At 60.5% G+C, this 57,671-nt stretch carries 52 protein-coding genes and 1 pseudogene (2 of these 53 running past the window's edge); 30 read left to right on the top strand and 23 right to left on the bottom strand.

The annotated features are described in order from the left end of the window. From FJ953_RS00785 to FJ953_RS30730, 6 genes are all read left to right on the top strand, one after another. Positions 1–93, top strand: partial view of an amino acid ABC transporter ATP-binding protein gene (locus FJ953_RS00785; protein WP_140622761.1) — the 3' portion only. The gene continues 648 nt to the left of window position 1, outside the view; 93 of the gene's 741 nt are visible here — the last part of the coding sequence; the start codon falls outside the window, past its left edge; its stop codon occupies positions 91–93. Between the two features lie 24 nt (positions 94–117). After that, positions 118–945 carry a transporter substrate-binding domain-containing protein gene (locus FJ953_RS00780; protein ID WP_140517391.1) on the top strand — a complete coding sequence of 276 codons (828 nt, stop codon included), beginning with the start codon at positions 118–120 and terminating at the stop codon, positions 943–945. 66 nt (positions 946–1,011) lie between these two features. Further along, positions 1,012–1,728 carry an amino acid ABC transporter permease gene (locus FJ953_RS00775; protein ID WP_140499340.1) on the top strand — a complete coding sequence of 239 codons (717 nt, stop codon included), beginning with the start codon at positions 1,012–1,014 and terminating at the stop codon, positions 1,726–1,728. A gap of 20 nt (positions 1,729–1,748) precedes the next feature. Continuing rightward, positions 1,749–2,441: an amino acid ABC transporter permease gene (locus tag FJ953_RS00770; protein ID WP_140622759.1), complete on the top strand. Its 693-nt coding sequence runs from the start codon at positions 1,749–1,751 to the stop codon at positions 2,439–2,441. Positions 2,442–2,726: 285 nt separating this feature from the next. Then, the gene (locus FJ953_RS00765) at positions 2,727–4,031 is read left to right on the top strand and encodes a D-alanyl-D-alanine carboxypeptidase family protein (protein WP_140622757.1); all 1,305 of its coding nucleotides are present in this window, start codon (positions 2,727–2,729) and stop codon (positions 4,029–4,031) included. A gap of 327 nt (positions 4,032–4,358) precedes the next feature. Beyond that, on the top strand, positions 4,359–4,733 hold the full coding sequence (locus FJ953_RS30730) for an SH3 domain-containing protein (RefSeq protein WP_281405101.1): 375 nt from the start codon (positions 4,359–4,361) through the stop codon (positions 4,731–4,733). Positions 4,734–4,996: 263 nt separating this feature from the next. Here FJ953_RS30730 and fdhF read toward each other — a convergent pair whose 3' ends face one another. The 4 genes from fdhF to glp all read right to left on the bottom strand — a co-directional run bounded on the left by fdhF (position 4,997) and on the right by glp (position 11,196). Beyond that, positions 4,997–7,789 carry a formate dehydrogenase subunit alpha gene (gene fdhF / locus FJ953_RS00755; RefSeq protein WP_140622755.1) on the bottom strand — a complete coding sequence of 931 codons (2,793 nt, stop codon included), beginning with the start codon at positions 7,787–7,789 and terminating at the stop codon, positions 4,997–4,999. Then, positions 7,789–9,462, bottom strand: coding sequence for an NAD(P)H-dependent oxidoreductase subunit E (locus FJ953_RS00750; protein ID WP_140622753.1), 1,674 nt, complete (start codon positions 9,460–9,462; stop codon positions 7,789–7,791). Before FJ953_RS00750 ends, fdhF begins: the two co-directional genes overlap by 1 nt. Positions 9,463–9,611: 149 nt before the next feature. Further along, positions 9,612–9,854 (bottom strand): sulfurtransferase TusA family protein, encoded by a 243-nt coding sequence (locus FJ953_RS00745; RefSeq protein WP_140623465.1) that lies wholly within the window; start codon positions 9,852–9,854, stop codon positions 9,612–9,614. Positions 9,855–9,939: 85 nt separating this feature from the next. Continuing rightward, positions 9,940–11,196: a gephyrin-like molybdotransferase Glp gene (gene glp / locus FJ953_RS00740; protein ID WP_140622751.1), complete on the bottom strand. Its 1,257-nt coding sequence runs from the start codon at positions 11,194–11,196 to the stop codon at positions 9,940–9,942. 150 nt (positions 11,197–11,346) lie between these two features. On the opposite strand from glp, the gene FJ953_RS00735 reads away from it, so the two are divergent. Together FJ953_RS00735 and mobA are read left to right on the top strand one after the other, a co-directional pair. Beyond that, positions 11,347–12,231 (top strand): formate dehydrogenase accessory sulfurtransferase FdhD, encoded by an 885-nt coding sequence (locus FJ953_RS00735; protein WP_140556454.1) that lies wholly within the window; start codon positions 11,347–11,349, stop codon positions 12,229–12,231. Next, a complete protein-coding gene (gene mobA, locus FJ953_RS00730; RefSeq protein ID WP_181168609.1) occupies positions 12,221–12,862 on the top strand; it encodes a molybdenum cofactor guanylyltransferase MobA in 642 nt (213 codons plus the stop codon). Before FJ953_RS00735 ends, mobA begins: the two co-directional genes overlap by 11 nt. Here mobA and FJ953_RS00725 read toward each other — a convergent pair. From FJ953_RS00725 to FJ953_RS00705, 5 genes are all read right to left on the bottom strand, one after another. Next, positions 12,846–14,795: a molybdopterin biosynthesis protein gene (locus FJ953_RS00725; RefSeq protein ID WP_140556227.1), complete on the bottom strand. Its 1,950-nt coding sequence runs from the start codon at positions 14,793–14,795 to the stop codon at positions 12,846–12,848. The two genes, mobA and FJ953_RS00725, sit on opposite strands and share 17 nt — an antisense overlap. Before the next feature lie 14 nt (positions 14,796–14,809). After that, positions 14,810–15,973, bottom strand: a complete 1,164-nt coding sequence (locus tag FJ953_RS00720) for a molybdopterin-binding protein (RefSeq protein WP_348641798.1) — start codon at positions 15,971–15,973, stop codon at positions 14,810–14,812. 6 nt (positions 15,974–15,979) lie between these two features. After that, positions 15,980–16,765, bottom strand: coding sequence for an extracellular solute-binding protein (locus FJ953_RS00715; protein ID WP_224519050.1), 786 nt, complete (start codon positions 16,763–16,765; stop codon positions 15,980–15,982). Positions 16,766–16,827: 62 nt separating this feature from the next. Continuing rightward, complete coding sequence (locus tag FJ953_RS00710) at positions 16,828–17,550, bottom strand: ATP-binding cassette domain-containing protein (RefSeq protein ID WP_140517407.1); 723 nt, start codon at positions 17,548–17,550, stop codon at positions 16,828–16,830. A gap of 2 nt (positions 17,551–17,552) precedes the next feature. Continuing rightward, the gene (locus FJ953_RS00705; protein ID WP_140556225.1) at positions 17,553–18,245 is read right to left on the bottom strand and encodes an ABC transporter permease; all 693 of its coding nucleotides are present in this window, start codon (positions 18,243–18,245) and stop codon (positions 17,553–17,555) included. A gap of 95 nt (positions 18,246–18,340) precedes the next feature. Between FJ953_RS00705 and FJ953_RS00700 the strand changes: the two genes are divergently transcribed. Next, a complete protein-coding gene (locus FJ953_RS00700) occupies positions 18,341–19,216 on the top strand; it encodes a helix-turn-helix transcriptional regulator (RefSeq protein ID WP_140556223.1) in 876 nt (291 codons plus the stop codon). A gap of 27 nt (positions 19,217–19,243) precedes the next feature. Here FJ953_RS00700 and FJ953_RS00695 read toward each other — a convergent pair whose 3' ends face one another. Both FJ953_RS00695 and FJ953_RS00690 read right to left on the bottom strand, forming a co-directional pair. Next, entirely contained in the window at positions 19,244–19,450 is a 207-nt protein-coding gene (locus tag FJ953_RS00695; RefSeq protein WP_140499366.1) for a DUF6494 family protein, read from the bottom strand. Between the two features lie 309 nt (positions 19,451–19,759). Beyond that, complete coding sequence (locus FJ953_RS00690) at positions 19,760–20,554, bottom strand: ATP-binding cassette domain-containing protein (RefSeq protein ID WP_281405100.1); 795 nt, start codon at positions 20,552–20,554, stop codon at positions 19,760–19,762. Between the two features lie 324 nt (positions 20,555–20,878). Here FJ953_RS00690 and FJ953_RS00685 point away from each other — a divergent pair, with 324 nt between their 5' ends. Beyond that, the gene (locus tag FJ953_RS00685; RefSeq protein WP_140623464.1) at positions 20,879–22,501 is read left to right on the top strand and encodes an alpha/beta-hydrolase family protein; all 1,623 of its coding nucleotides are present in this window, start codon (positions 20,879–20,881) and stop codon (positions 22,499–22,501) included. Between the two features lie 8 nt (positions 22,502–22,509). Here FJ953_RS00685 and FJ953_RS00680 read toward each other — a convergent pair. From FJ953_RS00680 to FJ953_RS30725, 3 genes and pseudogenes are all read right to left on the bottom strand, one after another. Further along, positions 22,510–22,635, bottom strand: a pseudogene (locus FJ953_RS00680) (ionic transporter y4hA); the annotation flags it as partial. Positions 22,636–22,894: 259 nt separating this feature from the next. After that, positions 22,895–24,370, bottom strand: a complete 1,476-nt coding sequence (locus tag FJ953_RS00675) for a Do family serine endopeptidase (RefSeq protein ID WP_140622750.1) — start codon at positions 24,368–24,370, stop codon at positions 22,895–22,897. 656 nt (positions 24,371–25,026) lie between these two features. Continuing rightward, positions 25,027–25,281, bottom strand: coding sequence for a hypothetical protein (locus FJ953_RS30725; protein ID WP_224655846.1), 255 nt, complete (start codon positions 25,279–25,281; stop codon positions 25,027–25,029). Between FJ953_RS30725 and FJ953_RS31155 the strand changes: the two genes are divergently transcribed. The 5 genes from FJ953_RS31155 to FJ953_RS00645 all read left to right on the top strand — a co-directional run bounded on the left by FJ953_RS31155 (position 25,175) and on the right by FJ953_RS00645 (position 28,930). Next, positions 25,175–25,597, top strand: coding sequence for a BA14K family protein (locus FJ953_RS31155; protein ID WP_348640289.1), 423 nt, complete (start codon positions 25,175–25,177; stop codon positions 25,595–25,597). The two genes, FJ953_RS30725 and FJ953_RS31155, sit on opposite strands and share 107 nt — an antisense overlap. A gap of 57 nt (positions 25,598–25,654) precedes the next feature. Next, on the top strand, positions 25,655–26,215 hold the full coding sequence (locus FJ953_RS30720) for a hypothetical protein (protein WP_224655847.1): 561 nt from the start codon (positions 25,655–25,657) through the stop codon (positions 26,213–26,215). An 802-nt stretch (positions 26,216–27,017) separates the two neighbouring features. After that, positions 27,018–27,563 carry a DUF308 domain-containing protein gene (locus FJ953_RS00655; RefSeq protein ID WP_181167676.1) on the top strand — a complete coding sequence of 182 codons (546 nt, stop codon included), beginning with the start codon at positions 27,018–27,020 and terminating at the stop codon, positions 27,561–27,563. Positions 27,564–27,978: 415 nt separating this feature from the next. Continuing rightward, complete coding sequence (locus tag FJ953_RS00650; protein ID WP_140499392.1) at positions 27,979–28,500, top strand: DUF1269 domain-containing protein; 522 nt, start codon at positions 27,979–27,981, stop codon at positions 28,498–28,500. A gap of 85 nt (positions 28,501–28,585) precedes the next feature. After that, complete coding sequence (locus FJ953_RS00645; RefSeq protein ID WP_140499394.1) at positions 28,586–28,930, top strand: hypothetical protein; 345 nt, start codon at positions 28,586–28,588, stop codon at positions 28,928–28,930. A 31-nt stretch (positions 28,931–28,961) separates the two neighbouring features. On the opposite strand, the gene FJ953_RS00640 is transcribed toward FJ953_RS00645, so the two are convergent. The 4 genes from FJ953_RS00640 to FJ953_RS00625 all read right to left on the bottom strand — a co-directional run bounded on the left by FJ953_RS00640 (position 28,962) and on the right by FJ953_RS00625 (position 33,348). After that, positions 28,962–29,990 carry an AI-2E family transporter gene (locus FJ953_RS00640; protein WP_140499465.1) on the bottom strand — a complete coding sequence of 343 codons (1,029 nt, stop codon included), beginning with the start codon at positions 29,988–29,990 and terminating at the stop codon, positions 28,962–28,964. 147 nt (positions 29,991–30,137) lie between these two features. Next, positions 30,138–30,395: a YMGG-like glycine zipper-containing protein gene (locus FJ953_RS31150; protein ID WP_348640292.1), complete on the bottom strand. Its 258-nt coding sequence runs from the start codon at positions 30,393–30,395 to the stop codon at positions 30,138–30,140. Between the two features lie 256 nt (positions 30,396–30,651). Then, complete coding sequence (locus FJ953_RS00630; protein ID WP_140622748.1) at positions 30,652–31,896, bottom strand: arginine deiminase; 1,245 nt, start codon at positions 31,894–31,896, stop codon at positions 30,652–30,654. 18 nt (positions 31,897–31,914) lie between these two features. Continuing rightward, a complete protein-coding gene (locus FJ953_RS00625) occupies positions 31,915–33,348 on the bottom strand; it encodes a basic amino acid/polyamine antiporter (RefSeq protein ID WP_140517433.1) in 1,434 nt (477 codons plus the stop codon). Between the two features lie 265 nt (positions 33,349–33,613). Here FJ953_RS00625 and FJ953_RS00620 point away from each other — a divergent pair, with 265 nt between their 5' ends. Next, the gene (locus FJ953_RS00620) at positions 33,614–35,044 is read left to right on the top strand and encodes a basic amino acid/polyamine antiporter (protein WP_140622746.1); all 1,431 of its coding nucleotides are present in this window, start codon (positions 33,614–33,616) and stop codon (positions 35,042–35,044) included. Here the strand turns inward: FJ953_RS00620 and FJ953_RS00615 are convergent. Next, positions 35,041–36,096, bottom strand: coding sequence for a helix-turn-helix domain-containing protein (locus FJ953_RS00615; protein ID WP_140622744.1), 1,056 nt, complete (start codon positions 36,094–36,096; stop codon positions 35,041–35,043). The genes FJ953_RS00620 and FJ953_RS00615 overlap by 4 nt on opposite strands. Positions 36,097–36,567: 471 nt before the next feature. Here FJ953_RS00615 and FJ953_RS00610 point away from each other — a divergent pair, with 471 nt between their 5' ends. The 13 genes from FJ953_RS00610 to FJ953_RS00550 all read left to right on the top strand — a co-directional run bounded on the left by FJ953_RS00610 (position 36,568) and on the right by FJ953_RS00550 (position 52,823). Then, complete coding sequence (locus FJ953_RS00610) at positions 36,568–37,761, top strand: succinylglutamate desuccinylase/aspartoacylase family protein (protein ID WP_140623463.1); 1,194 nt, start codon at positions 36,568–36,570, stop codon at positions 37,759–37,761. A 79-nt stretch (positions 37,762–37,840) separates the two neighbouring features. Next, positions 37,841–39,283, top strand: a complete 1,443-nt coding sequence (locus tag FJ953_RS00605; protein ID WP_140499405.1) for an amidohydrolase family protein — start codon at positions 37,841–37,843, stop codon at positions 39,281–39,283. A 266-nt stretch (positions 39,284–39,549) separates the two neighbouring features. Next, a complete protein-coding gene (locus FJ953_RS00600) occupies positions 39,550–40,131 on the top strand; it encodes an HdeD family acid-resistance protein (RefSeq protein WP_140622742.1) in 582 nt (193 codons plus the stop codon). Positions 40,132–40,182: 51 nt separating this feature from the next. Continuing rightward, positions 40,183–41,280 (top strand): efflux RND transporter periplasmic adaptor subunit, encoded by a 1,098-nt coding sequence (locus tag FJ953_RS00595; protein WP_246674672.1) that lies wholly within the window; start codon positions 40,183–40,185, stop codon positions 41,278–41,280. Next, positions 41,277–44,438 (top strand): efflux RND transporter permease subunit, encoded by a 3,162-nt coding sequence (locus FJ953_RS00590; protein WP_140622738.1) that lies wholly within the window; start codon positions 41,277–41,279, stop codon positions 44,436–44,438. The genes FJ953_RS00595 and FJ953_RS00590 overlap by 4 nt, the downstream gene beginning before the upstream one ends. A gap of 238 nt (positions 44,439–44,676) precedes the next feature. Further along, positions 44,677–45,384 (top strand): META domain-containing protein, encoded by a 708-nt coding sequence (locus FJ953_RS00585; RefSeq protein ID WP_181171592.1) that lies wholly within the window; start codon positions 44,677–44,679, stop codon positions 45,382–45,384. 18 nt (positions 45,385–45,402) lie between these two features. After that, a complete protein-coding gene (locus tag FJ953_RS00580; protein ID WP_140622734.1) occupies positions 45,403–46,584 on the top strand; it encodes an alpha/beta fold hydrolase in 1,182 nt (393 codons plus the stop codon). A 38-nt stretch (positions 46,585–46,622) separates the two neighbouring features. After that, positions 46,623–47,330, top strand: a complete 708-nt coding sequence (locus FJ953_RS00575) for an MgtC/SapB family protein (RefSeq protein WP_181171593.1) — start codon at positions 46,623–46,625, stop codon at positions 47,328–47,330. 62 nt (positions 47,331–47,392) lie between these two features. Next, positions 47,393–47,593 carry a hypothetical protein gene (locus FJ953_RS00570; RefSeq protein ID WP_140499417.1) on the top strand — a complete coding sequence of 67 codons (201 nt, stop codon included), beginning with the start codon at positions 47,393–47,395 and terminating at the stop codon, positions 47,591–47,593. A 110-nt stretch (positions 47,594–47,703) separates the two neighbouring features. After that, positions 47,704–48,642: a helix-turn-helix domain-containing protein gene (locus FJ953_RS00565; RefSeq protein ID WP_140622732.1), complete on the top strand. Its 939-nt coding sequence runs from the start codon at positions 47,704–47,706 to the stop codon at positions 48,640–48,642. Between the two features lie 652 nt (positions 48,643–49,294). Then, complete coding sequence (locus FJ953_RS00560) at positions 49,295–50,365, top strand: AraC family transcriptional regulator (protein WP_140499421.1); 1,071 nt, start codon at positions 49,295–49,297, stop codon at positions 50,363–50,365. A gap of 532 nt (positions 50,366–50,897) precedes the next feature. Further along, the gene (locus FJ953_RS00555) at positions 50,898–51,965 is read left to right on the top strand and encodes a helix-turn-helix domain-containing protein (RefSeq protein ID WP_140521311.1); all 1,068 of its coding nucleotides are present in this window, start codon (positions 50,898–50,900) and stop codon (positions 51,963–51,965) included. Between the two features lie 315 nt (positions 51,966–52,280). Further along, on the top strand, positions 52,281–52,823 hold the full coding sequence (locus tag FJ953_RS00550; protein ID WP_140622730.1) for a L,D-transpeptidase: 543 nt from the start codon (positions 52,281–52,283) through the stop codon (positions 52,821–52,823). A gap of 137 nt (positions 52,824–52,960) precedes the next feature. Here FJ953_RS00550 and FJ953_RS00545 read toward each other — a convergent pair whose 3' ends face one another. The 4 genes from FJ953_RS00545 to FJ953_RS00530 form a co-directional block, all read right to left on the bottom strand. Beyond that, positions 52,961–53,413 carry a universal stress protein gene (locus tag FJ953_RS00545; protein ID WP_140499425.1) on the bottom strand — a complete coding sequence of 151 codons (453 nt, stop codon included), beginning with the start codon at positions 53,411–53,413 and terminating at the stop codon, positions 52,961–52,963. Between the two features lie 673 nt (positions 53,414–54,086). Beyond that, on the bottom strand, positions 54,087–54,911 hold the full coding sequence (locus FJ953_RS00540; protein WP_140584244.1) for a Ku protein: 825 nt from the start codon (positions 54,909–54,911) through the stop codon (positions 54,087–54,089). Between the two features lie 137 nt (positions 54,912–55,048). Next, the gene (locus FJ953_RS00535; RefSeq protein ID WP_140622729.1) at positions 55,049–56,044 is read right to left on the bottom strand and encodes a YihY/virulence factor BrkB family protein; all 996 of its coding nucleotides are present in this window, start codon (positions 56,042–56,044) and stop codon (positions 55,049–55,051) included. 228 nt (positions 56,045–56,272) lie between these two features. After that, positions 56,273–56,578, bottom strand: coding sequence for a preprotein translocase subunit YajC (locus FJ953_RS00530; RefSeq protein WP_140500644.1), 306 nt, complete (start codon positions 56,576–56,578; stop codon positions 56,273–56,275). A gap of 449 nt (positions 56,579–57,027) precedes the next feature. Between FJ953_RS00530 and cyoA the strand changes: the two genes are divergently transcribed. After that, a protein-coding gene (gene cyoA, locus FJ953_RS00525) for a ubiquinol oxidase subunit II (RefSeq protein WP_348640504.1) crosses the window boundary here: on the top strand, positions 57,028–57,671 show its 5' portion. The gene runs 448 nt beyond the window's last position; only the first 644 of its 1,092 coding nucleotides appear in the window; it begins with the start codon at positions 57,028–57,030; its stop codon lies off the right edge, out of view.

Here is a 57,671-nt window from a genome sequence, read left to right as displayed (position 1 = left end):
GTTGCCGCCGACGGCAGTCCGGCTGAAATCTTCGACGCGCCTTCCAGTCCACGACTGGCTCAATTCCTGCAGTCAGAACTCGCTTTTCAATAGCTCAACAAGTAGGGAACCCAAGAAATGTCTGCAATCACATCCGGTTTTTCCCGCCGCTATGTCCTGGCCGTCGCTGGTGGCATCGCAATTACCCTCGCAACCGCTGGGATCAGCTATGGTCAGGCCGTCCGGACGGTCAAGATCGCGACGTCTGCCGAATCCAAGCCGCTGGCCTGGGGCGCGATCGGCGTCGAACCGCAAGGCTATGAGCCCGATCTTCTGAGGGCGATCAATGCGAAGCTGCCGCAGTACAAGTTCGAAATGGAAGGTGTCTCTGACATCGCCCAGGAAACCGGCCTTGCCACCGGGAAGTACGACATCGCCGTAGGTGGCTACTACAAGTCGCCCGAGCGAGAGAAGCAATTCATCATTCCAGAGAACCCGATGGGCGCCAGTCTGATGAAAATCTACAGCAAGAAAGACAGCGGCATAAAGGAAATGAAGGACCTGGTCGGCAAGAGGATCGTTCCGACCACGGCAGGTGGCGGAACCTACAAGTTCATCATGAACTGGCAGAAAGAGAATCCGCAATATAAGCTCGACGTCACGGCATCGAGCGCCGGGATCCCCTACCCGAACCGCCTGGATGAAGTTCAGAACGGCAAGTTCGACGCATTGGTTCTACCGTCTAACCTCGGTGAGCAGGCGGTCATCGACAACAAGAAGCTCGATATCGTCGCATCCGATCCGGTCTACAGCAACAACACGTACATGCTGATTCACCGGTCAGCGGAAAACAAGATCCTGGCCGAGGACGTCAACAAGGTGCTCAAGGAACTGAAGGACGACGGCACGATCGACAAGCTCTCGCAGAAGTGGTTCGGCGAGGACATCGTGAAATACATGAAGTAACAAGGCGTCCTCAGCTGCATCTGGATAGCCGGCGTTGAGGCAGAACTGCAAGAAGGAGTGTTCCAAGTGGACGTTTCTGCTATGATTCCCGAGTTGCTCTCGGCGTTGCCGCTGACGCTGGCCATCACTTTTACGGCCCTCATTGCTGGGTTCTGCCTAGCTCTCCTTGCGACAACACTCCGGGTCCGCAGGGTGCCAGTGATCAGTCACCTGGCGGATCTCTACGTATCCTATGCCCGGAGTGTTCCCGTCGTCCTCCAATTGTTCGTTGCGTTTTACGGGCTTCCCTTGCTGGTAATCCTGTTCGGCTCCGAAGATTTTTTCTCGCCGACGATCGCTGCGATGGTGGCATTGAGCTTTTATCACGGCGGCTACCTGTCAGAAGTCCTGCGACCTGCATATCTGGCCGTCGATCGCGGCCAGCATGATGCGGCAGACAGTCTTGGATATACCTTTCGCCAGAAAATCACGCGCGTCATCGGGCCACAAGCAGTGCACTTCGCATTGCCGGGCTACGGGAACTCCGTCATCTACCTGATCCATAACGTTGCGCTGGTGATGTACATCGGGGCGGCGGATGTCATGGCGACCGCGCATTTGATCATGGAGCGCGACTATAATCAGTACCAGTTCGAAACCTATCTCGTGCTGGCGGTCATCTATTCGGTGATGTGCCTGATCGCATGGCTCATCGTCCGCTTCTTCGAGCTTCGTTCCCCGATGCAGGCACCGGAGGCTACGACATCTGCTCAGATCAAGAACACACTGATCGCGAGCGTGTGACCTAACAAGGGTATTTGACCATGTTTGAGACCGATATCCTGCTCCAGGACTCGCGGGAAATTCTGGGCGCCGTACCCGTAACGCTTGCAATGGCCCTCACGATCTTCGTGCTCTCGACGATGGTCGGCAGCCTGTTTGCGCTTGTGGAATATAGACGGATTCCCGCACTGCGAGAGCTCGTCATGGCCTACAAGGTCGTCTTCAAGGGCGTTCCGATGGTGATCGTGATCTTCCTCGCCTATTTCGGTCTTCCCCCCGCGCTTCAGTTTCTGTTTTCATTGGTTGGCATAGACTTCAACGCCCACCAAACGCCCAATTGGGTTATCCTTGTCATTGCGGTGACCGGCTGTGTCGCCGCGTTCCAGGCCGAGATTATCAAGGGAGCCCTCAACGCCTTTGACACCGGTCAGGCAGACGCAGCCTATTCGCTTGGCTATACAAGGGGGCAACTGTTTCGACGGGTGCTATTTCCCCAGGTCGCCCTGACAGCAATTCCCGATCTGACAACCTCGATGATGGTTATCATGAAGGCGCTTTCACTCGGATTCGCCATCGAAGTTGTCGATATCTTCGCGCAGTCACAGCTGACCGCCGCGTTGAATTTCTACTATCTCGAAGCCTTCGTAATTGCCGTCGTGATCTACATGGTGATTGCCTATCTCGTCACACAGATCGCCGACAGGCTGGAGCAAGCGCTTAGGGTACGGACGTGAGGATGTAGAATAGAATCTTCTAGCAAGATCGGCTTGTCTTCCGCGGAAGCATCCTGGTAGTCGGCGCCGCAATCGATGCGCGCCTCGAGCCGTGCGGCGTCAAGTTCCGCGAACCGTCACGGCGACCGACCTTATCTGGTGCAGAATCGAGGGATAGAGCCGAGACAATTTGAGGCCTCTCGTTAAGAATGCGATAACCAATTGGTAACGGTGCCTGCCTAGCTTCGTGATCCGATGGCCGGATCGCCCGGCCACATTTTACACGGAGCGGCGACGGGCGGGCGAATGTATCTGGTATTGGAGAAGCTTGTCGCCTTGCCGGCGTCATTGTTGAAATTCGCCTTGAGGATCTCGGTCGTCATCGTGTTTTGCGCCGCCTCTGCTTCCGCCGTGCAGGCCAATTCCAGATTTTCAGCCATTGTCATCGATGCCAAGACCGGCAAGACCCTCTACAGGGATCATGCGGACGTTCCGCGCTATCCAGCATCTCTCACCAAGATGATGACGCTCTACCTCATCTTCGACGCCCTCGAGAGCGGCAGGATCTCGAAAGGCACGGCAATACCGGTATCGGCCAATGCTGCCAACGAGGCGCCCTCCAAGCTCGGACTGAAGCAGGGTCAAACGATCACCGTCGAACAGGTCATATTGGCCCTGGTAACGAAGTCCGCCAACGATGCCGCGACGGCCATTGGCGAGTTCCTCGGCGGGTCGGAGGCCGGCTTCGCACGTCTCATGACGCAAAAAGCACGACAGTTAGGAATGACCTCCACCACGTTCAGAAACGCCAACGGACTGCCCGACACAGCCCAGAAGACCACGGCGCGCGACATGGCACGCCTTGGCCTGGCGCTCAGGGATCATCACCCTGGCTATTATTCCTACTTCAACACCCGATCCTTCAAATACAAAGGTCGGCGCTTCGGCAATCACAACCATCTGCTCGGCCGGGTGAAGGGCGTGGATGGGATCAAAACGGGATACACGAATGCCTCGGGCTTCAACCTGGTTTCTTCCGTCGAGGCGCAGGGCCGCAGCATCGTCGCGGTGGTGATGGGCGGACATACGGTCAGGAGCCGAGATGCACGCATGAAGCGTCTCATCAGCCGCTATCTGGCTAAGGCTTCCAACGGTCCGGACCGGTTCAGGATCGATCGTGGCGGAGAAAGCGCATTGGTCGCCTCCGCGGTTTCGAACGCATCGGTGCCCACTCCGACGTGGAAGCCGGCTCAGGTGGCCGATTCCCGAGCCGCTATCGCCGCCGAGGCGATGGGCGATGTGCCCAGGGAGCAGGCCCTGTCTGCCGATGCCATCGATCCGATCAGCACCGCTTCCACCCAAGAAGGTCAATGGATCATCCAGATTGGATCGATGCCAAGCAAGGCCGCAGCTCGTGAAATCCTTTCACTCGCGGCTCGCAAAGCGCCAAAACTGCTTTCGAACACTTCTGCTTTTACAGAGGCCTTCGAAAAAGATGGCGATGTGTACTACCGCGCCCGATATGCCGGCTTCGATAACAAGTCGGAAGCGTGGCGCGCTTGCGGGCGACTGGCGCTCAAAAAAATCGATTGCTACGCGCTCACTCGGTAGGTGGGATCGAACGCCCATGCGCACGCTGCAACTCGCCTCTCCCGACGTTGTCTCACCAGGACCACGCGGCAATATCGAAAGATGTCCTCGAGCCCTCTTCAATCCTTCGCATGGGGCTTCGCTGTGAGACGCCGCGGTTGTGCGCCTCGGAGCAACGTCGTCTCGTCGACTTATCAAGACACCGGTTGCGGCTTTTTCGTCACGGGTAGCGTCCTTCGTTGTTGCCTCATCGCTGCACTATGTGTTGCAACTGTCACAAAGGCCGGCCCTCAAGCTGCTGTCAACGGGATTGCCTTGCCCCGCTTCGCGTCGTTGAAGAGTTCTCCTGTGAATATGCGGGTCGGACCGGGCACCCAATATGACGTCGAATGGGTTTATGTCCGGCCCAGGATTCCGCTTGAAATCTACCAGGAATATGGAAATTGGCGGCGCGTGCGAGATTGGCAGGGAACATCCGGCTGGGTCTTCGGTCCGCTTCTTTCGGGGCGAAGGACCGCTGTAACCGCCCCATGGAGCAAGGACAAGATCGCGCTGCGCGGGAAGCCTTCGGTTTCCAGCCTCGTCACCGCATGGCTGGCGCCGGAAGTAATTGTCGAACTGGTGCGCTGCGACGGCCAATGGTGCAGGGTCGCGGTCAATTCGCTGGCAGGCTTCGTCAGGCAAACCCGCCTTTGGGGCATCTATCCTAACGATATACTCTAACAGCAGCACTCGTCGGAAGGCTGCTGCTGGTCGGCCGGTGATCGCATCTCGCGTCGCCTTCAGCCAAATCAAACCTCGCGAGAAAAACGCCGAGTTGAAGGCGTTCCGCACAACTATGGCTGACATCTGGCCGCCGACAGAGCCCCTCCCACCTGTCGCGAGCCTTCGCGACGGCCTGCCCGACTATTCCGGCGGCCGTCGGACAATGGACTTCCTCAAGTCAGCCATCGCCCAACACCACCTCCGCGGGCAGTTTCCAAACGTCATTCGGCAGCTTCGACCGATCTCGATGCCGGCACGATCCGCGCGGCACAATATTTGAACTCGGGGATCTTGCCGTAAGGATCGAGCATAGGATTGGTAAGCATGTTGGCCGGGCTCTCGTTAAAGCAGAACGGCATGAACACCATGCCATCGGCGACCTCTCGATCGGCCCGCAGAATGGCTTCGACAATGCCGCGCCGCGTCTCCACGTTGATCACGTCTCCCTGCGCCAGCCCGCGGCGCTTGATCTCGTAGGGATTCATCGCGGCAATGCCGTAGGGCTCGATCGCGTTGAGCACCCCGGCGCGGCGCGTCATGGCGCCCGTGTGCCAGTGCTCCAGCAAGCGACCAGTGGTTAGCACCAGAGGATATTCGTCGTCGGGCACCTCGTCGGGAGGCAGGAGGTCGGCGGGCACGATGCGCCCGCGGCCATCCGCGGTCGGAAACCCGGTGGTGAAGACGATCTCGTTGCCAGGAACATCAGGACCATCGGCAGGATAGACGACGGACTCCTCGCGTTCGATGCGCTCCCAGGAAATGTGCTTCAGCGACGGCATTACTTGCGCCATTTCGCCGAAGACGTCCGAAACGTGCCTGTAGTTCCAGTCCAGCCCCATGCGTCTGGCAAGCTCGATGATGAGATCGAGATCCTGCCGCGCCTCGCCCGGCAGGTTGACGGCCGGCCGGCCGATCTGCACCTGCCGATTGGTATTGGTGTAAGTGCCGAGCTTCTCAGCATGCGCGGAGGCAGGGAGCACCACGTCGGCATGCCACGCTGTTTCGGTCAGGAAGATGTCCTGAACAACCAGATGCTCTAGCTTGGCGAGTGCGGCGCGCGCATGGCTCTGGTCCGGATCGGACATGGCCGGGTTCTCGCCCATGATGTACATGCCCCGGATCTCGCCGTCATGGATCGCGTCGACGATCTCGACGACGGTCAAGCCGCGTTTGGGGTCGAGCGTCTGGCCCCAGAAATTCTCGTACTGGCCGCGGATATCGGCATTCTCCACCGATTTGTAGTCGGGGAAATACATCGGGATGAGGCCCGCGTCCGAGGCGCCCTGGACATTGTTCTGGCCGCGCAGCGGATGCAGGCCTGTGCCGGCGCGCCCGACATGCCCCGTGATCAGCGCCAGCGCGATCAGGCAGCGCGAATTGTCCGTGCCGTGGGTGTGCTGCGAAATGCCCATGCCCCAAAAAATCATCGAGCGCTCCGCCTTGGCATAGGTGCGCGCCACCTCGCGCAGTACACCGGCCTCGATGCCGCAGACGGGAGCCATCGCCTCGGGCGAAAAATCCTTCACCTTGGCCTTCAATGCCTCGAAGCCGGAGACATTGGCCTGGATGTACTGCTCGTCATAGAGCCTCTCTTCTATGATGACGTGCAGCAGCGCGTTGAGCATCGCCACGTCGCTGCCCGGCTTGAAGCGCAGCGCATAGCTGGCGTGGCGCATCAGTTCCTGGCCGCGCGGATCCATCACGATCAGCTTGGTGCCGCGCTTTGCCGCTTGCTTGAAATAGGTGGCGGCCACTGGATGGTTTGTCGCCGGCCGCGCCCCGATGATGATCACGCATTCGGCCTTCATGGCGTCCATGAAAGGCGCCGAGACCGCGCCAGAGCCAACGCCCTCCATCAGAGCGGCCACGGAAGAGGCGTGGCAGAGCCGGGTGCAGTGGTCGATATTGTTGGTGCCGAAACCCTGCCGGACGAATTTCTGGAAGAGATAGGCCTCCTCATTCGACCCCTTTGCCGAGCCGAAGCCAGCCAGCGCCTTGCCACCATGCTGGTCGCGGATGCGTTTCAGCCCGCTGGCAGCGCGCTCCAGCGCCTCTTCCCAACTGGCCTCGCGGAACACTGTCAGCGGGTCGACACTGCGCAGATCAATGTCGCCGGCCTTCGGCGCGTCGTCGCGACGGATCAGCGGCTTCGTCAGCCGTTCGGGCGACATCACATAGTCGAAGCCAAAGCGCCCCTTGACGCAGAGCCGGTTCTCGTTCGCCGGACCGTTACGGCCGTCAACCTGGACGATTTTATTGTCCTTGACAGCGACCTGCGTCTGGCAGCCAACGCCGCAAAACGGGCAAACCGTATCGACGACCTTGTCGAACGCCTGGACGACACGCGTCTTGCCGGTCTCGTCCATCAGCGATTTCTCGTAAAGCGCACCAGTCGGGCAAGCCTGGACGCATTCGCCACAGGTGACGCAGGTCGACAGGCCCATCGGATCGTGCATATCGAAGACAGGAATCGAGTGATTGCCGCGCTCGGCCATGCCGATCACGTCGTTGACCTGCACCTCGCGGCAGGCGCGCACGCAAGCGCCGCAGGTGATGCAGGCGTCGAGATTGACGGCAATGGCCGGATTGGTGATGTCGAATTCTGGCGCTAGCCCCTCCTCGGTGAACTTGGAACGGTATCGGCTGCCCGAAATCCCCATCGAACCGGCCCATTGCCAGAATGCCGACTGGTTGTCTGGACCGTCGCTCGCCGGTCGCATGTTGCTTGCGAGGAGCTCGAATACCATCTCGCGCGATTTGCGGGCGCGTTCGGTATCGGTTTTCACGACCATGCCGGCGGAAGGCTGGCGAACGCAGGAGGCAGCCAGCACGCGCTCGCCTTCGATGTCGACCATGCAGGCGCGGCAATTGCCGTCGGGACGATAGCCCGGCATGTCGACATGGCACAGGTGCGGAATCTTTGTTCCCTGGCGCTTGGCGACATCCCAGATAGTCTCGCCAGGGGCGGCGCTCACGGTTTGCCCATTGAGGGTGAATACCACGCTCTCGGCCATCAGAGGTCACTCCGGAAATGCGTCAGCAGATGGTTGATCGGATTGGGCGCCGCCTGGCCCAGGCCGCAGATCGACGAATCGCGCATCACGGCTTCGAGGTCGCGAATCTTATCTTCCGGCATCGGGCCCTGCTCCTGCAAGATAGCCACCAACTTTTCGGTTCCCTCGCGACAAGGCGTGCACTTCCCGCAGCTCTCATGTTTGAAGAATTTCATGAGGTTGAGCGTGACCTGCTTTATATTGTCGGCCCGCGAGAACACGACTATAGCATGGGAGCCGACGAAGGCGCCCTGCTTGGCCAGATCGCCGCCGAAATCGAGCGGAATGTCCCCCAGTGCTGCTGGCAGGATGCCGCCTGAGGCGCCACCCGGCAAATAGGCCTTGAACTCATGACCGTCCGCCATACCGCCGCAATAGTCGTCGATCAATTCGCGTACCGTGACGCCGGCCGGCGCCAGCTTGACGCCGGGATTTTTCACCCGGCCGGATACGGACCATGAGCGGATGCCGGGGTGGCCGGGCCTGCCCTGCGCAGCGAACCATTGCGCGCCCTTTTCGACGATGTCGCGGATCCACCAGAGCGTCTCGACATTATGGTTGAGGGTCGGCCGTCCAAACAGGCCGACCTCGGCGATGTAGGGGGGGCGGTGGCGCGGCATGCCGCGCTTGCCCTCGATGCTTTCCAGCATCGCACTCTCCTCGCCGCAGATATACGCGCCAGCGCCGCGGCGGAGCTCGATGAAGCCCGGCTTGACGATGCCGGTGGCCTCGAGCGCGGCGATCTCCTGACGAAGAATGGCGAGCACCGCAGGGTATTCGTCACGCATGTAAAGATAGATCCGTTCCGCCTCGACGGCGTGCGCCGCGATCAATGCACCCTCAAAGGCACGGTGCGGATCTCGCTCGAGATAGATGCGGTCCTTGAAGGTGCCGGGCTCACCCTCGTCGCCATTGATCGACATCAGACGCGGGCCCGGATAGGAGCGCACGAACTGCCACTTCTTGCCAGCGGGAAAACCCGCACCGCCCAGACCCCTCAAGCCCGCATCGCCCACGGTGGCGATGAGCTCGTCCGTGGTCAGCGCCCCAATCCGTACCCGCTGCAAAAGCTGGTAGCCGCCCGCCTGCCGATACGCCTCCAGCCCGACATAATCGGGCACGTTCACACCGGTCTCCGCTGCCGCGGCCATGCGCCCCAGGCCCTCGGCGGTTGCCTGGTCGACCTCGCGATCACCGATACGCGCGGCAGGCGCGCCAGCGCAACGGCCCATGCAGGGCGCGCGCATGACCCTGATCGCCGCTGGATCGGCGCCCGCTTGCAATTCAGCCAGGAGCGTGTCGGCGCCCGCCAGCATGCAACTCACTGAATCGCACACGCGGATTGTCAACGGCGCAGGCGGCGTCTCGCCTTCCTTCACAACGTCGAAATGGTCGTAGAAGGTCGCCACCTCGTAGACCTCGGCCTGCGACAAGCGCATGTCTTGCGCCAGCGCCCGCAAATGCCGCGCCGACAGGCAGCCATATCGGTCCTGGATCAGATGAAGGAATTCGATCAGCAAGTCGCGCCGTCGCTGGCGCGCGCCCAGGAGCGCCTGGACCTCGGCGAGCGCGGCGTCATCCAGCGGCCTGCCCTTTGGTCCGCGATCACGCGGCCGTCGTTCCTGGATCGTCATGTGCTCACCTCCCCGAGTGAAACGCCCTTACCTCTTAACGATACCCCGCGGACCAGGATGTCGACTATGAGGCACGACATGTCCCCTGCACGACCAGCGCAAGCATTGCCTCGCAAATCTTGGGGCCGCCGCCGACGGGGTGCAACTCGTCACATCGTCGCGGGCTGCGTCTTTTCGATCATGAACACGACGCGATCGCCGTCGCGTTCCGTCGCTTCAAGTCGCTCGCCCATCTCGTTGAGCAGATTGGGGATATCGATGACCGCCAGCGGGTCCGTGCAGTGAACCTCGAGCCGCTCGCCTGGCTTCAAGGCTTTCAGCGCCTTACGAGTCTTCAGTGCTGGCAAAGGGCACTTAAGCCCGGTCAGATCCAACTTCGTCGTGGTTACCATGGTCGGCATGATGCCCGACGGGACCTGGCCGCGTCAATCGAGCCTGGGTTGCGGCTCTCGTTTCGAGGACGCGATCCGACGGCGCTCACATAAGACTGGAATAGGGGAGGAACTGGACCGTGTGACCTGGCTCGACACGGACTATCTCCTCTCCCAACTCGACGAGACCGTCGGTCGCGACCAGGGATGACAACAGTCCTGCGCCTTCCCTGGGAAACTTCGTCGCTTCGTAGCATCCATCCTCGGCCGCGCGTACGCTTGCTCGCACATACTCCCGCCGTCCCTGCTTTTTGCTATAGGAAAAGGCGGCCCGCATAGCGATCGGGGTCGGCGGTGGCTGGAGGGCCCCCGCAAGGGCGAGGATTGCCGGGCGGGCAATATGCGCGAAGGTGACGAAGCTCGCCACCGGATTGCCAGGAAGTCCGATCAGCGGGGTTCCATCGATCACCCCCATGGCGACCGGCCGGCCAGGCTTGATCGCGACGCGCCAGAACACCAGGGTTCCGGCACTCTCGACGGCGGCCTTCACGCAATCTGCCTCGCCCGTCGACACACCGCCCGAAGTCAGGATCAGGTCATGGCTCAATGCCGCTTCGCTCAGCTTTTCAGCGATCAGTCTGCTGTCATCCACGAGGATACCGAGATCGGTGATGTCGCAGCAGAGTCGAGCGAGCATCGCCGTCAGCATGAAACGGTTGGAGTCGAAAAGCTGCGCCGGTCCGCGCATGTCTCCCGGCGCGACGATTTCGTCCCCGGTCGAGAACACTGCGACGCGTATCCTGCGCCTTACCTGGAGTTCGGTGAACCCCAATGCGGCGGCGAGCGCGATATCTTGCGGCCGCATCCGGTGGCCCGCCGGGAGGACGGCCTCGCCCAATGCGACATCTTCACCCGCAGGGCGTACATTGGCACCCTTTTTCAGGCCGGGCGGGAGAAGGATCCTGCCGGAGCCGTCGATGCTCACGTCTTCCTGCATGAACACCGTGTCGACCCCGTCGGGCATTGGAGCGCCAGTGAAGATGCGTACCGTCTGGCCCGGCGGCACAGGTTCATTCGCCGCCATGCCGGCCTGAACCCTCCCGGCAACGGCGAATGCCGTCTCGACGGTCTGCGGCAGATCTGCCCCTCGCACGGCGTAGCCGTCGACCGCGGAATTCGTGAAGGGCGGCAGCGGCAGCGATGCCACCATCTTTTTTGCCAGGACGCGCCCATCCGCCAGCAAGAGCGGGACCGTCTCGACCTCCTGTACGGCGCTGAGTTTCGAGGCGATCAGCGCGGCAGTCTCGTCGATGGGCCGCATCTGTCCGCCGAAAGCGAAGCAGTCATCCGAGATTTGCGCCATTTATATTCCCACTCTACGAGCGTGTCGGCTTCTTCGTAATCGCATCAATCCGGCTTTTTTTAATCAGCTTCGGTTGAACAGCCTGTAAGATACGGCAAGCTAGCGCAGGCGCGAGCCAGAATACGACGTCAGGAGACTGCCATGCCTTTGATGCTACGCCAACCGGAACACGCTATCATCACACCCGATCCGCAAGACCAACGGCTGACGGAGCTGGTTGCGGGCATCGACCATACAGGCGCGGCGGTAGAGGTCCGCGTACCGATCGAACGTGCCCTGACGCTCTATCTCAACGCTCAGGAGATCGTCACGATGATGACGGTCAACGACTATCCTGAATATCTTGCGCTCGGCTATCTGCTGAACCAGAACATGCTTCTGCCCACCGATGTGGTGACGGACGTCGAGTATGACGAGGACCTCCAGGTCGTGGTCGTTCGCACCGAGCGCAACACCGACTACGAGCAGAAGCTCAGAAAGCGAACGCAGACTTCGGGTTGCGCCCAAGGCACTGCCTTTGGCGACGTGCTGGAGGCGATCGAGGACATCACGCTCCCGCCCGCTGAGCTTCGCACCTCCTGGCTCTACGAGCTGACGCACAAAATCAACACCACGCCGTCGCTCTATCTGGAGGCAGGCGCGATCCATGGCTGCGTCCTTTGCAGGAAGGGCACGCCAATCTGCTATATGGAAGACGTCGGCCGCCATAACGCTGTCGACAAGATCGCCGGCTGGATGTACCGCCACGCCATCGATCCGGGGGACAAGATCATGTACACGACCGGGCGGCTGACCTCCGAGATGACGATCAAGACGGTTCGGATGGGCATTCCCATCCTGGTTTCGCGTTCCGGCTTCACCGCCTGGGGTGTGGCGCTGGCCCGCCAAGTGGGGCTGACGCTGGTCGGCCGGGCGCGCGGCAAGCGCTTCACCGCACTTTCGGGCCAGGAGCGGATCGTCTTCGACCAGGATATCGCTTCGGTCGATGAGGAAGCGCCGCGCCACCGCCGCAAGGGTGCCGAGCATGACGACTGAGCGGCCCATGACGCTGGGCGTCGTGCTCGCCGGCGGTCTGGGTCGGCGCATGGGCGGCGGGGACAAGCCGACGCGCGTGATCGGCGGACGCACGATGCTCGAGCATGTCATCGAACGGCTAGGACCTCAATGCGACGGGCTCGTGCTTAATGCCAATGGCGACCCCGTTCGCTTTGCCCGTTTTGGCCTGCCAGTCGTTGCCGACACGATCGAGGATTATCCTGGGCCGCTCGCCGGCATGCTCGCCGCGCTCGATTGGACGGCGGACAACAGGCCCGACGTCGAGTGGGTGGTCAGCGCCGCCGGTGATTGTCCTTTCCTGCCGCGCGACCTCGTTGCACGCCTCCAGCGGGCGCGCATGACCGAGGGGGCGGATTTGGCGGTGGCGGCGTCCGGCGGTCAGGCGCATCCGGTCATCGGGCTCTGGAAAGTCGCCCTGCGGGACGAATTGCGGCATGCGTTGACCAACGAGGGCCTGCGCAAGATCGACCGGTGGACCAGTCGCTACGGCCTTGCCACCGTATCCTGGCCGGTAGAGCCGGTGGACCCGTTCTTCAACGCCAACACAGTCGATGACCTCGCCGAAGCCGAGCGGCTGGCCGCGTTGCTTGCCGCTAACCCGGCCGGCTGAACCCCGCGCGCTCCAGCGCCGAATGCACCTCGTCGGCCTGGAGGACTTCGAGGAACGCGTGCACCGCGGGCCGATCCTTTCGCGCGCAAACCAGCGCGAAGTCGTAGTGCTCTTCGGTCAACGGGATAAGACCGAGCCCGGCCGCACGCGCGACCGGCGCGATGGTGACGCCCCAGTCAGCGCGCTTCTGCGCTACCGCCGCGGCCACGGCATTGTGTGTGCGCGGCTGGTTCCAGTAGCCGTCCGGGCGTTCCGCGCCGAGGAGTTGGTCGATCAGGATACGCGTTCCCGAGCCTTGGTTGCGGTTGACCATCATGCAATCGGGGTCGGCGAGCGCGGCACGGACCGCGTCCTCCGCGCCGAGGCCCTCGAAGCGCTCGTCCCCTCGGCGGAACACCAAACCTTGCATGCGCCGCCAGCCTGGCACGAGTTCGAGACCGTCACCGAGGAAGGGCGCGTTGTAGTTCCGCGTCTTCGGGTCGAAGAGATGGATGGGAGCGAGATCGCACTCGCCGCGCTTGGCCGCCGCAAGACCGCCCAGGCTTCCCACAGACAGCGAGCGCACCGAAATCCCGCGACGCGAAAGTTCGCCAACGACCAGATCGAGGCCGACACAATGACTGCCGATGACGACGAGGTCGGGAACGCGGACCCGCGGCGTGAACAGCGTCACCGCTACGTCGGCACCGGCAGGCACGTGATCGGCCAGGGCCTCGATGCGGATGAAGCCATCCGCCTGGGTAAAGGATGTTATCGCTCCCGAGCCCTTACCAGTCGGATAGGCCGTCAATCCTCCCTGCCCTTGCACAAGGGAGACCATCGCGAATTCGGTCCGTCCGAGTTCTGAAGGAACCCGCAACGGAAGGCTTACGGTGATCTGAGCATCGACGCGCGGCGGCAGCCCCGCCATGCGCCGCAGGGCGGGTACCACCATGTCATGGAAGGTGAACATGGCCGAGGTCGGAAATCCCGGCAGGACGATGACCGGCTTGCCCCCGCACACCGCCAGGCAAAGCGGCTTTCCGGGCTTCAGCGCCACGCCGTGGGCGATGATGCCGGGTTTGCCCAGTCGGCCGATAATGCGATGCGTGACATCCCCTGCCCCTTTGGACGTGCCGCCCGACAGGATCATTACGTCGTGGGCGGCGAGCGCCTCGCGCATAGCCGTCTCAAGCGTTGCCTCGTCGTCCGGGAAGGCGCCGAGAAAATGCGCTTCGCCGCCATTTTCAGTGACAGCCGCAGCGATGATCGGCCCGTTGGCATCATAGATGCCGGCCGCCCGCAGCGGCTCGCCTGGCTGAACGAGTTCATCGCCAGTGGAGAGCACAGCCACGCTTGGCCTGCGCGCCACGGCCACTTGTGCGATTCCGCACGCGGCGAGCATGCCGATTTCGCGCGAGCCGATTTGCGTTCCGGTGCGCAGCACGACCTCTCCTCGCGCCATGTCGGATCCTGCATTGGAGACAAACTGGCCGGGCGAGATGCCGCGCCCCACCTCGATGGCACTCAACCCCACCGGATGCGTATGCTCCACCATGACGATGGCGTCCGCGCCACGCGGCAGCGGCCCGCCGGTTGCGATGGGCGTGGCGGTTCCGGTCAGAACGGGGAGTTGCGGAACGGTGCCGCAGGCAATCGCTTCCGCATTCAGCTCAAGCCGAACGGGACGGATTTCAGAGGCGGCAGCCAGATCGGCCGCACGTACCGCGAAGCCATCGACATTGGAGCGGTCGAAGGGCGGCACGTCGACCGGTGCCGCCACGTCCTCGGCAAGAACCAGCCCGAGCGCGTCGGCCAGCGTCCGCGTCTCGGTCGGCAACGGGCGGGGAAACAGCGCTGCCTCGAAGCGAGCCAGCGCAGCTTCGCGCGACAATATCGTCAGGAACTGCTCCTGCCCGCTGTTCTGCCGGGCCGATGATGGAGAATTCGTCATAGCGGCTCAATCGATCAAAAGTTGCGGAGCGGAAAGGCGGAGACGGGCGTACCGGCGGCATACCCTTCGCTATCGCCCGGGACCGCAAGCCAGGCGTCGGCAAGCCGCATGGCGTCCAGCGAAAAGTCGCCGACGGCGAGCGGCGTCCACATCTCCCGTTCCTTCCCGAGCAGAACGAGCTCGTAAAGTCCGACCGCGGATGAGATTTTCCGCGAGAGCGGCAAAATGATGCCGGACCGTTCAGATCTGCCCGACAGGCGGTCCAGGACTGGCTGGACAAGCGCAAGGAACCCGGCGAAGGCTTGGTGCGGCGATCCGGCCAATGCGACCACCGGTGTCTTGCCGAGCCGGCCTATTGCCGTTGTCCCTCCGGGCCGTAAGGCAATGCCGTGCCCAATCAACACCCCGCGCCGCGCCAGAGCCTCGGCGGTCACGTCGGCGTGGCCGTCACCAGTACCGCCGATCAGGAGCAGAAAATCGCAGGCCTCGCCATCAAGAGCGACAATGATCGATGCCGCGTCGCGCTCTACGGTCTCTATACCGACGATCGAAACGCCCGAGGCACTCAGGCTCTCGACCACGAGCCGCATGGAGAATGTCTCGTGGCTGTCGGCAGCGACATCGATCACGCGCACGCGCGGGCTCCGTATGGCAAGCTGGCTCAGCCCCACTTTGCGGGCGACCAGCAGGTCGGCGACGCCGATCGCCTTTCCCTCAAGCATTGGCGGGCGGGCCGCCGCCAAATCCTCGCCCGCCCGGCGCACACCATGACCGGGCACGGCTTCAGCTGCTGCTTGGATCATCGGTCCACTGCAATCGACGAGGCCGGCCTGCAGCACACAGTCGCGATCTTCAGGCATGGCCTCACCCGTCTCGACCCAGATCGGCGCGACCGGCAAAACTAAGGGCGAATAGGCTGATGCCCCCACGAGGTCGAGGGCGCGACACGCCCAGCCGTCAATGGCAGCGATATCTCGCACAGGCTGAGCCGGCACGACAGGCGGCATCCCGGCAGCGACATAGCCCAAGGCTTGTTCAAGCGGCACCAAGCGGGGGGTGACGGGCATTACACCATCGAGCAGCGCGTCGAGCGCCGCTTCCAGGAGAGTCAGCGGGCCCGTCGAAGAAAACGTTCTCGTCATGGCGCGATATTGAAGCAGACGCGAGCCTGTTTGCAACCAGCTTCAGGAACGCCCGCGCTGCGCGTTCGGGAAGAAGAGCTGCTGGCCGTCGATCTTGTACTCTCCGATCGCCTTCTGGCCTTCCGGAGAAATCAGCCAATCGATGAAGCGCTGGCCGGCCTCCACTTTGACGCTTGGATGCTTGTGAGGATTCACCAGCATCACGCCGTACTGATTGAACAGCCGCTTGTCACCCTCGACGGCGATGTCCAACTCGCCACGATTCTTGAACGACAGCCAGGTGCCACGATCGGAAAGCGTATAGGCGTTCATGGCTGCCGCGGCGTTGAGCGCCGCCCCCATGCCCTGCCCGATCTCCTTGTACCACGGGCCCCTGGCCGCCTCGATGTCGATGCCGGCCGTCTTCCACAGACCCAATTCGGCCGAATGGGTGCCGGACCTGTCACCACGCGACACGAAGGCCGCCTTCTTGGCTTTGATGGCGATCAGCGCGGCTGCGATGTCCTTGGTCCCGCTGACGCCCGCCGGGTCGCTCTTGGGGCCAACGAGGACGAAGTCGTTGTACATCACGTCGAAGCGCTTCACCCCGAAGCCTTCCTCGATGAACTTCTCCTCCTGCGCCTTGGCATGGACGAAGACCACGTCGGCATCGCCACGCCGACCGGTGTCGAGCGCCTGACCGGTGCCCTGAGCGACAATCTTCACGCCGATGCCGGTTTTCTTCTCGAACAGCGGCAGGATGTGATCGAACAGGCCGGAATCCTGGGTCGAGGTCGTCGACGCCACGACGATCGACTGGTCCTGGGCAGGCGCGCCGCCTGCTAGCATCAGAAGCACCACAAGCGCAGAGAATATTCGGCGGGTCAGCATCTCAATCTCGGTCCAGTTGATCAAAGCACGAGCTCGCCGCGCACGAAGGCAGCGGCTTGCGGGGTCGCGGGGCGGTCAAGGAAGTCGTCGGCGTCGGCATGCTCGCAAACGCGCCCCCGGAGCAGAAAGACGACGTCTGCCGCGATCCTGCGCACTTGGCCGAGATGGTGCGACGCCATGATGATCTTCGTGCCCGATTGGGCAGCCGTGATGATGATCTGCTCGACAAAACGCGTCGCCGCCGGATCGAGGCTGGCTGTCGGCTCGTCGAGCAGCAGGATTTCGGGCTGGCGCGCCAGGGCCCGGGCGAGGGCCAGCCGCTGCTGCTCGCCACCGGAGAGATGCCGTGCCGGACGTGCCGCGAGATCGAGAAGACCGACGCGCTCGAGCAGTTCCTCCACGCGCGGGGCCCGGAGCCGACGCGGACAGCCGGCTTGAGCCAGTGCATAGGCGACATTCGCGGCCGTCGAGCGGCGCAGCATCACCGGCTTCTGGAACAGGATTGCACGCCGTGTCGGCGGGGAAAACGTTCGTCCCCCCCAAGTCAGGGTTCCAGCAGAAGGTGCAACAAGCCCCATGCAGAGCCGCAGCAGGGAGGTTTTGCCCGACCCGTTCGGGCCGACGACCAGAGTCGGCGCGCGCGGCCCGATTGTCAGGTTCACCCGGTCCAGGATGGTCGTCGCACCGGCGACCAGCGACACGTCATCGAAGACAAGTGGAAGATCGCTCTGAGCAGCCCGCATCCCTAGCCAGCCCGTTGCTCGGACCAAACTCGCACGCCCCAGGCGGCGGCGTTGATCAGCAAGATGAGGAAAATCAGCATCAGGCCGAGCCCCATGGCGAGCGGCAGATTTCCCTTCGAGGTTTCAAGTGCGATTGCCGTCGTCATGGTGCGGGTGAAGCCATCAATGTTGCCGCCGACGATCATCACGGTGCCGACCTCGGCCGCCGCCCTGCCGAAACCCGCGAGCAGAGCCGTGACGAGGCTGAAGCGGCCGTCCCACAAAAGCGTGGCGACCAGGCTCGCCGGCCCGACCTGCATCGCAGTCAGTTCCTCACGGTACTCGCGCCACAGATCCTCGACCGTCTGGCGAGTCAGCGCGGCAATGATGGGCAGCACCAATAGCGCCTGTGCGATGACCATGGCGGCGGGTGTGAACAAGAGGCCGAATTCACCCAGCGGCCCGGATCGCGATAGCAGCAGATAGACCGTCAGCCCGACCACCACCGGCGGCAGGCCCATGAAACCGTTCAGCAGCACGACGATCGCCGAACGACCGGGAAAGCGCGCCAGCGCGATAATTGCGCCCAGCGGAAGGCCGGCGATCATGGCGATCGCGACAGCCGAAAGGCTCACGGCGAGCGACAGGCGCACGATGGCAAACAGCGTGGCGTCGCCGCTCGCGATCAGTTGCCATGCGCTTAGCCCTTCCGACATTGCTCCTCGCAGTCCTGTCCCGTGTCAATGTCCTGCAACTCCTCCGTCACTGTCAAATCCTTGAACCTGAACAGGAATATGCATATCAATGCAGGATGGATTTGCTGACGACGTCCGAAGCCGCCGACTATCTGCGCATTGGTGAGCGCAAGCTTTATGAGCTGATTGCGGAGGAGCGTGTCCCGTGCAGCAAGGTGGCGGGCAAGTGGCTGTTTCCACGGCATGAACTCGACCGCTGGGTCATGTCGGGGTTGGTCCGGCCCGCAGGAATGACCCAATCCGAGCCGCCGCCGATCGTCGGTGGCAGCCAGGACGACCTGCTCGAATGGGCTCTCCGCCAGTCAGGCTCCGGCCTGGCCTTTCTGACGGAAGGCACGGAAGCCGGCGTGACACGCCTGCTACGCGGCGAGGTGTCCGTCGCCGCGATCCATTTCCACTGCCACGACCCGGACCCGAATGTCGCCGCGATTGCGACCAGGCCGCGGCTTTATGATGCGGTGCTGGTCGGATTCGCCCGCCGCGAGCAAGGCCTGCTGCTCGCGCCAGGCAATCCAAAATCGCTCAACAACCTGACCGACGTACTTGCGACCGGCGCACGCATCGCGGTTCGTCAACGCGGCGCAGGCGCGGACATGCTGCTCACGCAATTGCTGGCGGACTCCGGCGCGAAACAGGACGACGTCAACCGATTGGAGCCGCCCTGCCTGACCGGACCCGATCTCGCGGCTGCCGTGCGCATTGGTAGGGCCGATTGCGGAATTGCCACGCGCGCGGCCGCCCGCGCCGCTGGCCTCGATTTCGTTCCATTGGCCTGGGAAAGCTTCGATCTCCTGATGCGGCAGCGGACCTACTTCCAGCAACCGATCCAGGCGCTCCTGCGTTTGCTAGGGCAGGAAATCTTCGCCAGCCGCGCCGCCGAGCTTGGCGGATACGATCCATCGCCGGCCGGGCAGATACGGTTCTTCAAATAGCAGCCGACCCCGATCAAGCCGCAGCTCTCATCCAAGATCGATCTCGCCCTCGACGACATGGCGCAAGCCTGCCGGCTCCGAGGTGATGACGGCCCTCACGGTCAGTCGGCCCTGTCCTTTCAGGCCCTTCTCCGCCACGGCTTTCTCGATTGCCTGCTGCGAAGTCACGCCGACCTGCTTCAGGAACTTGCGCATGGAGACGTTGAAGGGATCGGTTTCCATATTCTGGGTCATATGATTGCCTCGAACGGTGTGGACGATATGGCCGGCCCGGCAAGCTTGGTGCCCGCAACGGCGGCGCTGCGCTAACGGAGCACGGAATGGCCCGGGGTGCAACGAGGACGACGCCCGCACTATGTCTGACGCGGTCCGTTCCTCTGTGGCGTAACAACGCGTGGTGCCGAGATCCCTGGTCATGCCGGAGCGCCGCGGGCGATTGCCGTGACGGCCGATGGGTAAACGGCGATCACCGGTGGTTTCGCAGCAAGTGGCAACTGATGAAGGGCATGATGGGATAGGCCGTTTTTCGCCCGTCAGCGCGCCCTAAGCAATCCTGGTGCCACTACGAGCATCGAACAGATGCACCTTGGATACCATGATCTCCAACCCAACCTCTTGATCAAGTTTGAAGGGCGGCTGATCCCGTACCTCGGCCACGAGGTCGACTCCACCTGCACTTAATGTAAGCTCCTGGGCCTCACCGGTCGGCTCGACCACTTGCACCCTCGCCTGAGAGTGGTCGCCACCAACCGAAATGTGCTGCGGACGAATCCCATAAACTACCCCATCCTTGTCGCCCATCCGAGCATCCGCCGGCAAGGGTAAGCGCAAGCCCTGATCGGCGACGAATGCGCCGTTGTCGATGCGGCCCTCGATCAGGTTCATTTCCGGCGAGCCGATAAAGCTTGCGACGAACAGATTGACTGGGTTCTCGTAGAGCTCGGAGGGGCGGCCGATCTGTTCGATCCGGCCTTTGTTCAACACCACGATGCGGTCGGCGAGCGTCATCGCCTCGGTCTGGTCATGCGTGACATAGATGCTTGTTCGGCCGAGCCGTTGGTGAAGCTTCTTGATTTCGGCGCGCATCTTGACACGCAACTTGGCATCGAGGTTGCTGAGCGGCTCATCAAACAGGAAAGCGGCTGGATCGCGTACGATGGCGCGGCCCATGGCGACACGTTGGCGCTGGCCGCCGGACAATTGCCGCGGCATGCGGCCAAGCAGATCCTGCAGGCCAAGGATTTCGGCCGCCGCCTTGACCCTCGAGACAATCTCTTCCCTAGGGACCTTCGCCAGTCGAAGCGCGAAGCAACGACAATGGTGGCCCCGGAGGGTCAACGTTTTCTAGAGGAAGTCAACAAATTAGCGGAGGGTTCGGCAACCCGTTTCCTTCATATTCTCTGGTATGATCTGGCGAACCTAAAGAACCGGGGGAGCACTAGTTTTTACTACGCGTGGTATCTCTGTCTTGTCCCGCAAAGGGGTCGATGCATGTTGACCCAGGGCATGAGCCCGACTGGTTAGGAGGCCAATAGCGGACGCGCGACTCCGAAGATATAAAAACCATAGGCCAACGTTATCCTGCGGTCCAACTCGAGGCGTAACACCCAAGTGACAACTACTCGTTTCCTTAGTATCTGGCGATCGCTCTCCGGTGTCGGCATGGCCCTCGGCATGCTGTTCTTCGCGGCCGCCCTGACGCCGACGCTCGTTCCCCGCACCGACCTGACGCAAGGCGTACTGGCGGGCGCGTGCTTCGCCATCGGCTACAGCCTTGGCGTCGCCTTGCGGTGGCTGTGGAAATATCTCGAGATTCCGGAACTGCCGCCACGGCCGCGTTTGCTGTCCAAGGCGATTATCCTGGTCCCGTGCCTCGGCCTTGCCGTTGTGGCACTGTGGCGATCCGGCGCGTGGCAGAACTCCATCCGCGCGGTGATGGGCATGCCGGCTGTCGATGGCGCTCATCCCCTCAATGTCTGCGCCCTGGCCATTTGCACCTTCATCGTCGTGCTCGCGCTGGCGCGCCTTGTCGCTTGGCTGGTGCGCGCCATCGCCGGGGCACTGAGACGCTACATACCCCGGCGCCTGGCGAATATCGCCGGCGCCGCTGTCGCCGTGCTGCTCATCTGGTTGCTGGTGAGCGACGTTGCGATCCGCGCGATCTTCGGCGCGCTCGATTCCTCGTTCGCCAAGTTCGACGCACTCATGGAACCGGAGCGCCAGCAGCCGAGCGAACCCTCCAGGACCGGAAGCCCCGCCTCGCTGGTCAGGTGGGACGAGCTCGGCCGCGCCGGCCGCGAGTTCATCGCGGACGGTCCCGCCGCCGCCGAGATAGGGACCTTCACCGGCCGGCCGGCGCAACAGCCGGTCCGGGTCTATGTCGGGCTGGGAGCGGCGGACAGTGCGCAGGCCCGCGCGAAACTCGCGCTGGAGGAGCTGAAGCGGGCGGGCGGCTTCAGCAAATCCACGCTTGTGGTCATCACGCCGACCGGGACCGGATGGATCGATCCGGCCTCGATGGATGCGCTCGAATATCTGTGCCGCGGCGATGTCGCCAGCGTCGCCGCGCAATATTCCTATCTGAGCAGTCCGCTGTCGCTGCTGGCGCAGCCGGAATACGGCGCCGAGACGGCCCGGGCGCTGTTCCTCGAAATCTACGGCTACTGGACCACCCTGCCGAAGCAGTGGCGGCCGAGGCTTTACCTGCACGGGCTCAGCCTTGGCGCCATGAACTCCGAAAGATCGGCCGGGCTGTTCGAGATCTTCGGCGACCCGATCAGCGGCGCACTCTGGAGCGGCCCGCCCTTCGAAAGCCGCATCTGGCGCTCGGTGAGCGATACGCGCAACAACGGCTCGCCGCAGTGGCTGCCGATCTTCCGCAATAGCAGCCTGGTCCGGTTCATGAACCAAAGCGGCCCGGCGGTGGCGCCCGACACGCCCTGGGGCCCGCTGAGGATCGTCTACCTGCAATATGCCAGCGACCCGATCGTATTCTTCGATTATCGCGACGCCTACCGGCAGCCGGATTGGATGAAGGCGCCGCGCGGGCCGGACGTCTCGCCGCAACTGAGCTGGTACCCGGTGGTGACCATGCTGCAGCTCGGTCTCGATATGGCCGTGGCGACAACCACGCCGATCGGCTACGGCCATGTCTACGCGCCGCAGGACTATGTGGAAGCCTGGAGTGCGGTGTTGGGCGTGAAGGACTGGTCGCGACAGGACCTCGCCGCCCTCAAAACCCATCTTGCCAGCAAGGTTGCAGCACAGGCCGACAGAGGCGGCTAGCTGGGGCTTCAGGGCACGGCCGAAATCAGCAGGAACATGGCGAATATGCCGAGATGGACCACTCCCTGGAGTCTCGTCGTGCGGCCCGTGCCGAGCGTGGGCGTGCTGACGAACATGGTGAGCAGAAGAAACACCGCGAGCCCCGACATCCGTTCAGGCTCATGATGCAGTCGATTTGCCACTGACGTAAATGGCGGAAAACGGCAGCGGGCGTAGGGAGCCCGCTGCCGCCAGGAGCGAGGCACGACGACGGACTGACGTGCTCGGCTCCTTGTTCCCGCAGCGGCTTGGCGGCAGACATCGCCGCGGGAAATTGCTGGATGTTCGCGGCTATCGCGGCGGCAGCATTTGGGGCGGGCGCCCTGAAACCAACAGGCTCCAGGCCGCCTTCTGTCAGGCCTTGCCCACGGGCAGCGCGACGAACCGGCTCGAGTCGTCGCGGGTGATCTGCATCAGTACGGCATTGCGGCCAGCCTTGGCTGCATCGGCCATGGCCTTGGAGACGTCATCAGTGGTGTTCACCTTGGTCGAACTGACGGCGGTGATGACATCGCCCGGCTGGATGCCACGATCGGCCGCATCGCTATTGGGATCCACATCGGTGACGACCAGTCCTTTGCCATCGTCTGACTTGGCGATGGTCAGGCCAAGATCGGCCAATGCGTCGGCCTTGGCAGGCGCGACCTGCTTGCCGTCATCGCCGGAGGCCTGTTTGTCGCTGGACGGCAGTGTGCCGAGATCGACCTTGATCGTCTGGCTTTTGCCATTACGCAATACGGTAAGATCGACCGACTTGCCCGGCGCATAGGCGCCGATCGTGCGGGCGAGGTCTTTGGGCGAATCGACATCCTTGCCGTCGACCTGGGTGATGACGTCACCGGCGGCAATGCCTGCCTTGTTGCTGGGACCAGCGTCCTGGGCGTTCGAGACCAGTGTGCCCTTGTCGGATTTCAGACCAAGGGATTCAGCAATTTCAGCGGTGACCGGCTGGATCTGGACGCCGAGCCAACCTCGCTTGATGGAGCCTTCCTTCATCAGGTCTTCCACGACCTGCTTGGCGGTCGAGGCCGGGATGTCGAAACCAATGCCGACACTGCCGCCCGACGGCGAGAAGATGGCTGTGTTGATACCGATCACCTGGCCATTGAGATTGAAAGTCGGGCCCCCCGAATTGCCATGATTGACCGGAGCATCGATCTGGATGAAGTCGTCATAGGGGCCGGCGCCGATATCGCGGCCCCGAGCGGATACAATGCCGGAAGTGACGGTGCCGCCGAGGCCGAACGGGTTGCCGACTGCCACCACCCAATCACCGATGCGGATCTTGGAGTCGTCGGCGAAGTCGACATAGGTGAACTTGCCGCCGCCATCGACCTTCAGCACAGCCAGGTCCGTCCGCGGATCGGTGCCGACCAGCTTGGCGTCGAGTTCCTTACCGTCACTGGTGACGATGGTGAAGGACGAGCCTTCCGAGACGACGTGATTGTTGGTGACGAGATATCCGTCCTCCGAGATGAAGAAGCCTGAACCCTGTGCCACCGGGCGCGGCTTGCCGTCACCATGTTTGAAGCCGCCCTGCTGCCGGTTGTCGGGCAGGTTCTCGAAACCATCCTGATCGTCGGAACCGTCGTCGGCGACCGGCTGGACCGTGGACTTGACCTTGACGCTGACGACCGCCGGCGAAACCTGCTCGACGACATCGGCGAAGCTCGGCATCTGCGGCGCCTGGACATGCACCGCGTCGGCCAGCACGGGGGCAGTGCCGGAAACAACAGCTCCGACGCCTACAGCGCCTACAGCGCTCAGCGACACTACAGCCGCCGCCAGGCGCCGACGAGTTCCGGAATACGAATTGGGGACAATATTCATGGGGTTCCATCCTTTTGAGTGAGATGCACTGAGCATCCTTGGCCAGGATGGTTAGAAGAACCTACATTACGGCATCATTGCCATATCATGAAAGTTTTGTCATTTTCATTCCATAGTATTTATAAAGACGATATGTATAGTTATTTTCACTAATATTGCAAATTTGTAACTTGCACGTTCGATTATTATTCAATTCTGTGACATCGAATTCGGTGGATTTGCGATGTCACGACAATCTAAATCGACACTAGAAAAAGTGAATGTGCCTTCCGATTTATTCGGAGTTTACGCGACATTGGGCCGGGGCTTGCCGGGCGGCGATTTCAGATCGAATTTCATCGCGAGTTCTCTATGTGTTGATTGCATGGCAGGCCATTTGAAGGTAGCGCGCATGGCATTGGGCGCGCCTTTGTCGCCGGGACGCCAAGAGGCCGCTCCGGGCGGTGATTTTCAGCAGGGTGAGAGCCTCCCCAGGAGGTGATTATCGTCCAAGCGAGGCGTCGAGAGGGTCTGTCGCTAGCTCGCTAAAGACCGGCGCACCGCTACCATACCACTGGCCCTCCGTCCCGCATCGCCACCGGCATTCGAGCAACACTGGTGGCGCCTGTCGCGACGGGCGTCATTGGCGGAAAGACATGCTGTTCGACTAGCCTCATTCATACCGCAAGCAAGAAATAAACGCTCGATCCACGTTTGGGATTCACCGCATATTCCAAGAAAACCAGGTACTGCCTTAAATTACTTGGCTTTGATGCCATCCGCAGCAGCAGGTCGCACGGCGGGATGAAGTCCACGGAGAAGCATATGAGGCGCATCATCGTCGCTGCGATCATCGCAAGCATGGCAGCCCCCACCTGGGCAATGCCCGTCGGAGCGCTAAGGCCGTCGGCTTCCGATACGGTCACGAACATCGACCTAAGGAGGCCTTCCCGCCATCGACCGGGACATGGAGTACGGCCACCGCACCACAGGCCACCCCACTATCGGCCCTCGCGTCCGCCACGCCATCACCGGCATTCGAGGAACAATAGCGGCGCCGTCGCCGCGGGCCTCATTGGCGGAATGCTGCTCGGCGGGATGGCGATCTCGGCTGCCCGCCAGCACAATCACAGCGCTTGGAACAACCATGTGAACTGGTGCTCGCAGCGGTACCGCTCCTACCGGGTCTCGGACAATAGCTGGCAGCCCTACAATGGCCCACGCCGGCAGTGCATCTCGCCCTTCTGAGTGCGCTCTGGGCTCGCTGGTGCTAGGAAGCCTACTGGGATTTGTTGAAACGGCTGAATGCAAGCTTGGACGGGAGCAAAAGCGAGCCTGGCAAAGGCCGGCGGGGCCATTGGCGTGAGCCAGCGGAAGTATCCCGCCTGTTCAAAGAGCATCTCCGCGAAGGCGTTTGCCGATCAATTGATACATGTCCGGCGTTCTGGTCGATGCGACGAATCTCGGTCCGAAAGTCGCAGGTCCGCAGGGAAGACATGGTTCTCTGTTTTCATCCACGTCGATGCGCCAGTTGGGAGGACTATTGTGCTAAAAAATCTATCGATCGCGGCAATCAGCGCCATCATGATTGTAAGCTTCAAGCATTCCGCGTTTGGCACGTCGATCGGCGTGGGCAATCCCTACCCAGTCAGTCACTACGAGTGCCAGGACGGCACGCGTCTGGCAGTGCGTCTCCTCGGGGATCGCGCTTCTGTATCCGTCAACGACGCGGCCGAGGTCGATCTGCCCTCCAAGGGACCGGAAGGAACGACGTATTCGAACGGTCAGTGGACGCTGACCATCATACAGGGACGCCTGTCCTGGGGTGTTGGCCGAGCTGTGCCATCTCTATGCGCCGGCGGTTGAGCCTCCCACCTCAGGAAAACTGATGAAGACTATCCAGTTCGGTCGCGCACTTCATCGCAGCTTTCGAGATCCAGATACGCGTCGGCTCCTCGTGCATTGCAGTGTTTCTGGACGCCTGGTGCCTCGGCGCGGCCGGCGGCAGGAACAATGGCACCCATGACAATCTCCATCCGTCAAACCAGCGGTTAATGCATGTCGCCCAGAAGTGCGCAGCGGTTCTGGGCGACATGCATTAAAACAAAGACTTAAAGCGAGTCGCCTGAATCTGTTTCGACGCGACACGCTTTAATCCCAAGAGATGCGCTTCGACAATAATACCGAAAACGCACGCGCTCTGACGGCAGAGCATAAAATGCAAAGAATCCAGAAACTAGGCATTGTGTCTCCAAATATCCGAGCCACCATGCAGAATTATTGACAACGTGTTCGCATGCGCGTGATGTCGGCTTAATTCACCAAAGAGGACGAAAGATATGCGGAGATATGCACTAGCTGCCCTGTTAAGTGCCGCACTCGGCTTTGGTATTCCTCTTGCCGCTGTGTCCCCAGCGGGAGCTGTGACCGTAAATATAAATATCGGATCAAACCTTAACAACGGCCGCGCGATTACTTGCGCTCAAGGCCAGCGATTGATTCAGAGCAGAGGCTTCAGGGACGTGCGTCGCGTGGACTGCCGGGGACGCAATTTTGTTTATCACGCGCGTCGCATTGGCGGCAGCACTTTCGAAATAGTGCTGAATGCCCGTACTGGCCGCGTGGTGGATTTCCACCGCATTCGTAGATGACTCAGAGAGGCAAGGGAATGACGCAGTTGTCCGAGACCCAGCAACCCAGACGATCTGCGTGGACGAACTCGGCGATCGGAATCGTCTTTATCCTGGCAGGGATCTTCGTGTTGGGCGATCTGGCGCTGGCCACGACCATCAGCGCACTTGTCCTGGGAATTGCGATCGTATGCGCCGGCTTTGTCGAGATCGCCCTCGCCATCTGGGCCGGCGGGTGGCGTGGTTTTCTCTGGCAGACGATGCTCGGCATCCTGTACGTCGTTTTTGGCTGCCTGCTCATCAGCTTGCCGGTGCTGGGATCTATCATCCTCACATGGGTGCTCGGTGTCGTGCTCGTGATATCTGGGCTCGGAAGAATGTCTTTGAGCCTGCGCTACCTGTCCACCGACCGATGGATGATGCTTGTTTCCGGCCTGTTCGGTCTCGCGGCTGGCTTCTTGATACTCATCGGATGGCCATCGACCGGGGTTTGGGTGATTGGGGCGTTCATGGGTATCGACCTAGTTCTTCACGGCCTGGGCTGGCTCGTTACAGGCTTTCGGCCAACGGATACGACCCGATGATCCAACCATTTTCACCGTGACCGTTACCCGCTTTGCGGCATTGGCTCCTGTCCTGCCGCGACGGTTCCCAAGCGCGGCAAGCTTTTTGCGTAGGGTTTCATTTTGTCCTGGACGTCGCGAACGGCCCGTCGATGCGCACGATGCCGCATGATCGGGATCAGCCACCCCTCGAGACCAGCAGCGCGCCTCTGATCACATAGGAGAAGTTCGGGCGGCTCCGGACGAGAATTCGTCGCGACAAAGCCGAGCGCAACGGACGAAGCGGCCGACAACCAATGTCGAGACCGCAGGCTTGCCAGTCGGACAGGCAAGCAAAATGAGACGTGCTGCACACTATTCGGATTTCCGGCTCAATCTTTCACCTTCTAGGATGTGTATTACGTGCCCTTGGAAAGTCTTAGCCTAGGAGGGTCCCATGTCCGATCTGATCGTCATCGTCTATCCAAACGAGGCCAAGGCTGAAGAGGTACGTCAACGGCTCATAGGACTTCAAAAGGAATACGTTATTAAACTTGGCGACGCGGTTATTGCCACCAAGACCGAGGCGGGTGCGATAAAGCTCAATCAACTTGTGAATACGACGGCGGCAGGCGCTGTATCCGGTAGCTTCTGGGGCTTGCTTATCGGTGTTCTCTTCCTGAATCCGTTGATCGGACTTGCGGTCGGCGCCACCTCCGGAGCCCTTGGCGGCGCTTTGACGGACGTGGGTATCAACGATGCGTTCATGCGCGATCTGTCAGCCAGCATCCAGCCTGGGGACGCTGCCCTGTTCGTGCTCGCGCACGAGATGACAGCGGACAAGGTGCTCAAGGAGATCCAGGCCTTTGGCGGCGTGGTGCTTAAGACGTCGCTGGATGAGACGAAGGAGCAGGTTCTGCGCGATGCGCTTCAACGCGCTTCCGCGATGGCCGGCCAAGGCGCGGCCGCGACCGCCTGACCGCGGTCACGGAACATCCCGGAATCGGAACTCTGCTGGTCGGCAAGGGCGATGGATGGCCCGATAGTAAGTGGGCGATGCAAGCATGTCCGGCCTTGAGACAGCGGCCCTGCTTTTGATTGAAGCCATCTGCGGCGCGGGCGGAGCTTTCGCTACGACTTGGTTTTGGCGCATGGCTGCGCTGGGTTGGAAATCTGTCGCGGCGGCTGGCGTCGTGGGAGGACTGACCCTGACAGGGCTGGCCGGTCGGATTCCCGCCTTGGCAAACTTCCTCGGCAACGTCGAAAATGCTGTCGATGCCACCGCTCGTGGTGTCGGCACCCTCACGCCCGGCGTGCTGATTGGCGTCGGCATTGCCGGCCTTCTTGGCGGCATCCTGTCGGTTTGTATCATCGGCCTCGTCCGGGGCGCGGGATCCGGACGTCGCTAGGGGCCCGGCCAATCGAATTTCCTGGCGGCAATCACGCGTTCCGCCGATCGGCGGACCCAAGCAACTGAGCGATCCAAAGGGTCGCCGGCGATTGCGAGCAAAAAGTAACCAGCGCGATGGTGATGGGCACACCTATGAACGCGCCGAACACACCCCAAAGAAACGACCAGAAGAAGACCGAAAACAGCACCACAAAAGGCGACATCGCCAACACGTAACCGGCAACCCGCGGTTCTATGTAGCTGCCGATGACGAACTGAATGATGTTGAGGCCGGCAAAAATCGAGACGGCGGCCTGTGGCGATCCGAACTGCGCGAGCGCGTAAAGCGTCGGCAAGAATGTCGCGACGAACGGCCCGATAAACGGAATATAGTTCAAGGTGAAGGCGATAACGCCCCACTCGGCGGCAAACCGCAGTCCGAAAGCCGCCGAAAGCGCGCACACCATCGAACCGGTCGCAAGGCTCATCAATGTCCGAACCAGCATGTAACGTCGCCATTTCGATGCTGTCTGACTGCTGCCATTGATCAGTGCGGCCGCCGCCTGGGCGCTCAGCGCTACACGAGCATTGCGAGCCGCCGCTTCAGCGTCGAGAAGACCCAGAAGCACGTAAACGACGACAACGATCCAGAACGAGATCACGGTATTCAGCCTTGCGGTCACGCCTTGAGCTATCCGCACGAACCAGCCGACATTGAAATGCTCGGCCCAGGCGCCGGCCATCACGACACCGTGCCCTTCCAACCACTCGGCGAGTTGACTGTAGAGTCCTTGAAAGCGGGCGCTGTCGGCGAGGACCGATCGGCCAATGCGGCCAAAACCCCAACTGGCGATCGATGCAAAGGCGAAGAATGCCAGGACGACGACACAGACGACTATCGCCAGTGCGATCAGCTTTGGAAGAAGCCGCTGCAGGTTGCGCTGCAATGGCCACACCAGCGCGATGAGGAAAAGAGCGCACACGACTGGCGCGAAAATTGAGGCAGCGGCCTGCAGCGCCCATATGACGGCGATAACCGCCAGAATATACGTAGGCGCAAAGAGCGTTCGCTTCGCCATGGTATAGTCTGTTCCCGGCCGGCTGGATGACGTTACAGACAACTCCGAAATTGGTCCGGAAGCTTGCTCAGCGCCCAGACCAATGTTCATCGATATCGCTTAACCAGCTCGATTCGTGCTGAATAAAGCTGATCTTACGCATCGCGCCTAGCACCGTTTTGTGATGGGTCGACCCTGACGATCGCGAACCGTGTGACCCCAGCGATCACGAACCCAGCATTCGCGATGATGCGCGCGCGGTGCCGTGGCAGCGCCGACCACAGCCCCTGTGCCGCCACCGACCGCCGCGCCTACAAGGGCACCTCGACTGCCGTTTGCAAGGCCGCCGATGACCGCACCCGTTCCGGCTCCTGCCAGCGCCGTGCCTGCTGTTCGCTGTTCCGTGGCAGTACAACCCGCAGCCATCAGAGCCAAAGCAGAAACAAATATAATACTTCTCATGATTTCATCTCCTGGGTACATTTACATCCGCTCGCCAACAACGAGCATTCCGTCCAAACAATGTGCCGATTGTTCCTAAAGGATTGGGAGCGAATCCAACGCTCTATGAGCAATTCTGGGGTAGACGGTCTTTATGTGCTGGAGGCCGTCCGACAGGCATGGCCTTCAGACTATTTGGGGGGCCGACCGGCCGCCTGTACCGAGCCTGGCCGGATTGCTATCAATAGTCGACCGCATCACGAATGATGGGACATGTCATGCAATGACCCCCGCCTCGGCCACGGCCGAGCTCCGCGCCTGAGATAGTGATGACTTCTATGCCTTCCTTGCGCAGCAGCGTATTTGTGTACGTGTTGCGATCGTAGGCAAAGACGACACCAGGCGAGGCGCAAACCAAGTTGGCGCCGCTGTCCCACTGGGTGCGCTCGCGCATGTAGTCGTTGCCGCCGGTTTCAACGACGCGCATCTTCTTGAGACCAAGCGAGTCACGCACCGTCTCAATGAAACTGCCTTTGTCCTTGTGGAGTTCGACGCCCCCCTTCCCGTCAGGGCGATAGGAGAATGCGTCAATGCCGTTGACGATGTCCGGATACATCAGCACGCAGTCGCGATCGGCAAACGTGAATACCGTGTCGAGATGCATCGCCGCGCGCAGCTTAGGCATTGCGGCGACGATCACACGTTCGGCAGCTCCTTTCTCAAACAGGGCCGCCGCCACTTGGCTGATAGCCTGGCGCGAAGTGCGCTCGCTCATGCCGATAAGCACATTGCCCTTGCCGATAGGCATGACGTCCCCACCCTCGAATGTGGCAAGCCCCCAATCCCTGGTCGGGTCACCCCACCAGACATTGACCTTGCCGGCGAAGTCCGGGTGGAACTTGTATATCGACGTGGTGAGGATGGTCTCCTCGTGGCGCGCAGGCCAATAAAGGGCGTTCAGCGTCACGCCGCCATAGATCCAGCAGGTGGTGTCCCGGGTGTAGAGCGTGTTGGGCAAAGGCGGCAGCAGATATTCGTTGACGCCGGCCGCGTCACGGATCAGCGCCAGTTGTTCGCCGCCGATGCTTTCCGGGAATTCGAAGGTCGACAGCCCGCCGATCAGTGTTTCAGCGAGGTCGCGATTAGAGAGGCCGTCGAGATAGGAGCGGACCTCGTCGATGAGGCCGAGGCCGACCTGGTTCGGTACGATCTGCTGGTCGAGGATCCACTTCTTGGCTTCCGGAATGGCGACCGTCTCGGCGAGCAGATTGTGCATCTCGATTACCTCGACGCCCCTGTCGCGCATCTTGGTCATGAAGTCGAAATGATCGCGCTTGGCATTGTCTACCCAGAGCACGTCGTCGAAGAGGAGTGCGTCACAATTGCTGGGTGTCAGCCGCTGGTGGGCGCGGCCGGGAGCGCACACCATGACCTTGCGCAACTGACCAACCTCTGAATGAACGCCGAATGAAGTATTGTTTGTCATGACCTTCCTTCTTTCTGTTCAAGGTGCGATGGCGCCCGTCAGCAGCCCGTAGGCTCCGATCAGGCCAGCGATGAGCGTGACGGCGAACACGAAGAGTTCGGCGAGCGTGAACAGCTGCAATTTCTGCTCGCGCCGCGCCCAGACGTAGAGAATAGTTCCGGGCGCGAAGAGGACGGCAACAAGCAGCACGTATTTGAGCCCGGCGGCGACGAACATGAAGACCGTGTAAATCACCGCGATCCAGGCGAAGATCTGGTCGCGGCCGCGCTGATCCGGCGTCTTTTCATAGCCAACGCCGCTACGAGCGAGCAGGATGCCGTAGCCAGCGACGAGCAGGTAGGGCAGCAACGCGGTGACGCTCGTCATGTCGAGCATGAAGTTGAACGCGTCCCGCGACCAGTAGGTGGAGATCACGAAGAGCGATACGACGATGTTGGTGAGCCAGAGTGCGTTAGCGGGAACCTTGTTGCCATTCTGCGCTGCGAAGAGCCTTGGCATATCCTCCGATTTCGCCGCCGCGAACAGCACCTCGGCGCAGATTAGGGACCAGGCGAGATAGGCGCCGAGCACCGAGATCAGAACGCCGATCGAGATGAAGACCGCACCCCAGTGACCGACGACCGCTTCGAGAACGCCGGCCATCGACGGCTGCTGGACACCGGCGACAGCCGATTGCGGCAGAGCCGCGTAGGGCAGCAGCGTGACCGCTACCATCAGGCCTGTGACGCCGACGAAACCGAGAATCGTCGCCGTACCGACGTCGGAACGCACCTTGGCAAAGCGGGAATAGACGCTGGCGCCCTCGATGCCGAGGAAGACGAAGACCGTGATCAGCATTGTGTCGCGCACCTGGGCGATCAGGGACTTCGGCGGCATGTCCAAGCCGCCGAAGAAATTCTCGCGGAACTGCCCGAAATGAAAGAAGAAGATCAGGAGCAGGATGAAGACCAGGATCGGCACGATCTTGGCAATCGTCACGACAGTGTTGATGAAGGTCGCCTGCTCGACGCCGCGCAGGATCATGAAGTGGAAAGCCCAGATGCCGATCAACGAGACGATGATGGCGATGGCGCTGCTGCCGTCCCCAAAGATCCCGGGAAAGAACCGCCCCAGCGTCGAGCCGATGAGCACCCAATAGAAGACGTTGCCCAGGCAACTACCGAGCCAGTAGCCGAAGGCGGACAGGAAGCCCATGTAGTTGCCGAAGCCGGCCTTGGCATAGGCGAAGACGCCTGAGTCGATGTCTGGCCTCTTCTCGGCCAACGCCTGGAACACCCGCGCCAGCATGTACATGCCGGTTCCCGCAATTGCCCAGGCGATGATTGCGCCGAACGGACCTGTCGCAGTCGCGAACCGGCCAGGCAGATTGAAGATGCCCGCGCCGACCATCGATCCCACCACCATGCTGGTCAGCGCAAACAGCGAAAGCTTCTGATTTTCGTTTGAAGTCATAAACCGCTCTCCTGGCTGCGCGAACCAGAGTTCGCGATCAGACGCCTCGCCGACACGTCTCGGTCCAGCAAGGTTAGGTCTGATCAGAAGCAGTAAATGCGAATGTCGGCAACCGGTTAAACGAGCCAAGGCAAAGGTTTTGGACGTCAGGTATACTAGTGGGATTTTATGCCAATCACGTGGGCGCTAGATTCGAGATAGGTTGCAGGCGTAACAATGAGGCCGCTGGACCGCCGTCCGCCAAGGAATTGTTGATCCAAATTCAATGAACTCGACCGTTCAGCAAAAATTCTCGATATGGACCCTGACGGCTATGGTCGTCGGTTCGATGGTCGGCGCGGGCATCTTCTCTTTGCCGCAGGCTTTTGGTCGCGAGACCGGTCCGTTCGGGGCCATGATCGCTTGGGCCATCGCTGGCGTCGGAATGCTGATGTTGGCCTTCGTCTTCCAGACCTTGTCGGTTCGCAAGCCGGACCTCGATGCGGGCGTGTATGCCTATGCCAAGGCCGGCTTTGGCAATTATCTCGGCTTCCTCTCGGCCCTCGGTTACTGGTCTGCCGCCGTTCTCGGCAACGTTTCCTATTTCGTGCTGATAAAGTCGACGCTGGGGCTTTTCTTTCCTGTGTTCGGCGATGGCAATACGATCACGGCGATCGTCATTTCCTCGATGCTTCTGTGGATCGTACATTCGCTGATCCTGCGGGGCGTCAAGGAAGCGGCGGCCATCAACACCATTGTCACTTACGCCAAGATCATTCCGATCTTTCTCTTTATCATCTTCGTTATCTACGGCTTCAGCGCCGATGTCTTCACGACCAATTTCTGGGGCGGGGAAGAAGTCAGCGTTGGCAGCATCGCGAGCCAGGTTCGCGGGACCATGTTGGTGACCGTATTCGTCTTTGTCGGAATCGAAGGCGCGAGCGTCTATTCGCGTTACGCACGCAACCGCGGGGATGTCGGGGTCGCGACGCTCCTTGGTTTTCTCGGCGTGCTCTGTCTGCTTGTGCTGGTCACCATTCCCTCCTACGGGATCATGCTTCGTCCTGAACTGACAGCGCTGCGCAATCCCTCCATGGCCGGCGTATTGGAAGCGGTGGTCGGGCCATGGGGCGCCAAGTTCGTCAGCTTCGGCCTGCTGATCTCCGTTGCCGGTGCCTATCTGTCCTGGGTGCTGCTGGCCGCTGAAATCCTGTTCACCGCATCACATCACCAGACAATGCCGCGTTTTCTTGCGTATAAAAACAAGCATGGCGTGCCGTCGCGGGCGCTCTGGCTGACCAATACGGTCGTGCAGGTTTTTCTGGTCCTGACGCTCTTTGCTCAACAGGCCTTCAGGCTCGCTCTCGAGCTGACCAGTTCCATGATCCTCATCCCATATCTTCTTGTCGCCGCTTACGGGGTCAAGCTCGCATGGGGCGGCGAGAGCTACGAGAACGACCCCGTAGCGCGGCGTGTCGACTTCGCAAGGGCGGCGATAGCATTGATCTATACGGCCGGTCTCATCTACGCCGCCAGCGCCAAGCACCTGCTGCTCTCGGCCGTCATCTACGGACCGGGCACGATCCTCTTCGGCATGGCTCGGAAGGAGCGGGGGCAGAGGGTGTTTACTCCCGCCGAGATGGGGATGTTCGTCGTCGCCGCACTTGGCGCGGTCGCGGCAATCTACGGCATCCTTGCCGGCGCCATCGCAGTCTAGGGCCCAAAGCTGTTTCGCAGCAGAAGACCACTCAGCGTGTGCGCCCTGCTGTCAGGCTGGCTGATCTGCTGCGAGCTCGTGTCCTGGGCGCCTTGCCAGCCTTCCACGCGTGCCTCCTTTGGCGTAATGCCGAATTCCTTCCTGAACATCCGGCTATACGCCGATGGATCCGTGAAGCCCCAATCCCCGGCAATGGCGGAGATCGGGCGCCCATCCAAGCTGTCGGAAAGTATATCGCGTGTCTTGAGCAGGCGTTTGTGGCGAATATAATTCGAAACACCTCCGGCCGGTTCGAATATCCGGTAGAGGCGAGAGCGGGACACACCGAGTTCGCGGCAAAGCCTGTCGGATGCCAAGGACTGATCATTCAAACTTTGTGCAATGATTTTGGCAGCGCGCTCGGCGATCACGGCGTCGATCACACGCTTCGCCTCGGTGATGCGGTCATGTGATGGCGACACGCACGCAGCCAGCAGATTGGTGGTGGCAGTGGCAATGTGCGACACATCCACGGCCCTCAGATCGGAAAAGGAACGGTGCAGCAGAAGCATGTAGTCTGCCAGGAGTCTTTTCGACTCCTCACGTATTTCAATCCTGGACGATTGGATGAAAGGCAGGTCGCGTGGCAGGAAAACGGCAAGGAGGGCGTCGTTCTCCATCACGCATTCGTAGGGCTCTGCAAAAGATTGCAGGGTCGTTCTCACGACCTGCCAACTTCCAGGAAGCCTGCCCTTGGACAAGGGCAGGCTCAAATACCAATTGTCCACCGAAGGGTTTTTCAAATGCCGCCAGCGACAGCGGTAGCCACTGCCAGGCAATTCGAGGAACATGACAGCCAACGTTCCCAGATCCCACACTGTTTCATGTGCTGGAAACGAATGGCTCCGTTCTTGCATAAGTTCAGTGTCGGCAACGCCTTGATACCAGGTTCGAAACAGGTCGAATTGCTTAGCAGGCGGTGCCGTGGAGGTATCGATGTCGACGGCGCATTGCAGGGACTTCTCGGCACCTGCTCCTCCAGATAGCCCGGCGGCATGAACCATAGCATCCATAGCAACTATCCGTCTTTGTTGGTGCAACACGGGTTATTGCAAGAACATTAGTTAATTCTAATATATACAACTCCGGCAAGCAATGTTGAAGGTGGATGTAATACCCTGTCTACTACCAGCATAGAAGCATGTTAATCAATCGTTAACATGCCATCTGGCCCATTTGAGGTATCCACCAGGAATTCGTGAACTGGGCTTAATTGTACCCGACGGAAGTTGTGGAGGTGGCTGCGTGATATCCGAGGCTTATCAGACCGGTTGTGGTGGCTCTCAACTCAGTATGCAAGGCATCCCAATCATAGACCACCAGTCCATTTTTCTTGTTGGAGGCTGTACTCCCTGAAATGTCTTGTGGGACTAATGCCCGGATACCACGCGCACAACGGGAATAGGTAAGGACGATCTAGCCGCCCTCGCAGGCGTCACCGCGAGATCTGCAGCATGATCCTCATCGGCAGGGACCACACAGCCATGGCGCATGAAACCAGCGAGGGCCTCGGACGTCGCGACTTCATGATCGCATCGGTCGCTACCATCGGCGCTGCCGCTGCGCTCATGGCCGGGCCGGCGCAGGCGCAAACGGGCTCGGCACCTGCAAGCGCGTCTCCCGCAGGGACGTCGGGGACCGTCTATACCGGCGATGTCATCGACGGAAAGAAGGTCATCAGTTCGCTTGACATCTCGGATCTGAAACCAGGCAAGCACAGCCTTTATTTCCAGGGCGTACAGATGCCGACGGGCCAGCACTGGTACGTCTCGGTGATGGTCGCCAAGGGGGCAGCCCCAGGCAAACGACTGGGGCTGATGAGCGGCGTGCATGGCGATGAAATGAGCCCCATTCAAACCGTGCAATCCGTAATGCGTGAGCTCGATCCGGCCGCGATGTCGGGATCGGTGATGGCGGTACTCGACATTTCGCGCCCCGCAATGGAAGGCATGGAACGGAGATGGCCGAATTCGGGGCGCGGGATCGACCTGATCGACATCAATCGGTTGTTCCCTGGCAACGAGGACGCTCCCGACGCGCCGACGCGCCACGCCGGCCTGATATTCAACCGGCTTCTGCGGTCAAACCTCGACTACGGGATCGATTTTCATACAGCCGCCACGGGCATGGACGCGACGGCGTTCCACCTTGCGCGCATGGATCTCCCCGAAGTGCGGGCGATGGCGGAACTCTATCCGGTCGATCAGATTTTCGACAACTTTGGCGAGCGAGGTCTTCTCGCCAATGCCCTCATCGATGCCGGCATTCCCGCCTTCACGCCCGAGATCGGCAAGCCGCGGATCTTCGATCACGACATGATCGCCCTGTTCGTCGAAGGAACGATGAACGTCATCAAGCACCACGGAATAATTTCAGGCCCTATCGGCAGAACCAGCAAGGATTCGAGCGTTTTCGTCGCGGACGGCATGTTTCCCGTCACCGCGACGCATGGCGGTTTCATCGAATTGTTGGTCGAACTCAATGAGACCGTTCGGCCCGGACAGAAAGTTGCAGTCCAAAGGAACACCTTCGGGGAAATCGTCGCGGAATACTCCGTGCCTCTCGGCGGCGAAGTCGGCGCCAGGCGGACCGATGCAACAGCGGAGTCGGGGACTCCGATCGTATTCCTCATCTTTGACAGCGCCAATCCTGTCGGCGGCGATGTGTTGGTCGAGTAACGGGACCTGAAATGACAAGAACCGCGACACGAAGCGCCGTCCGGCAGGTGTCAGTGTCGCTCAACCGAAAGCAAAAGACATGCTGCGGCTAGGCTCGAAGTACGGTCACCTCGTTCACAGTTCTGGTTGCGGTTGTCTCAATCCCGATCTTCAACGAGTCTCTCGTCGTCTGGAGGCCTTTTCCAGGCGTAGTTTTCTCTCCGGTTTCGGGGCTGCCGCCATCGCCGGGGTGCTGACAAAGCCGTCCTTCGCGCAGACGGCCGCGCCCCCTTCCAAGATCCTGTTTCGCGAAGTCCGGCTATTCGACGGCAAGTCGGGTACGGTGAAGGACGGAGCGCAAATCCTGGTGGAGGGCGGCAGGATTTCCGGAATCGATATGACGAACGCCCCTCCCCCGGAGGACGCCACCGTCATCAAATGCCGCAATGGCGTCCTCATGCCAGGGCTCATCGACGCGCATTGGCATGCGATCTTCGCGGCGGTCCCGGTCAACATCCTGCTTAACGGCGACCCGGGGATTATCTTCGCAGCGTCCACCGCCGAGGCGGATCGCACGCTCAGTCGCGGCTTCACCACCATACGCGATCTGGGAGGTCCCTCCTTCTCCTTCAAGCAGGCTATCGACACCGGGCTGATCCCTGGCCCGCGCATCTATCCCTCCGGCGCGATGATCACGACCTCCGGGGGCCACGCCGATCTTCGCCTGCCAAGCGAGATTCCGCGCGACGGCGGCAAGCTCAGCAAAGGTGAACTCCTGGGGGGAGCGGCCATCGTCGACGATATCGGCGACCTGAAGATGCGGATCCGGGAGCAGCTTCTCCAAGGCGCGTCACAGATAAAGTTGGTGGGCGGCGGTGGCGTATCATCGCCCCGCAGTCCGCTGGACATCGTCACCTTCAGCGAAGAAGAGCTGCGGGCAGGCGTCGAGGTGGCACAGGATTGGAGCACCTACGTTACCGTGCACGCCTATACGTCTCGCGCGATACGACGCGCGCTGGCAGCTGGGGTGCAGTCGATCGAGCACGCGCATCTGATGGACGAGGACACGGCGGCGATGATCGCCGAGAAGGGCACATGGCTAAGCACCCAGCCCTTCCTGACGGCGGAGGACACCGGCCCGCTGACGGGACCTAGCGCCGACCGCGCCCAGGAGCTTTTCTCAGGGACGCCGAGGATATATGCCTTTGCTCGCAAGCATGGCATCAAGACGGCCTGGGGTTCCGACGTGCTGTTCTCGCCTGCGTTGGGTCCGCGCCAGAGCATGATGCTCACGCATTTGGCCAACTGGTACAAGAACGCCGAAGTCCTGCAGATGGCCACCTCCGGCAATGCCGAACTGCTCGCACTCTCCAATCTGCGCAACCCTTATCCGGGCAAGCTCGGCGTCATCGAAGAAGGAGCTTTCGCGGACCTCTTAGTCGTGGACGGCAACCCGCTCGACGACATCCGGCTGATCGAGGATCCAAATAAGAACTTCGTCGTCATCATGAAGGACGGCCGGCTTCACAAGAGCACCCTTTGAGAGTCAGCGGAAAACCGTATGCCGCCTTCACTTCCCAGCAATCAGTTAATCCGACACGGCCTCATGGTCCTGACGAAGCAAGGCCGCGAGAAAATCTCGACTAGGCAGTCGTCGTCATCGGGAAATCTCGCCGCGAGGCAACCAGACAGGCTCCTGACGCTCCGTCCGGCAGACTTCTTCCTGATACTTTCCATTGACCGCTCTCGGCTCTCTTCTCTGCCCGCAGGGTGCGAGATCGATATTTAGAACCTGCATGGAACGGGGACATGCCAGAAAAATCGGATCACCCACCTGCAACGCCATATGAACGGGCCGAAATCGAGCAGGGCAAGTGGCGCAGGTTTCTGCTCTTTGGGCTCCTCCTGCTTGCGGGCGGCGTGTTTTCAGTCGCAGTTCCCAGCGTTTCCAATTTCGCATCCAACGTCGTGTTCGCCGTGGCCCTGATGGCAGTCGGCGTCATCAAGGTCATCCAATCGCTCTGGATCAAAAGTTGGGTGGGCTTCGTGTGGCAGGAACTGACCGGCTTCTTCGAGCTCATCGGCGGCATCATGATTTACTTCAATCCTATCAAAGCATCGGCCGTAATATCACTGTTCATAGCGTTTGTACTATTTGTCCACGGTGTTCTTCAATTAATCATCGCCGCTGAAGTCAGGAAAGTCGGCGGCTGGTATTGGTTCGCCGTTTCCGGAATCGTGGCCATATTCGCTGCTTTCTCCATACTGCTGAAGTGGCCGATCGTCAGAGAGATGCCGACTGGCTTGGTGGCCGGATTTTCCATGATGATTGCTGGACTGGCGTATCTCGTCATTGCCCTGAGCGTGCGCAGGACGAAGATTTTGTCTTGAGAGCAGGATCCGACGATGATGAAAAGCAATTTTGACTTTCGAGCCAGGGTCGTGGCGGCCGCATTGCTAGTCAGCGTGGGCGGCTTCGCGGGAGCGGCACGTGCGCAGACCGCGGCGACGGTGCCAGTGGTCGTGCAGAAGGTCCAGTCCGGTCCGGCAAACGCGCCGCTGACATACAACGCGCAGGTCGAGGCGATCGATGCGGTCGACATTCAGGCGCGCGCGTCCGGCCTGCTCAAGGAGATCAGGTTCTCCGAAGGCCAGCACGTGAAGGAGGGCGATCTGCTTTTCGAAATCGAGCCGGATCAACTGTCGGCGGCGGTAATGTCCGCACAGGCGCAGGTGGCCAGGACCGAAGCCACCCGCATTGCCGCGCGACAAAGCCTCTCACGCGCCAGGGACCTGCTCAGCCGCAGGACTATTTCTCAGGCCACGTTGGATGACGCGCAGGCTGCATTCGATGTCGCCGCGGCGGATGTTCAAAGCGCCAATGCAGCCCTCAATACGGCCGAACTCAATCTTTCCTATGCTCAGATCAGGTCTCCCATCAATGGCACCATCGGCCGCTCCCTGGCGACGCGCGGTAATCTCGTGGGGCCCGGCTCCGGATCATTGGCGCGCATCGTACAACTCGATCCTATCCGCGTCGCATTCTCGATCGCTGACAGCACTTTGGTCGACATCAGGCAGAAACTTGCCGGTGGCCAGAAGATCGATGCGAACAAATTCCACCTGAGTCTGTCTCTCGCCAACGGCACACAATTTGCTTTGCCGGGGCGGGTGCAGTTCATCGACAACGAGGTCAATCAGCAGACCGGTACCGTCGCTGTCCGCGCGCTGTTCCCCAACCCCGACCACATTTTGGCGCCTGGCCAGTTCGTCCGGCTAACAATCGTCGACGAAGAAGCCCGGAAATTGCCGATGGTGCCGATGGCGTCCGTTCTTCAGGACCGCCAGGGCAAGTTCGTCTTCGTGCTCAACGACAACAATACCGTGACCAGGCAGGCGATCACGACCGGTGCGCGCATCGACAATCGCTGGGCGGCGACGAGCGGATTGGAAGGCGGCGAAACGATCGTCGTCGAGGGCCTGCAACGCGTTTCCGATGGTCAGCAGGTCACCCCCCGCGAAGCGGAGGGTACGCAATGATCTCGGACCTCTTCATCAGCCGCACCCGGCTCGCGATCGTCGTCTCGATCATCATTTCGATCGCCGGCGGGATCGCGGTGTTTTCCCTTCCCATACAGCAGTATCCGCAGATCACCCCTCCAACGGTGACGGTGTCGGCCTCCTATCCGGGAGCAAGCGCGGAAGTCATCGCCGACGTGGTGGGCGGCCCGCTGGAGACGGCCATCAATGGCGTGGACCACATGATGTACATGTCGTCCACCAGCTCCAATGCCGGCCAATACACGCTATCGGTGACCTTCGAGGTCGGAACCGATCCCGAGACAGCACAGATCAACGTGCAGAACCGCGCTCAGCTGGCGATCTCGCGCCTGCCGGCAGCGGTCGCGCAGCAAGGTGTCTCCGTGCGTGCCCGCTCGCCGGATTTTATCCTCGGCATCGCTTTCTATTCGCCGGACGACAGCCTCGATTCGCTGGCGATCACTAATTTCATCACCACGACCGTCGCCGACACGATATCGCGCGTGCGGGGCGTCGGCGAGGCTTCGGTCGCCGGGGCTTCGGAATACTCGATGAGGGTGTGGCTCAACCCGCAGCGCATGGACGCGCTTAGCCTGACGCCCGACGATGTCTCGGCCGCCATCCAGCGGCAAAACATCCAGGCGACGCTCGGACAGGCCGGCGCCCCCCCGCAGGCGCAGGGCTCGGAGCTGCAATACACTCTGGTCGCGCAGGGGCGGCTGAGAAGCGTCGAGGAATTCGGGGACATCGTCGTGCGCACGGGCTCGGCGGGGGCCAAGGTCTACCTGCGCGATATCGCGCGGCTCGAGCTTGGCGCGCTAAGCTATGCTTCGAGCGCCAGCTTCGCCGGACACGCCTCGGCGATGATGCAGATCAACCAGTCGCCCGGCGCCAACGCCATCCAGACCGCGGCGTCGGTCCGCGCCGAACTGGAGCGCCTCTCGTCACGTTTTCCCAAAGGCATGCAGTATCACATCGTCTACGATGCGACCCGCTTCGTGAATGCCAGCATCTCGCTGACGGCCAGAACCCTGCTTGAGGCGTTCCTGATCGTTCTCGCAGTCACCTACGTCTTCCTGCAGGATTGGCGCGCCATGTTCATCTCGGCGCTTGCCATCCCGGTTTCCATGCTCGGCGCCTTGGCGGTGCTGTTTGCCGCCGGCTATTCGCTGAACATGATTTCTCTTTTGGCGCTGGTGCTGGCGATCGGCCTGGTGGTGGACGATGCCATCCTTGTCGTCGAGAACGTCAAGCATGTGCTGGAGGATACCCCTGACATCGCGGTCGCCGACGCCACGCGCAAGGCGATGCACCAGATCACCGGGCCGATCATTTCCACGACCTTGGTGCTGCTTGCCGTGGTGACGCCGACTGCGTTTCTCGGCGGCATAGGCGGCCAGCTCTACCGGCAGTTCGCCGTGACGCTGTCTTCGGCGCTGGTGATTTCCTCCTTTGTCGGATTGACCCTGAGCCCGGCGCTGGCCGCACTGCTTTTGCGGCGCGATGTGGGCCATTTCAAGCGTGGCCCGCTGGCCTGGTTCACGGCATTCATGAACAAGACGCGTGACGGCTATGGACGCCTCGTCGGGTTTCTGGTGCGGCATTGGTACGTGCCGATGGCGGGATTGCTTGCCTGTTTTGCCGCCGCCTATCTGATCTTCACCGGGCTACCGTCGACTTTCCTGCCCGACGAGGACCAAGGCGCGTTGTTCGTCGACATCCAGTTGCCCAATGCCGCTTCGCTCGACCGCACGAAAGCCATCGTGGAGGACGTGCGCAAGATTCTGACCGACACCGGAGGCGTGCAAGACGTCATCACGGTTGCGGGGTTCAGCATCCTTCAGTCGACGAGTTCGCCGAGCGGCGCAATGGCGGTCGCGGCGCTGAAGCCCTGGGACGAGCGCAGGTCCAGCGAACTGCAGCTCGCCGGCATCCTGCAGGCGCTGCGGGTGAAGTTCTCCCAAATTCCGGGCGCGAACGTCGCCGTGTTCGCGCCGCCGGCGATTGCCGGCATCGGCTCGGTCGGTGGCCTGGACTTCCGCCTGCAAGCGCTTGAAGGACAGCCGCCACAAGAGATCGCGCAGGTCGTCGGCGCCCTGCTTGGCGCCTTCAATCATCTGCCGGAGCTCGGCGGGGCCGCCACCACCTTCAGCGCCAGTGTCCCGCAGGTCTATGTCGACGTCGACAGAACGCGCGCCGAAGCGCTTGGGGTAAGCGTGTCGGACGTCTATTCCACCATCGGCGCGGCCTTCGGATCGCGCTACGTAAATGATTTCACGCTCAATGGCCGCGTGTTCCAAGTCAATCTGCAGGCCGATGCCGATTTCCGTGCCCATGCGGAAGACATCTTGAACCTGCATGTGCGTAGCCGGAACGGCACCATGGTGCCCTTGAACAATCTGGCGTCGTTGACGACGATCCTGTCGCCATTCGCCATCCAGCGTTACAATCTCTCGGTCGCCGCTCCCATAAACGCCATTACCGCACCTGGAAGCAGCAGCGGCGGCGCCATGGACGCGATGGAGAAGACAGTGGCCCAGCTGTTGCCGAATGGCTATGGCTTCGAGTGGTCAGGCCTGTCGTTTCAAGAGCGCCGCGGCAGTGGCCAGGAGGGGCTGGTCTTTGCGCTGGCGTTCCTCTTTGCCTATCTCTTCCTTGTCGCCCAATACGAGAGCTGGTCGCTTCCGTTGATCGTCATCCTTTCGCTCGGAGCGGCTCTCTTCGGCGCCATAGCGGCATTGAAGGTCTTCGGGTTGCAGAACAGCCTCTACGTGCAGATCGCCATCGTGCTGCTGATCGGACTGGCGGCGAAGAATGCCATCCTGATCGTGGAATTCGCCAAGGAGCGGCGCGATGAGGGACTAAGCATAATGGAGGCGGCGCGGATCGGGGCCGAGCAGCGCTTCCGGGCCGTCATGATGACCGCGGTTTCCTTCATCCTCGGGATCATTCCTCTTGTCGTGTCGACTGGCGCCGGCGCGGGCGCGCGGCGGGCTGTTGGCGTCACAATTTTCGGGGGCATGGCCGCGGCTACGACGATTGGCCTGTTAATCATCCCCTCCGTCTATTTTGTCGTCCAGAAAGCAACCGAGTATCTGTCGTCCCGGCGTCCCGGTGATCGTACGGAACGCCTCGATATGATCGAACCATCACATTGAGGTTCGTTCTCGCCAAAGGGCGGTCGAAATGGCCCGCGGCAACCATTTATATTCTTGGAATCTCAATTCTTGGCTTTGCGTCCATTTTTTCGCCGAACGGACTCCTTCTCCGAAACGCGACGATGGACTGAAGACCGGATGTAGGTACATTCGGCGCAATATTTGGCGAAGTTGCCCCCAGAGGCCGGTTTCCGGGCGGCCTTCGAATTCAGTGACGCATCGTCTGGAGGCTGCAACCGTGAGTCCAAAGTCCTGCTCATCCTTGCCGTTGGCCGCTTTGCTCGCGGTGTTGTCGCTGTACGCCACCGCAACGAGCAATGCGGAGGCTGCCTCGTTGGCTGCACGCGGCAACGAACCCGGCTGGCAAATCAGCATCTCGGACACCGCGCTCAGCTTTAACGCCTTAGGGGGCGAGACCTTCACAGTTCAGCCGGCTCCGCGTCCCACAAGGCAAGGCGACGCCGACACCTATCTGGCGACTGTCGACGGCCGGCAACTCGCGCTGACCATCGCTGCCAAAATATGCGTCGATACCATGAGCGGAATGCCATACCCCCAAACCGCGACCGTCATCCTTGGCGACCGGAAATTTGAAGGCTGCGCCGGAGAGCCGGGCGACCTCCTTCGCGGAGATTGGCTCGTGGACGAGATTCGAGAAGAAACCACGGTCGCGAGTTCGAAACCCACCCTTGCCTTCGAGCCGGATGGACGCATCCATGGGAATGGTTCGTGCAATCGGTTCTTTGGCGGCTTCGCCTTGACCGGAGAAGCGCTGACGATCTCGGAAACCGGCTCGTCCAGGATGATCTGCGATCAGCCCCTCATGGATCAAGAGCGCAATCTTCTGGAGGCACTCGGGTCCGTCCGTCGCTTTGAAGCCCCACAGACAGGACGAGTGCAACTGTTGGACAAGGATGGCCAAAGGCTGGTGAGTTTACGAAGATAAGCCGGCGCGGCCAGCAGCATGCAGAACCCCGCAGGACGATTGGTGTTGGTTATCTCGCTGGCATTGCTGGTGCAAAGCTGCGCCGGTCCAAGAGCCGTGACGGGCCTTGCCTCGCCTGTACAAATTAGCAACGAAATGTCGGCCATTTCCTTCCTGATCGCCACCACGCGCACAAGATCGCCTATCTCCGAACCGCCCTATTCGCGGGATCGTTCCCCGATATTGAGCTTTTCGCAGTTGACTGTCGTCGTGCCGGCCACACACCGGCCGGGCACCGTCGAGACGTCATCGACATCACCCGATCCGAAGCGCCATTTTTCCGCTCGTGATCTTGTCCGCTTCGAGAACAGAGCATCCTTCGCAGGTCGGTTAAACGGTATGCTGGCGAAGCGTCCGCCTTCGGAGCGCGAGGTGTTTATCTTCGTGCACGGCTACAACAACAATTTTGCCGAAGGCCTGTTTCGTAATGCCCAAGTCGTCCACGACTACCGCATCTCCTCGGTTCCGGTTCATTTCTCCTGGGCGTCGGCGGGATCTATCGGCGCCTATCTTTTCGATCGCGATAGCGCTCTCCAGGCGCGGGACGGCTTGGCCGAAACGATCGAAATCGCAGCTCGATCGAACGCTAGCGGTGTTTTCATCGTCGGCCATTCCATGGGCGCGTATGTCGTAATGGAGGCGCTTCGCACCCTTGTATTGCAAGGTAAGGCGGCGGTGACCTCAAGAATCCGCGGCGTCTTGCTTGCCGCGCCCGATATCGATCCAGATGTCTTCAGCAGCCAAGTCAGGGACATACCCCAACTGCCGCACCCCTTCACGATCGTTGTCTCTCGGCGAGATCGCGCCTTGAGCCTGTCGCGGCGCATTGCAGGTGGCCAGCCACGAGTCGGCAGTGGCTTCGATATCCCGCTCCTCCAGAAAAAGGACATTCAGGTTATCGACATTTCCGACGTGGACGGCGGCGGCCACAGCGGCTTTGCAACGTCGGAAACACTGATGAAGCTGTTGAGGTCCGGGCCCCTGCTGCGCCGTCTCATCGTGAACGAAGATATGCCGGTCGAAGACAAAGCCGAAGAGACCCGGCAGATCATCTTCGATAACGCCTCCCTCGTTCTCCATCTGCCGCTCACAATCCTGAAGCGGTCGGCATCCCGGCAATCCGTGTCCCAGCAGCCGGCGTCCGAGATCGGCGCCATGTGATGAAAGCCCCTGCATTTTGAATCAGACGGAATGAACATTTGGAAGCTGAAGTCGCGATAACTCAATCAATCCTGCTGAAGCTTGTGCTTGCGTTGCTGCTCGGCGCGCTGATCGGTGCGGAACGCCAGTACCGGCAACAATATACAGGACTTGTGACGCACGCGCTGGTCGCACTGGGCGCGGCGGCATACTCCTCGCTGCCGGGCGCTCTTGGCTCAGGTCTCGATCTTAGAATGGGGGCTCAGGTCGTAACCGGCATTGGCTTCCTTGGCGCCGGCCTGATCATCAGGGACGGTTCCAACATAAGAGGGTTGAGTACGTCCGCGACGATCTGGAGCACTGGCTCTGTCGGGGTCTTCGTAGGCTTTGGCTTTCTGCTGCTGGCCGCGGAAACCGCAATGCTCATTATTATACTCAATTCGCTTCTTCCTAATTTCTCAAGATTCTTTCGAAGGCACTCTCAGGAACAACCTGCCGTCGAATACACGTACACCATAGAGATCGTATGCTCACGAGATAATGTTTATTCGCTCAGATCGATTCTGCTTCAGACCATCAATACAAACCTCCTCCGCCTACGCTCCCTTAACAGCCATCCCATCAATGAGGGCGACGCCATGAGAATAGAAGCAACGTTGTTCAGCAACCGTGATGATGTGCAATCAGTCGAACGCGTCGTCGCTCACCTCGCGCTCGACTCGAATGTTCAGTCGGCTTCCTGGGAGCCGGAAGAAAAGACCGAATAGAGCGAAAGCCAGAAAGACCCTCGACACCACCTCGAAACGTCAAATTTTAAGGAGCTGCTACAATGGAAGGAAACACCAAGGCCTTGTTGGCAAACAAATTGATAGCTATCGGCCTCTTGCTCATAGGCTTTCTCATTTTTGCATCGGGCTATCGCTATGGCTCTCCATCGAGCATCATGGTTGGCTGTCTTCTCTTTGCTATCGGAATCATTCTTCTGATTATAAAGATCGCCCGCAGAAACAAGCCGGACTCGGTTGCTTGACTTATCGAGTTGGACGAAAGCGATCGCGTCCAACTCCAGTCCGGACAAAAGACTTGGAGAGGCCCTCGTTGTTGGAGGCTCCTAACTGGTACGCCCGCCAGTATAATTCCGTGGTCGCGCGCACCCGCGAGTCCGATCCCGACGCGGAATTCCATATCCAGCAGATTGGCGAGCAGCGCCATGCATCGAGCCTTGCAACGATAGACTATGGCGACGCGTTCATCCTCGATTTGCGGGACAAGGGTGGCATCGCCATGTCCGGGGCGATCAATGACGATGCGTTGACGGCGGTGTTCCTCTGGGGCGAAGGCACGACCTTCAACGGACAACGGAGTGAAGTACCGCAGTTGCGGATCATCGGCCCGGGAACAGAATTCAAGCTGGAGATGCCAGGAAGCTATCGCCTCATGCGGATCGGTCTGCGTGGGTCCGCGCTCGAGTCTCTGCGCACGGCATCAGCCTCCCACCTGGGCCAGAGGACCGCGCTGATGCCAGGGATACATGAGCAACGCCTCACGGCAGGAGCCGAGCTAGAGCTTCAGCAGAGGCTGCTGCGAACCGTCGGGTTCGCGGAAGCTGCAGCACAGCGTGGCTATGACCTAAGTGCCGGCCTGGCCGTTGCGGCGAGCGAAGCGGGCGCCGCGCTCGCGCGGGTGCTTTCCCTCACGGAGCAACCATCCCCCCGCACCCTCGGCTCCAGCGATCAGCGCGATATCGTTGATGCCACCCTGGCCATTCTGGAGGCAAGGCCTCATAGCCCTGTTTCCGTCAGTGCAGTCTGCGAGGTACTGGGCATTGGCGAGCGAATGTTGGAGCGCGCCTTTCAGGAACGTCTGGGAGTCAGCCCTCGAGCTTACGAGCGGGAGCGGCGGCTTCGGGCCGCGCACGGCCTTATCCTGACGCAGGGCGATCGCCTCTCGATCACCGACATCGCCATGAGCTTTGGTTTCTGGCACCTGGGCCGTTTCGCTGGAGCCTATACGTCAATCTTCGGATGCTCCCCCAGTGAGGCGCGTCGGCGCTTCTGGAGACACGCAGCACCAGACTGATGGGATGCTCAAACCTGCCGATCCGAGGCTGGTTAACGCGGTGCCCCAGGCATTTTGATCAGGATGGAAGACGATGAAGCCGTCGGCTCCTGTGGACGGAGGCAGTCGGCAGAAATGCCGGATCCCCCGCGGTCGGCGAATCCTAAAGCCAACCACACACCTACGCGTAGGGCCTCATCACAGCTATGTGCAGCCCGCATTCGGCCTAGTTGCCTGCTGAACCACCCCTTTCCGAGAGCTTTCGGGCACTCCGTCGGAAAGTGGATAGAAATTGGTTGGCCGTCAGGAGATTCTGATGGCGCGACCTCAGTGGGGCCGCGACAAACCTTCCGACCGGTTGGTCGCAAGCAAGAGAAACGCAAGGTCACTCCACATGGCGCGCTCGGCGCCGATGAGAATGGCCATAGTCGCAAGGGTAAATACGATGCGAAAACGCTGTCCCAGCTTTCACGAGAAATAAACGCATTGTCTACGTTTGGGATTCCTAGCCCACTCTAGGGGAGCATCTCCGGCTTAAGATCGCCTCAAAATCAATCTCATCCGCGGCGGCAGGTTGAGGGTGTGTTTTATTGTCGGTTTCCTTGCGGGAAACGGCCTGCCGACCTCTTGATCTGCCTATACTTCGGCGTCTCATGTACGACAGGAGTTTGTTATGGACGCGAGAGTAACCGCTGCCGGCATTCCCACCGACCCTTTTGCGGATGAGCCTCTAAGATGCGCCATCGACGTAAATAGCTTGTCGGCACCCCCAGCCGAACAGTTTGATTTCTATCGATCATGGTTTGCCGGGGTTGCCGAAATACAGCTTCTTCGGGCCGAGCACGCCGTGTTCCCGGCTCGTCATCAGGTATGGCAGTTGGGCGATCTGGCGTTGAGTTCCATCGAAATCCCAGGCTCCGGCTACGAGATACAATGGGAACATCGCAGACGGTCCCTGTTGGATCACTGGATGCTGTCCGTGCCGTTCTCGCAGTCTGCTGCCGGCGAGATGATATCTCGTCGGCCCCGCATGAGGTGTCTGGCCTTGCCCGATGTTGGAGTGAGCAACGATGATCTGTTCATCACACTGTTTCTGCCCCGCACATGGCCGGCAACCAGATCATCGAAAATCGAAGCCAGCGACGAGGCACTGGATTTTCTTGCGCACTACGCCGTTCTGCTGCACCGCTCACTTCCTCATTTGAGAGAAGCGGATCTGCCCCATATCGTCACCGCGACTGCCAACATTTCCGCGGCTGCTCTTATGCCGACAAAAGATCATCTGGCAGAGGCGCAAGGGCCTGTGAACGCGGTGTCTGCCGCTCGGATTGCCAAGCGTATCGCAGAGAGGTTGAGCGATCCCGACTTGACGCCCAACAAACTCTGCCGCGCGGTCGGTGTCTCACGCTCCCGTCTCTACCGGATTTTCGAGCCGGTGGGCGGTGTGTCCAACTATGTGCGGCGCAAGCGGCTGCTGAAAACGCGCGACGCTCTAGCGGACAGTTCGGACAGGCGAACGATCTCCAGCATTGCCGAAGTATGGGGCTTCCAAGATCCGTCTACCTACAGCCGGATGTTCAAAACAGAGTTCGGCATCTCTCCAAGGGAAGCGCGCGAACTCGGGTGGCAGGGCGTCAAGCATTCGACCTGGCTGACTGTGGATGAGCCCCTCGCGGATGCTGGCATCCTGAGCAACCTTCTCATCAACAATTCATTGGGATTGTCCCTTTCTTCAAGACAGTGACGGATTCCTGGCAGAGGTCGGGGCGCCTGGAGATCATCCCACAAGCTACAAGAAATATACGTCAAACCCATATTATGGATTCCTCGCATATTTTTCAAAAATCGATGACCGTTTAAGCTCGGCCGTGTCCTCGTCATTAGCATCACGATTTTCGATAACTCCACTCTGGATTTTTAATTGTCAGGACCGTCTCCTTGCGAAAAGCACATCGTTCATTGTTGATCTGCTAGCTCGATAGGAGCTTGTGATGGAGGTAACAGTACGAAGCGATACTCTTGGCGAGCCGATCGCTGGAGCAGTTGCCATACACGCTGCCGACATCCGCACATCATCGATTCTGCTGGCTGGGCGAGATGTTCTTGTCGACTGGTACTATACCACCCAAGCAGGTGCGGGTGTCGGGATTTCAAGTCCCATAACCTCGATCTCGCCGCGGCTACATCCGCCGGGGATGAGCCCGATACGTCTGGTCTCTTGATCGAGAATTCCATGGGGTTGCCGTCACCCTCTTTCAAGCAATGAGTTTGCCTCAATGCAAGACAAGCCATCAATTGTCAGCGAAAGCGAAACGATCGGGACCCCAGAACCTCTAAGATGCGTCGTAGACGTTGATACCTCGCAGGCGCCACCGCCCGAGCAATTCGACCTTTTCCGGAGTTGGCACTCAAATATAGCCGACGTCGAATTGCTGCGAGACGAGTTCGGCTCGTTCTCTGCGCGCGAGCGGGCGTGGCGGTTGGAGAGCCTCGTGCTGGCTTTCATCGAATATCCCGGGATGGGGTACCGTCGGCGGTGGCGCAGCAGAAAGAGTCCGGTGTTCGACCACTGGGCTCTTTCGGTGCCCCAGACAATCCCCGCGGGCGGCGGCACGCCAAGAATGGGACAGCTGCGCTGGCAATGCCTGGGTGCACCCCATGAAGACCAGGGTGAGGATGACGGTGTCCTTGCGCTATTCCTTCCGCGGGATTTCGCCTTCTCGCAACCCTTCACGCTCGATATCCGGCCCGAGATGGCCGCATTCGTCGCCGACTATGTTCTGCTGCTCTATCATTCCTTCCCCCATCGCACGGAAAGCGACGTCCCGTATGTCGCATCGGCGACCACCAGCCTGCTTGCCGCGTGCATTTCCCCGTCCCGGGATCACTTTTTCGAAGCACAGGAGCCGATCGACGCGGTCATCATGGCCCGCGCGAACAAGATCATAATAGCCAATCTGGCCGACCGGAATCTGACACCGGGAAAGCTCTCGCAAGATCTCGGCATTTCACGCTCTCGACTTTATCGGATTTTCGAACCAGCCGGAGGAATCTCGCACTATATCCGGCGACAGCGGCTGCTGAAAACGAGGGACGCGCTCGGAAACATCGCGGATGGACGCCCGATTTCGAGCATTGCGGAGGAGTGGGGCTTCATGGATCCCTCGACATATAGCCGGACATTCAGGCGCGAGTTCGGAATCTCGCCCAAAGAGGCGCGGGAGGCGGGCTGGCTGGGCCTCAAGCACCCTCCGTTGGCGGAGCGGTCGAACAACGGCAAACCTTCTCTGAACAGCCTCCTGGCCAACAATTGCCTTCTCAGCCATCAGCTTTCGACTACGTGATTGGAGTCTTCGGCTGAGGTAATCTTGTCGAAGACAAGAGTGAACCCATTCCTTGGCGAAGCTGGAGATTGGACGCCGGTTCGAACTGCCCGCCGGGAACACCACGCAGTCTGACGAGGCGCTCGTATGACATAAGAGATTGCACCCTCAGCGGAGAGGCCGATGTCAGAAATGTTTGTCCCGATAGCGCAGGCTCATCGAAGCTCATAAAATGCCAGCCAAGAAGTCATTAAATTTCGGAGGTTCATTTGGTGAATTCTTTGAGCAGACGATCCGTGATCGTTGGGGGAATATCATTTCTGGCGCTGTCCGGGCATGCGGAAGCTTCCCAAAAGAGTTGGTATATCGGGAGAATTCCGGATAAACCCTTTTGACATCCCTCTCGTAGACAAGACGCGCATCCCCCAGCAATTCCGTCGGCAAACGGTGCCTTACTTGGGTAGAGAAACCGCCGGAACAATCCTAATCAACAAGCAGGAGCGCTTCCTGTACTATGTCGAAGACGCCGGCAGGGCGATCCGTTTCGGCATCGCAGTCGGTCGGGACGGACAGAGATGGGGTGGAGAGGCCATCGTTGAACGAAGAGCCCGATGGCCGACCTGGACCCCCACCGCCAAGATGCGACGCCGTAATCCGACCTTGCCGCAGCGCGTTCCGGGAGGCCCAAACAATCCTCTCGGCGCCCGGGCACTGTATCTGTATCGCAATGGCCAGGACACGCTGTATCGCATTCATGGGACCAATGAGCCGTGGACCATTGGAAAAGCTGCATCATCCGGCTGCATCAGGATGTTGAACGAGCATATTTTTGAACTCTTCGGAACGGTGCGCAACGGTGCCCGCGTTATCGTTGTCTAGCCTGCGGCAATCATGAATGCCATTGCGCGGCACCTCTAAATGCCGAGGCCGACGCGTGGAGACATCCTCGTCACAGGACACCGTCTCTCCGGAAGCTTGAGCGCAGAGGAAGCCGGCGCTTCTCCGGTTTCGTTTGGCTACCGCACGACCAAGACAGGCACACTTCCATCCGCGAGAACCTCCGACGTCTGGCTTCCCAGCAAAAGCTTTCTGATGCCACGACGGCCATGGGAAGCCATCACAATCAGGTCGCAGCCTCGTGACTTGGCGGTGTCGATAATCGCCTTGGCCGGGTAGGTATCCGGGACATGTAGAAATTCTGCGGAAACCCCCATCCGGTCGGCTGCCTCCCTGACTTGATCGAGGACTTGCCCTGCGAATTCCTTGCTCGCGGCCTCAAAACTATCAACCTCCTCCTGCGAAGGAATAGACCCGGAGGTAAATCCGGTTCCATAGTCAATCAGCATTGGCTCCGTGACCGTGACAACTGTCGCCTTGGCAGCCAAGGCTTTCGCCAGGGCTATCCCCTGCTCAACGCCCTTCCTGGCGACGTCGGAGCCATCCGTGCTCACGAGGATATGAGTGTACATCTGAGTTCTCCCTGCCTGGTCGACCACGGTTCCGGCAACACCAACACTCGTCGAGATATGCACGTTGGTGCACCGCAAGCCCTCTCTTGGACATCCAACTCACGCCGCTTGTATCGCGACGCTGGGCACATTCGGGAGCGGACGCACCATCTCCAAACCGCGGAGGAATAGCGCTAGCCCGGCCCGACGATCACCAATTGCCTTTTCGTGTACCAGCTATGGTTAAATCACAGACAAGACGACAGATGTTCGCAATGCCTTTGTTGCCCGCTCAACCTACAATTCATCGAGTCATTGCGTTATGTGCAATTTATCCCAATGAATTGCATCTCGTCCAATTCTCCTTATTGCGACGTGCATATGTTGGCGATTCCCCTTTCGACCCCAAAATCGAACAATATGATTTGATCAATGTATCTTTCGGTGAGTATCTCCATGTGAAAAGAAGCACATTATTGACTGGAGGGGCGGCAGCCGTCACCGCCTGTCTGCAAAGCCCGCCTTTTCGCAGTCGATGGGACGTGCATCTTGGGGTTAAAGGCGACGCGCCCCTGCACCGCGCGAATGACTCGGGCGGAAGCCCCGAGCCCGAGCGACCAATCGATCTTTTCTGATCCCGGCACAGGATCGTTTTCGGTCATAATTCGAAGAAAGCAGACAACCAGATCCGCGACTATGCCGATTTGCGTCCGGCTTTGGCTTTGGGGCGGTCCTTGATGCCTTCCTTGGCGAGACTCTTGCGGAGAACCGACGCCAGATCGATAACGTTCTCCTTGGGCGGGAGCACCGGTTTGGGCGGCTGCTTGCCCTTGCGTTTTGCGTCGATCAACGCGATGAGCGCATCCTCGTAGGTGTCTTCAAATTTCGACGGATCAAACTTGGTCACTTTTTTGTCGATCAGCAGGCCTGCGATTTCGAGCAGTTCCTGGTCATATTCATGGCTTTCCAGGTCTTTGAATACGGTCTCTTCCGAGATCATCTCGTCATGGGTCCGCAACTCGGTAAGCAGCATTCCCTTGCCATATGGCTGTATCACGACTTCGCGCCCGCGTTGGTACAGCACCACGCAGGACCGCGCCGCCACGCCCTTCTTGGCCATCGCTTCGCGCAGCACGGAGAAGGCCTCGGTGGAAGCACCGTCGGCAGGGATCAGGTAATAAGGCTTTTCCAGGTAGCGCGTATCGATATCCTTGATGGCGACAAACTCGTCGACCTCAAGCGTGTGCTCAGACGTCATCTTTAGCTTTTTGATCTCGTCCGGTTCGACCTTGATGAAATCGCCCGCGTCTGCCTCGTAGCCTTTGACTTGGTTTTCGCTATCGACGACATCGCCCGTCTCTTCGTCAACATAGGCAGCCTTGACGGGCAATCCATCTTTCCGATTCAAAATCTTGAAGTGGATTTTCGATGCCTCACTGGTTGCACCCACAAGCTTCACTCCGCACGACACGGACCCGACTTTCAGAAACCCTTTCCAAACTGCTCGTGGGGCCGCCATGCAGTCCTCCTGTCGCGCCGATCCTTGGCACAAACGTCAGCCGGATCGTTCCGTTCCGCCCGCCTGATCAGCATCGACGCACGCGATCGCATCACGGATGGTGCGGCTTTCCATGCCAACGGTGCCCCCGCGCGGCGTCAATCCTGCTTTCGCCGCGACAAATGCGAGAGCAGCGCGGTGATCAGGCTGCTTACCACAATCCATGCGGCGATCTCGCCGTCATGCACCTCAGGCCGGCGCGGCGTGTCTATCTTGTCGCCGCTCAACGCCACTACCGGCGCAAGGTCTGGCCGGCTTCCGCGCCTGACCGAGTAAGCGCGCGTAATTTCTGCACCGAAGAGGAATATCTGCGCTGAATAGTAGACCCAAAGCAGCACCACCATAAGCGCGCCTGCCGCTCCGTAGGAAGTCGCTATCGCGCTGGTGCCGATATACCAGCCGATCAGCGACTTGCCGATGGTGAACAGCAACGCAGTAACCACCGAACCGACGGCAACATCGCGCCATTTGAGCGTGCGATCCGGCAAGACCTTGTAGATCGCGGCGAAGAGCAGCCCAATTAGCAAGAAAGAGACAACGGTGTTGACGGTGCCGAGCACCAGTTCGCCGAACGGCAGGTGGTGATTGATGACATCGCTCAGCGCGGTGATCGCTGCGCTTGCCGCCAGCGATACCAGCAGCATGAAGCCCAACGCGGCAACCAGGCCGAGGCTTGCCGCCCGCGCCCGCACCAGGCGCGAAAGCGACAGGCCGTCGGCTTTTACCTTCCAGATCTCGTTCAACGACTGTTGCATCTCACCGAAAACACCGGAGGCAGTGAAGAAGAGCGTCACCAATCCGATGAGCGTGGCAAGCGTCCCGGACCATCTGTGCGAAGCCGTCTCGATCGTCGCCTTGAGCAGATCGGCACTCTGCGCGCCCATCGCGCCGGATATCTCCGCTGACAGGGCGAGCTGGGCCGCATCCTTGCCCACGGCCAGACCGGCGATCGCCACGACGATCAGAAGGATCGGCGCCAGCGATGTCGTGGCGTAGAAAGCCACCGCCGCCCCGTGGCTCAACGCATTATCGTCGATGAAGCCGGTGACGGCGTCCTTCAAGAGAATCCAGGTACCGCGAACCCAGTGTGGCATCTCCCCTCACCAGTCACGCCATATGGGACGCGGAGCGTCGCGACCTATCTCGATCATGCCTGTCACGGCTCGTCGCACAGGGCTTCCCGTAGCCGATACAGCGCGCGGGTTGGGGTCAAGCTTCATCGAGCGCAGCCCGTCGGTAAGGCTGGCGCGGTGAGATGGCGTGGATAATCCCATCCCGCGAGCTCGGCCTCGTTGGCGAGCCTTACGTCGCAGGGTGATGCGTCAGCCATTTCGGGCCGCGCAATTTTTCTTGAGCCTTATGATCGCCGATTTGTGGACGGTAACCACCCCGCCACAGTCAATCCGTACGCTCAGCTTGTTGGTTTCAGGATCGACCCGAGTGACGTCCCCAACAAGAACGACTTTGTCTCCGACGTGAGTTCTGGGGGGCGCATCGATCGCATAAGGACGATCATAGGAGGGGATGCTCACCCTGGCGCGCCCACTGGGAAGCATGTCCATGACCGTACTCGTCAGGGCAACTTCATCACCGATTGCAACTTCTCGAGGCAGGTTGAATTGCAGCATGGCATTTCTCCCGAGACTATCCCAAATCAATGCTGGCAGCTCGAGTTGGTTGCCTGAAATCGCACCTACATAGCAGGCAATCGGAGACGTGCCGACGCGGATCGCGAGCCGCGGGCTCAACAGCTCGCCGGGGAGGAGCACACGGGGGCGGAACCTTTAAGAGCCAAGCCAACCGATATTGCGTGATCGCGAAACGTCCCAGCGCGCAACGGCGTCTCGCCCGAGGTTGGGTTGCATCTTGTAGGGCTCGCGTTCGCCGTAGCACCCGCGGTACCCCCGAGTTGGACATTTGCTGTCCGTTTCCGCAGGAGAAGCATCCAGCCTGCAGCACGTTAGGCGCAGTCTCTTTTCGCGAAATGTTGAGGCGAATTGCGTGGCCGACAAGGCAGGCCGACCACACGGGCGCCAGCTTGCCGTAACGCTGACGTAGAACAAGTTGAGATCGGAGCATGGGGCGCGCGAGACGCTCCGTCATCTCGATGCAGCGCCCTTCGCCGTTGGAGACAAAAGCGCATCTTTGCGGAACAAGCAGCCCGCGCCTCAGTTATGCAGGTACTCATCCCCGGGACGGCGGCTGGCTAAGATGTTTTCCAGTGTTACACCGTTGTAGTCGAGGCCTATCGCTTCTCTGGATTTTCGCGGCGGTAACCCTGTCGGGTTGCGCGGGAGGCGTGCTCGACCCGCAGGGACCGGTCGGCGCGGGGAACCGCACGATCCTCCTGAACTCACTGGCCGTCATGCTGGTCATCGTCATTCCGACGCTGGTCGCGCTGCTTGCCTTCGCCTGGATATTCCGTGCCTCGAACCGCAGGGCTCGGTATGATCCAGAGTTCACCTATTCCGGCCGGATCGAGCTCATCGTCTGGTCGATTCCGACGCTGACCATCCTCTTCCTCGGTGGCTTGATCTATTATGGATCGTACCATCTCGATCCTCGCAAGCCGATCGACTCCAGCCGGCCGCCACTCGAAATCCAAGTGGTGGCGCTCGACTGGAAGTGGCTGTTCCTCTATCCCGATCAAGGTGTCGGAACGGTCAACCAGCTGGTTATTCCAACCGGCATGCCGGTGCGTTTCAGATTGACCTCGGCCAG

The sequence above is a fragment of the Mesorhizobium sp. B2-3-6 genome (genome assembly GCF_006442305.1).
In the GTDB taxonomy this organism is placed as follows: domain Bacteria; phylum Pseudomonadota; class Alphaproteobacteria; order Rhizobiales; family Rhizobiaceae; genus Mesorhizobium.
This window is presented reverse-complemented; position numbering and strand designations above follow the sequence as displayed.

Bases quoted from the DNA above. Each gene is read 5' to 3' on its own strand.
- FJ953_RS00735 (WP_140556454.1), top strand. From the start codon at position 11,347: ATGCTACGCCAACCGGAACACGCTATCATCACACCCGATCCGCAAGAC.
- FJ953_RS00650 (WP_140499392.1), top strand. From the start codon at position 27,979: ATGTCCGATCTGATCGTCATCGTCTATCCAAACGAGGCCAAGGCTGAA.
- FJ953_RS00620 (WP_140622746.1), top strand. From the start codon at position 33,614: ATGAACTCGACCGTTCAGCAAAAATTCTCGATATGGACCCTGACGGCT.
- FJ953_RS00705 (WP_140556225.1), bottom strand. From the start codon at position 18,245: ATGTCGGAAGGGCTAAGCGCATGGCAACTGATCGCGAGCGGCGACGCC.
- FJ953_RS00710 (WP_140517407.1), bottom strand. From the start codon at position 17,550: ATGCGGGCTGCTCAGAGCGATCTTCCACTTGTCTTCGATGACGTGTCG.
- FJ953_RS00540 (WP_140584244.1), bottom strand. From the start codon at position 54,911: ATGGCGGCCCCACGAGCAGTTTGGAAAGGGTTTCTGAAAGTCGGGTCC.
- FJ953_RS00645 (WP_140499394.1), top strand. From the start codon at position 28,586: ATGTCCGGCCTTGAGACAGCGGCCCTGCTTTTGATTGAAGCCATCTGC.
- FJ953_RS00615 (WP_140622744.1), bottom strand. From the start codon at position 36,096: ATGGATGCTATGGTTCATGCCGCCGGGCTATCTGGAGGAGCAGGTGCC.
- glp (WP_140622751.1), bottom strand. From the start codon at position 11,196: ATGGCGCAAATCTCGGATGACTGCTTCGCTTTCGGCGGACAGATGCGG.
- FJ953_RS00725 (WP_140556227.1), bottom strand. From the start codon at position 14,795: ATGACGAATTCTCCATCATCGGCCCGGCAGAACAGCGGGCAGGAGCAG.
- FJ953_RS00580 (WP_140622734.1), top strand. From the start codon at position 45,403: ATGCAGAACCCCGCAGGACGATTGGTGTTGGTTATCTCGCTGGCATTG.
- FJ953_RS00530 (WP_140500644.1), bottom strand. From the start codon at position 56,578: ATGCTGCAATTCAACCTGCCTCGAGAAGTTGCAATCGGTGATGAAGTT.
- FJ953_RS00625 (WP_140517433.1), bottom strand. From the start codon at position 33,348: ATGACTTCAAACGAAAATCAGAAGCTTTCGCTGTTTGCGCTGACCAGC.
- FJ953_RS00610 (WP_140623463.1), top strand. From the start codon at position 36,568: ATGGCGCATGAAACCAGCGAGGGCCTCGGACGTCGCGACTTCATGATC.
- FJ953_RS00535 (WP_140622729.1), bottom strand. From the start codon at position 56,044: ATGCCACACTGGGTTCGCGGTACCTGGATTCTCTTGAAGGACGCCGTC.
- FJ953_RS00780 (WP_140517391.1), top strand. From the start codon at position 118: ATGTCTGCAATCACATCCGGTTTTTCCCGCCGCTATGTCCTGGCCGTC.
- FJ953_RS31155 (WP_348640289.1), top strand. From the start codon at position 25,175: ATGAGGCGCATCATCGTCGCTGCGATCATCGCAAGCATGGCAGCCCCC.
- FJ953_RS00685 (WP_140623464.1), top strand. From the start codon at position 20,879: ATGGCCCTCGGCATGCTGTTCTTCGCGGCCGCCCTGACGCCGACGCTC.
- FJ953_RS00545 (WP_140499425.1), bottom strand. From the start codon at position 53,413: ATGTACACTCATATCCTCGTGAGCACGGATGGCTCCGACGTCGCCAGG.
- mobA (WP_181168609.1), top strand. From the start codon at position 12,221: ATGACGACTGAGCGGCCCATGACGCTGGGCGTCGTGCTCGCCGGCGGT.
- FJ953_RS30725 (WP_224655846.1), bottom strand. From the start codon at position 25,281: ATGTTCGTGACCGTATCGGAAGCCGACGGCCTTAGCGCTCCGACGGGC.
- FJ953_RS00700 (WP_140556223.1), top strand. From the start codon at position 18,341: ATGGATTTGCTGACGACGTCCGAAGCCGCCGACTATCTGCGCATTGGT.
- FJ953_RS31150 (WP_348640292.1), bottom strand. From the start codon at position 30,395: ATGGCTGCGGGTTGTACTGCCACGGAACAGCGAACAGCAGGCACGGCG.
- FJ953_RS00765 (WP_140622757.1), top strand. From the start codon at position 2,727: ATGTATCTGGTATTGGAGAAGCTTGTCGCCTTGCCGGCGTCATTGTTG.
- FJ953_RS00600 (WP_140622742.1), top strand. From the start codon at position 39,550: ATGCCAGAAAAATCGGATCACCCACCTGCAACGCCATATGAACGGGCC.
- FJ953_RS00590 (WP_140622738.1), top strand. From the start codon at position 41,277: ATGATCTCGGACCTCTTCATCAGCCGCACCCGGCTCGCGATCGTCGTC.
- FJ953_RS00750 (WP_140622753.1), bottom strand. From the start codon at position 9,462: ATGACGATCCAGGAACGACGGCCGCGTGATCGCGGACCAAAGGGCAGG.
- FJ953_RS00770 (WP_140622759.1), top strand. From the start codon at position 1,749: ATGTTTGAGACCGATATCCTGCTCCAGGACTCGCGGGAAATTCTGGGC.
- FJ953_RS00555 (WP_140521311.1), top strand. From the start codon at position 50,898: ATGCAAGACAAGCCATCAATTGTCAGCGAAAGCGAAACGATCGGGACC.
- FJ953_RS00570 (WP_140499417.1), top strand. From the start codon at position 47,393: ATGGAAGGAAACACCAAGGCCTTGTTGGCAAACAAATTGATAGCTATC.
- FJ953_RS00560 (WP_140499421.1), top strand. From the start codon at position 49,295: ATGGACGCGAGAGTAACCGCTGCCGGCATTCCCACCGACCCTTTTGCG.
- FJ953_RS00675 (WP_140622750.1), bottom strand. From the start codon at position 24,370: ATGAATATTGTCCCCAATTCGTATTCCGGAACTCGTCGGCGCCTGGCG.
- FJ953_RS00655 (WP_181167676.1), top strand. From the start codon at position 27,018: ATGACGCAGTTGTCCGAGACCCAGCAACCCAGACGATCTGCGTGGACG.
- FJ953_RS00630 (WP_140622748.1), bottom strand. From the start codon at position 31,896: ATGACAAACAATACTTCATTCGGCGTTCATTCAGAGGTTGGTCAGTTG.
- FJ953_RS30720 (WP_224655847.1), top strand. From the start codon at position 25,655: ATGCAAGCTTGGACGGGAGCAAAAGCGAGCCTGGCAAAGGCCGGCGGG.
- FJ953_RS00605 (WP_140499405.1), top strand. From the start codon at position 37,841: ATGCTGCGGCTAGGCTCGAAGTACGGTCACCTCGTTCACAGTTCTGGT.
- FJ953_RS00695 (WP_140499366.1), bottom strand. From the start codon at position 19,450: ATGACCCAGAATATGGAAACCGATCCCTTCAACGTCTCCATGCGCAAG.
- FJ953_RS00640 (WP_140499465.1), bottom strand. From the start codon at position 29,990: ATGGCGAAGCGAACGCTCTTTGCGCCTACGTATATTCTGGCGGTTATC.
- FJ953_RS00550 (WP_140622730.1), top strand. From the start codon at position 52,281: ATGCGGAAGCTTCCCAAAAGAGTTGGTATATCGGGAGAATTCCGGATA.
- FJ953_RS00715 (WP_224519050.1), bottom strand. From the start codon at position 16,765: ATGCTAGCAGGCGGCGCGCCTGCCCAGGACCAGTCGATCGTCGTGGCG.
- FJ953_RS00745 (WP_140623465.1), bottom strand. From the start codon at position 9,854: ATGGTAACCACGACGAAGTTGGATCTGACCGGGCTTAAGTGCCCTTTG.
- fdhF (WP_140622755.1), bottom strand. From the start codon at position 7,789: ATGGCCGAGAGCGTGGTATTCACCCTCAATGGGCAAACCGTGAGCGCC.